Below are 57,043 nucleotides of genomic sequence, written 5' to 3' on the forward strand. Positions count from 1 at the left end.
GTGGTCTGCCATCGCCGTCCGCGACCGGTCGATCTGTTGCTGCAGTTTCTCCAGCCTGCGTTCCAGCGCGGACACTTCCTTCTGCGCTGCCCGCAGCTCGGCGCCGGACAGCCCGCCCGGTTCGGTGCCGGGGGTCGGTGCCTGCGCCGCGCCGGTCGCCGACGCATGTGCGGCCCGTAGCCGTAGGTACTCGTCCACCCCACCCGGCAGATGCCGCAGCCGCCCGCCGAGGATCCCGTACTGCTGGTCGGTGACCCGTTCCAGAAAATACCGGTCGTGGCTCACCACGATCAGTGTGCCGGGCCACGAGTCGAGCAGATCCTCCATGGCGGAGAGCATGTCGGTGTCCAGGTCGTTTGTCGGCTCGTCGAGGATCAGCACGTTGGGCTGTGCGAGCAGGATCAACAGCAGTTGCAGGCGACGTTGTTGGCCGCCGGAGAGGTCCTTGACCGGTGTCGACAACTGGGCGCTGGAGAACCCGAGACGTTCCAGCAGCTGCCCGGGTGTGAGCTCCTGGGCCTTCGACCCGCTGCCGAACACATACGTCGTGCGCAGGTTGGCCAGCACCGTCCGGACCGGATCGGCGAGGTGGGGCTCAAGCTCGTCCACCGTCTGGGTAAGGGTTGCGACCTGCAGCGTCTTACCGTGTTTGACCCGTCCCGAAGTCGGTTGCACCGACCCGTCGATAAGGCCGAGCAGCGTCGATTTTCCGGCGCCGTTGACACCGAGGATCCCGGTGCGCTCGCCCGGGGCGACCCGCCACTCGACCTGGTGCAGCACCTCGCGGTCGCCGTAGCTCACCGACACGTCGAGCAGGTCGACGACCTGCTTGCCGAGCCGTGACACCGCCAGGGACTGCAGTCCGACCTTGTCCCGGATCTCCGGTACGTCGGCGATCAGGGCGTTGGCCGCGTCGATGCGGAACTTCGGTTTGGAGGTGCGGGCCGGCGCGCCGCGGCGCAGCCAGGCCAGTTCCTTGCGGGCCAGGTTCTGCCGGCGCGCCTCGATCGTGGCCGCCTGGCGGTCGCGTTCCACCCGTTGCAGGATGTAGGCGGCGTAGCCCCCGTCGAACGGTTCGACGATGCGGTCGTGCACTTCCCACGTGGTCGTGCAGACCTCATCGAGAAACCAGCGGTCGTGTGTGACCACCAGCAGCCCACCGGAGGATGCGGACCAGCGCTTCTTGAGGTGCTCGGCGAGCCAGCTGATCGCTTCCACGTCGAGGTGGTTGGTCGGCTCGTCGAGCGCCAGGACGTCGTGATCGCCGGCGAGCAGCCTGGCCAGGGCGACCCGGCGCCGCTGTCCGCCCGACAGAGTTCTGAGTTCGGCGTCCCAGGGCAGGTCCTCGAGCAGGCCCGAGATGACATCGCGTCCGCGGGGATCGCCGGCCCATACGTGCTCGGGCACGTCACCGACCACGGCGTGGCCGACTGTGTCGGCGTCGTCAAGAGTGTCGGCCTGATCGAGCACGCCGACCCGCACACCCCGGCGCACGGTGACGCGTCCGGAATCGGGTTCGAGTCGGCCGGCCAGCATGGCCAGCAGGCTGGATTTGCCGTCGCCGTTGCGGCCGACGATGCCGATCCGGTCGCCTTCGCTGACGCCGACGGTGACCGCGTCGAACACCACCCCGGCGGGGTACTCCAGATGAAGGGTTTCGCCCCCGAGCAGGTGTGCCATCGCCGCCGACCCTATCGTCACGCGCCGGTGAAACCGGCATCGCATGGCGCCGCTGCGCACATGGGCGTGATCAAGTCGGTGATCGGTTGCTGCTGTGCCATGATGACGACGTCAATCGGGGTCGGGGCGAGTCTTGACGTAGGGGAGCAGTCTGGTGGATTTCTCGGCAGTGACCAGACCGGTCGAGCGGTTGCTGGCGACCGCGCAGAACGGTCTGGAGGTGCTGCGGTACGGGGGACTGGAGACCGGTGCGGTCCCGTCGCCCTTCCAGATCGTCCAGAGCGTGCCGATGTACCGGCTCCGGCGGTACTTCCCGCCCGATGTCCGCCCCGGCGCCCAGAATCTGCGCCCGCCGGTGCTGATGGTGCATCCGATGATGATGTCGGCCGACATGTGGGACGTGACGCGCGACGACGGTGCGGTCGGCATCCTGCACGCCGCGGGTGTCGACCCCTGGGTGATCGATTTCGGTTCACCGGACAAGGTCGAAGGCGGCATGCAGCGCAACCTCGCCGACCATGTGGTGGCGTTGTCGGAGGCCATCGACATCGTCAAGGAGACCACCGGCCGCGACGTGCATCTGGCCGGCTACTCGCAGGGCGGGATGTTCGCCTACCAGGCCGCGGCGTATCGGCGGTCCAAGGATCTGGCGAGCATCATCGCCTTCGGTGCCCCGGTGGACACCCTGGCCGCGCTGCCGATGAACCTTCCGGCCGGCTTAGCTGCCGGCGCGGCGGATTTCATGGCCGATCACGTGTTCAGCCGCATCGACATCCCGGGGTGGTTGGCCCGCACCGGTTTTCAGATGCTCGATCCGATCAAGACCACCCAGTCGCGCCTGGAGTTCCTGCGGCAGCTGCATGACCGCGAGGCCTTGCTGCCGCGCGAGCAGCAGCGGCGATTCCTGTCCTCGGACGGCTGGATCGCGTGGTCGGGGCCGGCGATCGCCGAGCTGCTCAAGCAGTTCATCGCCCACAACCGGATGATGACGGGTGGCTTTTCCGTCCATGGTGACCTGGTCACGCTTTCCGACATCGACTGCCCGATCCTCGCGGTGGTCGGAGAGGTCGACGACATCGGCCAGCCGGCTGCGGTCCGGGGGATCAAGCGAGCCGCGCCCGATGCGGATGTTTACGAGTACCTGATCAGGGCAGGACATTTCGGTTTGGTTGTGGGCTCCAAGGCCTCCACCGAGACCTGGCCGACGGTGGCGCAGTGGGTGAAATGGCTTGCCGGCGAGGGGATGCCCGAGGGTGTGGTCCCGATGGGATCGCAGCCGGACGATCGCCCGGAGAGCGGTGTGTCGTTGACGGCGCGGGTCACCCACGGTGCGACGGCGGCCACCGAGATGGTGTTCGGCGTGGCGCGCTCGGCCGCCGACGCATTGGCCTCGGCGAACAAGAATGCGCGCACGCTGGTCATCGAGACAGCTCGTACGCTGCCCCGGCTGGCCCGGTTGGGTCAGGTCAACGACCACACCCGGATCTCGCTCGGTCGGATCATGAGCGAGCAGGCACGCAGCCTTCCCAACGGTGAGGCGCTCCTATTCGACGGTCGGGTACACACCTATGAGGCGGTGGATCGCCGGATCAACAACGTGGTGTACGGCCTGATCGATGTCGGGGTGCGTCAGGGTGCCCGGGTCGGTGTCCTGATGGACACCCGGCCCAGCGCGCTGGTCGCGATCGCCGCGCTGTCCCGGCTGGGGGCCGTCGCCGTGCTGCTGCCGGAGGTGGACCTGGCGAAGGCGGTCCGCCTCGGTGGCGTGGCCGAGATCATCGCCGACCCGAGCCACCTTGAGATGGCCCGCAAACTCGATATGCGGGTGTTGGTTCTCGGCGGCGGCGAGAGCCGCGACCTCCACCTCCCCGATGAAGCGGATGACGTTGCCGCTGTTGTCGACATGGAGAAGATCGACCCCGACGTCGTCGAACTGCCCGGCTGGTACCGGCCCAACCCGGGTCTGGCCCGCGACCTGGCCTTCGTCGCCTTCAGCGAGGTCGGCGGTGAGCTCGTGGCCCGTCAGATCACCAACTTCCGGTGGGCACTGTCGGCGTTCGGCACCGCGTCGGCGGCGAATCTGGGCCGTGGCGACACGGTCTACTGCCTGACCCCGCTGCATCACCAGTCCGGTCTGCTGGTCAGCCTGGGCGGCGCGGTGGTCGGCGGCTCACGTATCGCGCTGTCCCGCGGACTGCAGCCCGATCGCTTCGTGCAGGAGATCCGGCAGTACGGCGTCACCGTCGTGTCCTACACCTGGGCCATGCTGCGCGAGGTCATCGACGATCCGTCGTTCTCGCTCACCGGCAGTCACCCGGTCCGGTTGTTCATCGGCTCCGGTATGCCCGCTGGATTGTGGAAGCGCGTGGTCGACGTGTTCGAGCCGGCCCAGGTCGTGGAGTTCTTCGCCACGACAGACGGGCAGGCCGTGTTGGCCAACGTGGCCGGGGCCAAGATCGGCAGTAAGGGGCGCCCGCTGCCCGGCGGCGGCACCGTCGAACTCGCCGCCTACGACGCCGACGACGACCTGATCCTGGAGGACTCGCAGGGCTTCGTGCGTAAGGCCGAAGCCAATGAGGTGGGTGTGCTGCTGGCGCACCCGCGCGGCCCGGTGGATCCGACGGCCGTGGTCAAGCGCGGTGTGTTCGCTCCGGCCGACACCTGGGTGTCCACCGAGTTCCTGTTCCGTCGCGACGAGGATGGTGACTACTGGCTGGTCGACAACCGTAGTGCGGTGATCCGGACCGAACGGGGGCCGGTGTTCGCGACGAGCGTCAACGACGCGGTCGGCCGACTGAACGCGGTCGACATGTCGGTGACGTACGGCGTCGAGGAAGGTGGCCGGCAGTTGGCGGTGACGGCGCTGGCACTGCGTCCCGGCGGCAGTGTCCCGGCGGCCGAGCTGTCGCTCGCCCTGGCCGATCTGGCCGCGGGCAACCCGCCCGACGTGGTGCACGTGGTACCCGACATGGAACTCGGTGCGTCCTACCGCCCGCTGACAGCACCGTTGCGGGCGGCGGGCATCCCGAAATCCGCGCGGCGTAACTGCTGGTACCTCGATACCGATACAGGTACGTACAAGAAATTGACCGCGGCCGGCCGGGCCGAACTCGTCACGGGAGGCTCTGACGACGAGCCGGAGTCCGACTAGGCCCGGTTCGTCGAGGAAATGCCGGTGCAGGAATGCGCTGTTACGCTCCGGCAGAGGCAGGACGACTGGAGGATCGATGACATCGGAATCGGGTGCAGGCAGCTGGCGTCGCGTCGTCACCGGATCGGTGACCAGCGGTGCGCTGATTCTGGGCCTGCTCGTCGGCGCGGGTGCGCCGACGGCCGCCGCTGATCCGGCCGAGCCGACTCCTGCCGCGGATGCATCCGGGTCTGACGCGCCGGCGCCCCGGCAGATGACGGCCGACGAAGCGTTGGCCATCATCGCTCGGGATTACGACACCGGCGAGGGTGGTGGCCAGATCTCGACGCTGATCCACGACATCCTGAAGTTGCGTCAGCAGGGGTACAAGCCGTCGAACGCGAACCGTGAGGCCATCACCAAGGCGCTCGACAAGCGCCCCAACCAGGTGCCGTTGATCAACGCACTCAAGAACACCTTGGCTTATCAGCGCAAGTTGCAGGCTCGATCCAGCGCTCAGGTTCCGCAGCAGGGTGGGCTGAATCCCGGGGTCGGCCAGGCCCCGGCAGGCATCGCGCCGATTCCCGGCGGAGCCGGGGCGCTGCCGGGACCGAGTGGCGGCATCCAGATCCCGTTGGGCTAGCTTCACGTGGTGGTCGACGACAAGCTTCTGAGCATCCTGGTCTGCCCGCAGGACCGCGGGCCCCTGCTACTGGCCGGAACGGACTGGCTCTACAACCCCCGATTGCGGCGGGCCTACCGGATCGAGGACGGCATCCCGGTGCTGCTCGTCGACGAGGCCGTGGCCATCGACGATGACGCCGAGCATCGCCGGCTGCTGGATCTGGCCGGGTCAGGGGAGTCCGGGTAGTTCACCGGTCAGGTAGCGCTGCAGGGTGGGCGCGATGGTCTCGACGATCTGATCCACCGGCAGCGTGGCGAAGGGCTCCAGTTCGAGGATGTAACGCGCCATCGCGACCCCGACCAGTTGCGAGGCGACGAACTGGATGCGGATCCGGGCACTGCCGGGCGGGTTGTCCACCCGGGGCCCGATTTCGCCGATGATGATGTCCTGGAGAAAGGACCGGACCAGCGATACGTCGTTACCGGCCAGGATCGAGCGCAGCGTCGCCACGAATCCCTTGCCGATCTCGGAATCCCACAGCGGCAGCAGGATTGACGGCAACGTGTGTCCGATCTGGTCGACCGGTACCTCTTTCAGCCTTCCGATCACCGTCATCGGGTCGATCGGAATGTGAATAGCGGCGGCGAACAGTTGGGTCTTGGTGCCGAAGTAGTGATGTACCAGGGCGGCGTCCACCCCGGCATCGCCCGCGATGGCGCGGATCGATGTCTTGTCGATTCCGTTGCGGGCGAACAACTCCCGCGCACTGATCAGAATTCGCTCGCGTTTGTCCGACGGCCCTGCAGGGCGGCCGGGGCGCTTGCGTTCTCGTTCGGAGTCGGTATCGGTGCTCACGGCTTCCTAGGGAGTTCGGCGGCGCAGGGTGGCTGCTGCCAGACACAGTGCCACTATCGCAAACCCCACCACGACCGCGATGTCACGGGCTGCGATGGCGGTCAGCTCGGGATGGGCGCCGACCTGCTGCAGGGCTTCGAGCGCATAACTGGCAGGCAGTACATTGCTGATCCACTGGAGCCAGTCGGGGAGCGCGGCGCGCGGCACGATGATGCCGCACAGCAGCAGCTGCGGCGCGATTACCAGGGGCATGAACTGGACTGCCTGGAACTCCGTCCGGGCGAACGCGCTGCACAGCAGGCCCAGCCCGACGCCCAGCACGGCGTTGATGATCGCGATCAGGAACACCAGGATCGGGCTGCCCGCGGTGTCGAGTCCGAGGAACCAGAACGAGACGATGCAGGCCAGGGTGGCCTGGGCCGCCGCGGCGATCGAGAACGCGGTGCCGTAGGCGGCCAGCAGGTCGGAGCGGCGCAGCGGTGTGGTCAGGATGCGCTCGAGGGTTCCCGAGACGCGTTCGCGCTGCATGGTGATCGAGGTGATCAGGAACATCACGATCAGCGGGAAGACGCCGAGCATGATCAGGCAGGCGTTGTTGAACGGTGACGGGTGCCCCGGCGGATGCGGCGCGTTCTGGAACATGAAGTACATCAGCGTGATGATCAGGCTGGGCACCACCAGGATCATCGCGACGCTGCGATGGTCGGCGGCCAGTTGTCGCAGGATCCGACCGGTGGTGGCCAGGTAGGCCGCCGGGCTCAGTCGGCTCGGTTGATCGCGCCCGAGTCGCTGCGCCGGATGACGGTGAGAAACGCTTCCTCCAGGGACGTGCATTCCGTGTCCTTCCGTAGCAGTTCAGGGGTGGTGTGGGCGAGCAGTCGGCCTTCGCGCATCAGTAGCAGGTCGCGGCAGTGGTCGGCCTCGTCCATGACATGGCTGGAGACCAGCAGCGTGGTGCCGCGCCGGGCCAGGTCGTTGAACTGCTCCCACAGGTCGACGCGTAGGACGGGGTCGAGGCCGACGGTGGGCTCGTCGAGCACGAGGAGTTCGGGTTCGGCCACCAGCGCGCAGGCGAGCGAAACTCGGGTGCGCTGGCCACCGGAGAGATTGCCGCAGTAGGCGGTGCGGTGATCGGCGAGGCCGACCGACCGGATGGCGGCCGCCGCCGAGTCCGACGACGTTCCGTACAGCGCGGCGAAGTACCGCACGTTGTCGATCACCCGCAGGTCGTCGTAGATCGTCGGATCCTGGGTGACGTATCCGACCCGGTGGCGCAGGGGCGCCGAACCTGCAGGGTGTCCGAGCACCGTCACGGTGCCCGCCGCGACGATCTGGGTGCCGACGATGCTGCGCATCAAGGTCGACTTTCCACAGCCCGATGGACCGAGCAGGCCGGTGATGGTGCCCCCGGCGATCTGCACGGTCAGGTCGCGGACAGCGGGCCGGCCACCCCGGTTGACCTGCAGTCCGGCGATGTCGATGGCCGGGGGTGCGGCCCCGGTCGGGAATCCGGCGGAGAATTCATCAACGGATGAAGTCATCATGTGATGAATACTGCGCTCGCGTGTGGCCGGTGTCAACGGTGGATGTGGCGAAGGTGCAGAATCGCTCGGGTGGGCTTGCAGATGGGCACCGAGCTGCTGACTGGTGACCCCTTGCTCGCCGCCCGCCGACTGTTGGGAGCCGAGCTGACCGGTCGCGGCGTCAGCGCCGTCGTCGTCGAGGTCGAGGCATACGGCGGCCCACCCGATGGGCCCTGGCCCGACGCCGCCGCACATTCGTTTCGCGGCGCCGGCGGCCGCAATCTTGTGATGTTCGGCCCGCCCGGGCACCTGTACACCTACCGCAGCCATGGAATTCACGTCTGCGCCAACGTGGTCTGCGGATTCGACGGGGTCGCGGGTGCGGTCCTGCTGCGGGCCGCCTCGGTGTGTGCAGGAGCGGACGTGGCCGGCCGGCGTCGTGGCCCTGCGGTCCGTCCGGTCGCGTTGGCGAGGGGGCCGGGAAATCTGTGCTCTGCCCTGGGTATCACCATGGAGGACAACGGAATTGACCTCTTTGCCGCCGACAGTCCGGTGCGGCTCGCGCTGCGTGACCCGGATCCCGCGATCGACGGGCCGCGGGTCGGCGTGAGCAAGGCTGCCGACCGGCGGTGGCGGTTCTGGGTGGCCGACCGGGGAGAGGTTTCGGCGTATCGGCGTAGCCCACGTGCGCCGGCGCCCGGTGCCAGTGATTGACCTCCGCCATGCGGCATGATCGTCGTCATGAGCATGGGAATCCTGGATGAGCTGGACTGGCGTGGGCTGATCGCCCAGTCGACCGACCGCGATGCGCTGGCCGACGACCTGGCCAAGGGACCCGTCACCGTCTATTCCGGATTCGATCCCACCGCGCCCAGCCTGCATGCGGGCCACCTGGTCCCGCTGCTCACGCTGCGGCGGTTCCAACGCGCCGGTCACCGGCCGATCGTGCTCGCCGGCGGGGCCACCGGAATGATCGGCGACCCCCGTGACACGGGGGAGCGCACGCTGAACACCGCCGACACGGTCGCGGACTGGGCCGGTCGCATTCGTGGCCAGCTGGAGAGGTTCGTCGAGTTCGACGACACCCCGACCGGCGCCATCGTCGAGAACAACCTCAATTGGACGGCCGAGCTGTCCGCCATTGAATTCCTGCGTGACCTGGGCAAATACTTCTCGGTCAACGTGATGCTCGACCGGGAGACGGTCCGGCGCCGGCTGGATGGCGACGGCATCTCCTACACCGAGTTCAGCTACATGCTCCTTCAGGCCAACGACTTCGTGGAATTGCACCAGCGGCACGGCTGCGCATTGCAGATCGGTGGCTCCGATCAGTGGGGCAACATCGTGGCCGGCGCTCGACTGGTCCGCCAGAAGCTGGGCGCCACCGTGCATGCCATGACAACACCGCTGGTCACCGACTCAGAAGGCAAGAAGTTCGGTAAGTCGACCGGCGGCGGCAATCTGTGGCTCGATCCGGAGATGACCAGTCCATACGCCTGGTACCAGTACTTCGTGAACACCGCCGATGCCGACGTGATCGGCTACCTGCGCTGGTTCACCTTCCTGTCCTCCGATGAGATCGCCGACCTGGAGGACTCCACCCAGAACCGTGCCCATGAACGCGCCGCGCAGAAGCGGCTGGCACGGGAACTCACCACGTTGGTGCATGGGGAAGGTGCGACGACTGCGGTCGAGCTGGCCAGCCAGGCGCTGTTCGGCCGGGCCGAGCTGACCGACCTGGATGAATCCACCCTTGGCGCCGCGCTGCGTGAGGCCAGCAGTGGACAGGTCGCCGAGCTGAAGGCGGGTGGCCCGGACTCGATCGTGGATTTGTTGGTCGCTACCGGGTTGGCGGCAAGTAAGGGAGCCGCGCGCCGCAATGTCGCCGAAGGCGGGGTGTACGTGAACAACATTCGTATTGAAAGCGACGAGTGGGTACCACAGCCTTCCGATTTTCTGCATGAGCGTTGGCTCGTGTTGCGACGTGGCAAGCGGCACATTGCTGGGGTCGAGCGCGCCGGCGCCTAGGCGAACCGGCGGCCGGGCTCTGACCTGGGAAAACGTCGCAGTGACCAGCCGATTTGACTCGCTGTTGGCCCTCACGTAACTTATTGCAGGTCAGAGCGACACGGACAAGCGCCGGGGAGCGAAGACGAAATCCGAGTGAGACGCCCATTACGGTGGGTTTTCTCAGTGTCCGTACTAAAGTTCAGCGGCTTTTCGCCGCGGGGTTTGTGTGCGGCAAGCTCGGGCGTGTTGTTTGAGAACTCAATAGTGTGTTTGGTGGTTTTTGTTTGTTGTTTTTGGCCACGCTCTTTTTCCCGTTTAGGGTGTGGCTTTGTTGTTTTTTTGATGCCAGTTTGTTGGTGTCTTTTGTTTGTGATCGGATTTTTCTGATTGAATTCTGCCTTCCATATTTTTGGCTCCCTTTTTAAGGGAGGGTAGGTTTTGTTTGGAGAGTTTGATTCTGGCTCAGGACGAACGCTGGCGGCGTGCTTAACACATGCAAGTCGAACGGAAAGGCCCTTCGGGGTACTCGAGTGGCGAACGGGTGAGTAACACGTGGGTGATCTGCCCTGCACTTTGGGATAAGCCTGGGAAACTGGGTCTAATACCGAATATGACCGCGCACTTCCTGGTGTGTGGTGGAAAGCTTTTGCGGTGTGGGATGGGCCCGCGGCCTATCAGCTTGTTGGTGGGGTAATGGCCTACCAAGGCGACGACGGGTAGCCGGCCTGAGAGGGTGACCGGCCACACTGGGACTGAGATACGGCCCAGACTCCTACGGGAGGCAGCAGTGGGGAATATTGCACAATGGGCGCAAGCCTGATGCAGCGACGCCGCGTGAGGGATGACGGCCTTCGGGTTGTAAACCTCTTTCAATAGGGACGAAGCGCAAGTGACGGTACCTATAGAAGAAGGACCGGCCAACTACGTGCCAGCAGCCGCGGTAATACGTAGGGTCCGAGCGTTGTCCGGAATTACTGGGCGTAAAGAGCTCGTAGGTGGTTTGTCGCGTTGTTCGTGAAAACTCACAGCTTAACTGTGGGCGTGCGGGCGATACGGGCAGACTAGAGTACTGCAGGGGAGACTGGAATTCCTGGTGTAGCGGTGGAATGCGCAGATATCAGGAGGAACACCGGTGGCGAAGGCGGGTCTCTGGGCAGTAACTGACGCTGAGGAGCGAAAGCGTGGGGAGCGAACAGGATTAGATACCCTGGTAGTCCACGCCGTAAACGGTGGGTACTAGGTGTGGGTTTCCTTCCTTGGGATCCGTGCCGTAGCTAACGCATTAAGTACCCCGCCTGGGGAGTACGGCCGCAAGGCTAAAACTCAAAGAAATTGACGGGGGCCCGCACAAGCGGCGGAGCATGTGGATTAATTCGATGCAACGCGAAGAACCTTACCTGGGTTTGACATGCACAGGACGCCGGCAGAGATGTCGGTTCCCTTGTGGCCTGTGTGCAGGTGGTGCATGGCTGTCGTCAGCTCGTGTCGTGAGATGTTGGGTTAAGTCCCGCAACGAGCGCAACCCTTGTCTCATGTTGCCAGCACGTAATGGTGGGGACTCGTGAGAGACTGCCGGGGTCAACTCGGAGGAAGGTGGGGATGACGTCAAGTCATCATGCCCCTTATGTCCAGGGCTTCACACATGCTACAATGGCCGGTACAAAGGGCTGCGATGCCGTGAGGTGGAGCGAATCCTTTCAAAGCCGGTCTCAGTTCGGATCGGGGTCTGCAACTCGACCCCGTGAAGTCGGAGTCGCTAGTAATCGCAGATCAGCAACGCTGCGGTGAATACGTTCCCGGGCCTTGTACACACCGCCCGTCACGTCATGAAAGTCGGTAACACCCGAAGCCGGTGGCCTAACCCCTTGTGGGAGGGAGCCGTCGAAGGTGGGATCGGCGATTGGGACGAAGTCGTAACAAGGTAGCCGTACCGGAAGGTGCGGCTGGATCACCTCCTTTCTAAGGAGCACCACGAGACCTGGGCCGGCCCTGCAGATCGCGGGATCAGCTGAGCTTTCAGGCGATTCGTTGGATGGCCTCACACCTGTAGTGGGTGGGGGTCTGGTGCACTCAACAAACTTTGCGTGGGATGCGGGAAAGCGTCCTGGGGAAAATCATCGAACACACTATTGGGCTTTGAGACAACAGGCCCGTTTTTCCCTGGCCCCTGTGTGGGGTGGGAGGCGTGTTGTTGCTCCATCTTTGGTGGTGGGGTGTGGTGTTTGATTTGTGGATAGTGGTTGCGAGCATCTAGCACGCAAAATGTGTGGTCACATTCCTTCGGGGGTGGGGCCTGGTTTTGTGTGCAATTGATGTGCAATTTCTTTTGAAACTCATTTTTGGTGTTTGTGTTGTAAGTGTTTAAGGGCGCATGGTGGATGCCTTGGCACTGGGAGCCGATGAAGGACGTTGGAGGCTGCGATATGCCTCGGGGAGCTGCCAACCGAGCGTTGATCCGAGGATGTCCGAATGGGGAAACCCAGCACGAGTGATGTCGTGTTACCCACTACTGAATACATAGGTAGTGGGAGGGAACGCGGGGAAGTGAAACATCTCAGTACCCGTAGGAAGAGAAAACAAAAGTGATTCCGTGAGTAGTGGCGAGCGAAAGCGGAAGATGGCTAAACCGTATGCATGTGATACCGGGTAGGGGTTGTGTGTGCGGGGTTGTGGGACCTGTTTTTCCAGTTCTACCTGACTGGAGGGTAGTAAGAAAATGTCGTGGTTAACGGAAGTGGTTTGGGATGACCTGCCGTAGACGGTGAGAGCCCGGTACGTGAAAACCTGACATCTGCCTTGAACAGTGTTCCCGAGTAGCAGCGGGCCCGTGAAATCTGCTGTGAATCTGCCGGGACCACCCGGTAAGCCTGAATACTTCCCAGTGACCGATAGCGGATTAGTACCGTGAGGGAATGGTGAAAAGTACCCCGGGAGGGGAGTGAAATAGTACCTGAAACCGTGCGCTTACAATCCGTCAGAGCCCTCGGCTTGCCGTGGGGTGATGGCGTGCCTTTTGAAGAATGAGCCTGCGAGTCAGGGACATGTCGCGAGGTTAACCCGTGTGGGGTAGCCGCAGCGAAAGCGAGTCTGAATAGGGCGTATCCAATCCAGAGGGGTTGGTGTAGTGGTGTGTTCTGGACCCGAAGCGGAGTGATCTACCCATGGCCAGGGTGAAGCGCGGGTAAGACCGCGTGGAGGCCCGAACCCACTTAGGTTGAAGACTGAGGGGATGAGCTGTGGGTAGGGGTGAAAGGCCAATCAAACTCCGTGATAGCTGGTTCTCCCCGAAATGCATTTAGGTGCAGCGTCACATGTTTCTTGTTGGAGGTAGAGCTACTGGATGGCCGATGGGCCCCACAGGGTTACTGACGTCAGCCAAACTCCGAATGCCGACAAGTCTAAGAGTGTGGCAGTGAGACGGCGGGGGATAAGCTCCGTGCGTCGAGAGGGAAACAGCCCAGATCGCCGGCTAAGGCCCCTAAGCGTGTACTAAGTGGAAAAGGATGTGCAGTCGCGAAGACAACCAGGAGGTTGGCTTAGAAGCAGCCACCCTTGAAAGAGTGCGTAATAGCTCACTGGTCAAGTGATTGTGCGCCGATAATGTAGCGGGGCTCAAGTACACCGCCGAAGCCGCGGCAACGAGACTTGTTCTCGTTGGGTAGGGGAGCGTCCTGCATCCGGTGAAGCAGCAGAGTGATCTAGCTGTGGAGGGTGTGGGAGTGAGAATGCAGGCATGAGTAGCGAATAGGCAAGTGAGAACCTTGCCCGCCGAAAGACCAAGGGTTCCTGGGCCAGGCCAGTCCTCCCAGGGTGAGTCGGGACCTAAGGCGAGGCCGACAGGCGTAGTCGATGGACAACGGGTTGATATTCCCGTACCCGTGTATGTGCGTCCATGATGAATCAGCGGTACTAACCGCCCAAAACCGCTTTCACCGGCGACCTTCGGGTCAATGGGATGGTGGGGCTGCGCGGGACCTTCGTTGGTAGTAGTCAAGCGATGGGGTGACGCAGGAAGGTAGCCGTACCAGTCAGTGGTTGTACTGGGGTAAGCCGGTAGGGAGTCAGATAGGCAAATCCGTCTGACATTAATCCTGAGAGGTGATGCATAGCCGTTTGAGGCGAATTCGGTGATCCTATGCTGCCAAGAAAAGCCTCTAGCGAGGACATACACGGCCCGTACCCCAAACCAACACAGGTGGTCAGGTAGAGAATACTAAGGCGTACGAGTGAACTATGGTTAAGGAACTCGGCAAAATGCCCCCGTAACTTCGGGAGAAGGGGGACCCCCATATCGTCAAGGCTTTTGCGGCCGGCAGCGGGAGGGGGTGGCACAAACCAGTGAGAAGCGACTGTTTACTAAAAACACAGGTCCGTGCGAAGTCGCAAGACGATGTATACGGACTGACGCCTGCCCGGTGCTGGAAGGTTAAGAGGACCCGTTAACCCTTCGGGGTGAAGCGGAGAATTTAAGCCCCAGTAAACGGCGGTGGTAACTATAACCATCCTAAGGTAGCGAAATTCCTTGTCGGGTAAGTTCCGACCTGCACGAATGGCGTAACGACTTCTCAACTGTCTCAACCATAGACTCGGCGAAATTGCACTACGAGTAAAGATGCTCGTTACGCGCGGCAGGACGAAAAGACCCCGGGACCTTCACTACAACTTGGTATTGGTGCTCGATACGGTTTGTGTAGGATAGGTGGGAGACTGTGAAATTCACACGCCAGTGTGGGTGGAGTCATTGTTGAAATACCACTCTGATCGTATTGGGCCTCTAACCTCGGACCGTATATCCGGTTCAGGGACAGTGCCTGGTGGGTAGTTTAACTGGGGCGGTTGCCTCCTAAAATGTAACGGAGGCGCCCAAAGGTTCCCTCAACCTGGACGGCAATCAGGTGTTGAGTGTAAGTGCACAAGGGAGCTTGACTGCGAGACATACATGTCGAGCAGGGACGAAAGTCGGGACTAGTGATCCGGCACCTCTGAGTGGAAGGGGTGTCGCTCAACGGATAAAAGGTACCCCGGGGATAACAGGCTGATCTTCCCCAAGAGTCCATATCGACGGGATGGTTTGGCACCTCGATGTCGGCTCGTCGCATCCTGGGGCTGGAGCAGGTCCCAAGGGTTGGGCTGTTCGCCCATTAAAGCGGCACGCGAGCTGGGTTTAGAACGTCGTGAGACAGTTCGGTCTCTATCCGCCGCGCGCGTCAGAAGCTTGAGGAAATCTGTCCCTAGTACGAGAGGACCGGGACGGACGAACCTCTGGTGTACCAGTTGTTCCACCAGGAGCACGGCTGGATAGCCACGTTCGGACAGGATAACCGCTGAAAGCATCTAAGCGGGAAACCCCCTCCAAGACCAGGCTTCTCACCCTTTTAGAGGGATAAGGCCCCCCGCAGACCACGGGATTGATAGGTCAGACCTGGAAGCCCAGTAATGGGTGAAGGGAACTGGCACTAACCGGCCGAAAACTTACAACAACCAACAAACAACCAATGTTTGATGAGTTTCACGTAAGACGCACATCTGCTACGCAACCACACCACAAACCACACACGACACTTGTGTCGGGACATGGTTCCCCATGCCCCACCACCAAAACACAAGGTTTACACTCAATAACGAGTGAATAAAGTTACGGCGGTCCATAGCGGCAGGGAAACGCCCGGTCCCATCCCGAACCCGGAAGCTAAGCCTGCCAGCGCCGATGATACTACCCTGTCGGGTGGAAAAGTAGGACACCGCCGAACACAAATTAAGACCCGAGCCCTCCAATTCCGATTGGAGGGCTCGGGCATTTGTGTATCCAAATACACGCCTAATTCAGGCACCAATTCCATTGATATTCGAGTGATTACCCGCTGCGTCAGTCCTCACATAATTATGTCGGCCGAGGCAGCTGCCCGTATCCTTTGCGGGAAGGGCGGGTAGAAAGGCACACGTGGCTGGAGACAGACAAGGCGACGCAGAGCGGCGCCCGCGGCGTGCATCCAACGACCGCGCATCGAGCAACAATTCAGGGCCTCGGCGGTTTCACGACCCCAAGGGCCGGGATCCGCGTTCCGGCGGTCCCCGGGCCTCCGGGCCGAGCCGGCCGCGTCCGGCACAGGCCGGTGACGACGGCGACCCCAGAAATGAAGGCCCGCGTCTGCCGTCGGATGTCGAAGCCAAGGAACTGGCTCCCGATGTCCGTCGGGAGCTGATCACCCTGGACAAGACGACCGCGGATTTCGTCGCCAGGCATCTGGTGATGGCCGGCAAGCTGCTGGACGAGGATCCCGAAACGGCACTGGCCCACGCTCGTGCCGCCCGCAACCGGGCCGGCCGGATCGCAGTCGTGCGTGAGGCAGTGGGTATCGCGGCGTATCACAGCGGCGACTGGGCCCAGGCCCTCGCCGAGTTGCGCGCGGCGCGGCGGATGGGCAGCAAGTCGTCCTTGCTGCCGATGATCGCCGATTGCGAGCGCGGTGTCGGACGGCCCGAGCGGGCGCTGGAACTGGCTCGCGGCGACGAGGCCGTCGCGCTCACCGGCGAGGACGCCGACGAGTTGCGCATTGTCACCGCCGGCGCACGATCGGATCTCGGGCAGTTCGAGCAGGCGTTGGCAATTCTCTCCACGCCGCAGCTCGACCCGACCGCCGTGGGATCGACCGCGGCTCGGCTGTTCTACGCTTACGCCGACACCCTCCTCGCGCTCGGACGGGGCGAAGAGGCTCTGCAATGGTTCGTCCATGCCGAGCAGGCTGATGTCGAGGGAATCACCGACGCGGAAGACCGGATCACGGAGCTGTCCTGACGTGACCACGCTTGCACGGCAACATGATTGCCTGCTGCTCGATCTCGACGGCACGGTGTTCCGCGGTCATGAGGCCACTGCAGGCGCACACGAAAGCCTGGCTGGCCTGGCTGCCCGGGTGCTCTACGTGACCAACAATGCGTCCAGGGCGCCCGAGCAGGTCGCCGAGCATCTGTGTGAGCTCGGCTTCGCCGCCGAATCAGGCGATGTGGTGACCAGTGCGCAGAGTGCGGCGCACCTGCTGGCCGCCCATGTGCCGGCGGACTCAGCGGTACTCGTTGTCGGGACGGATGCGCTTGCCGGAGAGGTGAGCAAGGTCGGGTTGCGGCCGGTCCGGATGTTCGACGAGGGTCCGGTCGCGGTGGTGCAGGGGCATTCACCGACCACCGCATGGCCGGATCTGTCCGAAGCCGCGCTGGCCATCCGCGCCGGTGCGTTGTGGGTGGCGGCCAACGTGGACCTGACGTTGCCGTCCGAACGCGGGCTGCTGCCGGGCAATGGCTCGATGGTCGCGGCGTTGCGGGCCGCGACCGGACAGGATCCGTTGGTGGCCGGAAAGCCCCAACCGACGCTGATGAACGACGCATTGAGCCGCGGGACCTTCTCGACCCCGCTGGTGGTGGGGGACCGGCTCGACACCGATATCGCCGGTGCCGTCGCGGCGGGATTGCCGAGTCTGATGGTGCTCACCGGAGTGAGCACGGCCGGCGAGGCGGTGCGTGCGGTTCCTGCCGAGCGCCCCGGCTACCTGGCCCCGGATCTGCGGGGATTGCACGTCGACGCCGACACGCTGCGTATCGCGGCGCACGCGGCCTGGCGGATCGATATCGACACGGATGGGGTCACGGTGCACGCCACCGGGCAGGATCCCCGGGACGACCTGTCGGTGGTACGGGCCACGGCCCATGCAGTGTGGGAGGCGGAGCTGGATCCCGCGGCGTTCACGGTGGCGGCCGGTGACGAGACATCGCGTGCGGCGCTGCAGCGTTGGTCGTTGCTGTCGGCACCCATCGACTAGCGTGGGTGTCGCTATGAGTACCGACCCAGACCAGCTGCGCGCGCAGGTCGCCGCAGTGCTGGCAGACGTGCCGGATCCGGCGGAGGATCCGTCTGCCCTCGAAGGCATGGACATCGACGTGGTGGCCGCCCGGCTCGAGCAGGCCCACGATCTGCTTGTCCAGGCGCTTGAATCCGTCGACAGAGGGCAATCGGTCGGACCGCAGGCGACCGGAAGGTGAGCGTCGGTGGCGCGGCGCGCTCGCGTTGATGCCGAGCTGGTGCGTCGGGGTCTGGCCCGGTCACGTCAGCAGGCAGCCGAGATGATCGAGGCCGGCCGCGTACGGATTGACGGCATGCCGGCGGCCAAACCGGCCACGGCGGTCGCTCCGGACAACAACATCACCGTCATCGCCTCGGTGGAACGCACCTGGGTTTCCCGGGGCGCGCACAAGCTGATCGGTGCGCTCGACGTGTTCGACGTCGCGGTCGAGGGCCGCCGCTGCCTCGATGCCGGTGCCTCGACCGGGGGCTTCACCGAGGTCCTGCTCCACCGTGGTGCCGCCGAGGTGGTGGCCGCCGACGTCGGGTACGGGCAGTTGGCCTGGCCACTGCGTTCCGACGAGCGGGTCCACGTGCTGGAGCGCACGAATGTGCGGGAGCTGACTCCCGCGGCGATCGGCGGGCCGGTACAGCTGATCGTTGCTGACCTGTCGTTCATCTCGCTGGCCACTGTTCTTCCCGCGCTGACGTCCTGCGCGGTCTCCGACGCCGATATCGTTCCGATGGTGAAACCGCAGTTCGAGGTCGGCAAGGATCGGGTGGGAGCCGGCGGCGTGGTGTCGGACCCCGAGTTGCGGATCGACGCGGTGTGCACGGTCGCCCGCAAGGCGGCCGCATTGCAGTGGCATGCTGTCGATGTGACGGCCAGCCCGCTCCCGGGACCATCGGGCAATGTCGAGTACTTCCTGCACCTACGTGCCCAGTGTGATCGCTCGCTGGAGGGCGAGTCGCTCGAGCAGGCAGTACGGCGGGTGGTCGAGGAGGGGCCGCAATGACGGCTGAACGCACGATCCTGCTGGTGGTGCACACCGGCCGGGACGAGGCGACGGAAGTTGCCCGCCGGGTGGAAAAGGTGCTCGGCGACAACGGCATTGGTCTGAAGGTGCTCTCGGCGGAGGCCGTGGACCGTGGCCCGCTGCATCTGGCACCCGATGACATGCGCGCCCTCGGTGTCGACATCCAGGTGGTCGACGCCGAAGAGCGCGCGGCTGAAGGGTGCGAGCTCGTTCTGGTGCTCGGCGGCGACGGTACCTTCCTGCGGGCCGCCGAGCTGGCACGCAATGTCGAGATCCCGGTGCTGGGAGTCAATCTGGGCCGGATCGGATTTCTGGCCGAAGCCGAGGCCGAGGCCATCGACCACGTGCTCGAGCGGGTCATCGGGCGCGATTACCGCATCGAAGAACGGATGACCCTCGACGTCGCGGTGCGGGTGGGAACCGATGTGGTGAATCGCGGTTGGGCGCTCAACGAGGCGAGCCTGGAGAAGGGCCCTCGACTCGGAGTGCTCGGCGTGGTCTTGGAGGTGGACGGCCGACCGGTGTCGTCGTTCGGTTGCGACGGCGTTCTGGTGTCGACCCCGACGGGATCCACTGCCTATGCGTTCTCGGCGGGTGGCCCGGTGTTGTGGCCGGACCTGGAGGCGATTCTGGTGGTGCCCAACAATGCTCATGCATTGTTCGCCCGCCCGATGGTCACCAGCCCGCTGGCCAGTATCGCGATTGAGATCGAGGCGAGCGGCAACGATGCCCTGGTGTTCTGTGACGGTCGCCGCGACATGGTGGTACCTGCCGGAGGCCGGCTGGAAGTGACCCGCAGTGCTACGCAGCTGAAGTGGGTTCGCCTGGACTCTGCGCCGTTCACCGATCGGCTGGTGCGCAAGTTCCGACTGCCGGTCACCGGATGGCGGGGACAGTAGATACCTGTGCTTTCGGAGATCCGGATCGAGTCGTTGGGCGCGATCAGTGCCGCCACCGCGGAGTTCGACCGCGGGTTGACCGTGCTGACCGGTGAAACCGGTACCGGTAAGACGATGGTGGTGACCAGCCTGCACCTGCTCGGAGGGGCGCGGGCGGACGCCACGAGGGTGCGCTCGGGCTCTGACCGTGCAGTGGTAGAAGGGCGATTCAGCACAATCGAACTCGGTGAGGACGTGTCCGGAAGGGTCGAGGAGATCCTTGAATCCTCCGGTGCCGAGCGTGATGACGACGGCAGTGTGATCGCCGCCCGCTCGGTGAGCCGGGCCGGGCCGTCGCGGGCATATCTGGGCGGGCGCAGCGTGCCGGCCAAATCTTTGAGCAGTTTCACCACGCAGGTCCTGACGTTGCACGGCCAGAACGACCAACTGCGGTTGATGCGGCCCGACGAGCAGCGGGCGGCACTGGACCGGTTCGCTGAGGTCGACAAGCCGCTGACCCGCTACCGGCGCATCCGTGACGAGTGGCTGGCGGCGCGTCGTGACCTCTCTGACCGTCGGCGGCGGGCCCGGGAACTGGCGCAGGAGGCCGACCGCCTCCGCTTCGGCATCCACGAGATCGACGCGGTCGCACCACTTGCCGGTGAGGACGACGCGATCATCGCCGACATCCGTCGCCTCTCGGAACTCGACGCGCTGCGCGAAGCGGCGCAGACCGCCCGGTTCTCCTTGTCCGGCGAGCTCGACGAACCCACGGAGTCCACGTCCGCGGCCGACGGCGTGGGCCGGGCGCAAGCCGCGCTGGAATCGACCGACGACTCGGTACTGCAGGCGCTTGCGGTCCGGTTGGCCGAGGCGATGGCGGTGATCGGTGACGTATCCGGCGAGCTCGGCAGCTATCTTGCCGAATTGCCCAGTGATGCCAGCACTTTGGAGCTCAAACTGGCGCGCCAGGCTGAGCTTCGCACTCTCACCCGCAAGTACGCCGCGGACATCGATGCCGTGCTGGAGTGGTCGCGCGATGCCGCGGAGCAGTTGGCCCAGCTCGATGTGTCCGAGGAGAGCCTGGCTGCGCTCGACGGCAAGGTCGTTGAGCTGGAGGCGCAGTTGGTCGCGGCGGCGGGCGAACTCACCAAGACCCGGTCCAAGGCTGCCAAGGGGTTGTCCAAGGCGGTGACAGCGGAACTGGCCGGTCTGGCGATGGCCAACGCGGTGTTCACCATCGATGTCGCTCCGATGGCGGCGCGGGCCGACGATTCCGCACCGGTGACCATGCCCGACGGCGAGATGCTGCACGCCGGTCATGACGGCGTGGACGCGGTCGAGTTCGGGTTCACCGCGCATCGCGGCGTGGAGGTGCTGCCGCTGGCCAAGAGTGCCTCCGGCGGTGAGCTGTCCCGCGTCATGTTGGCCCTCGAGGTGGTGCTGTCGGCATCGACGGCCGGCACCACGATGGTGTTCGACGAGGTCGACGCCGGGGTCGGTGGCCGGGCGGCGGTGCAGATCGGACGCCGATTGGCGCGGCTGGCGCGGACCCACCAGGTCATCGTGGTGACCCACCTGCCGCAGGTTGCGGCGTTCGCCGATGCACACCTGGTGGTCGACAGCGGTAACGGCCGCGCCAAGTCCAGCGGCGTGCGGCGCATCGAGGACGACGATCGGGTCGCCGAACTGGCCCGGATGTTGGCCGGATTGGGGGAGTCCGACAGCGGTCGGGCACATGCTCGGGAGCTGCTCGACGCAGCCCAGCAGGAACGCAGCGCACCCTAGGCAGGGTCTACGACGGTGCCCGCCGCTGGTGCATGTCGGGGCATCGCGATGAGTTTGCGCCAGGTTCCCGGTCAGAACGTCCAAACACGTTGCAACCGAAGGAGCGGCCCCATGGCGGAATCTGTGAAGGGACCGGCGAGTTACTTCCCGTCGATCGAGAAGAAGTACGGCCGGCCGATCGGTGAGTGGCAGGAGCTGATTCGGTCATCGCCGTTGGACAAGCACATGGAGTTGGTCGGTTGGCTCAAATCCGAGCACGGTCTGGGCCATGGGCACGCCAACGCTCTGGTCGCCCATACCCTTGCCGAGGGTCGCACCTAGTCCTGTTCGGCGGTCAGGTCGGGGTTGGCCGGCGACAACTCCGCAGAGCTCCACTGCAGTGGGCTGACCTGGGTCAGCTCCACCACCTCGGCGATCGTGAAATCGACCGCGCATTGCGTGCCGGCACTGGAATCGGCCTCATCCCAGTTGATTTCGGCGGTGCCGGTGAGTTGGATCGTCGATCCGGAGGACCAGTCGACCACCAACAGCCCACACCGCGGATTGGCGTCGATATTGCCCAGCGTCATGAACATGGAGTTCCCGCGGTAGTCCGGCCAGCGCAACTGCCGGGGTGAGAGCACTTGCAGAAAGCCGGGATTGCCGCCGCGGTGGGACGCGTCGGCATTACCCGCCGTATCCGCCGACCCGATGAAGAAGGTGTCGGTAGTGGCGATGAGCCCTTGCTGTCGGTCGGTCAGTGACTCGCCACGGTGCACGTCGGGCAACTCCATCGGGGACCGTACCCCGGCGATGTCCCTCCGCGAGATGTACTTGGGGCAGTTCGAATACACCTGCTCGGTGTGGATCCGCAGCCCTGTCCCTGCCGCGTCGGCGGTGCCGTTGACCCGCATCCGGCGTCGGGTCTGCGGCTCGATGGCGAGCATCCCGATCTGCTGACCGCCGCGCAGCACATCGCGGACCGGATCGCCCGGCGCGGGCAGCCTGTCCAGCAGGATGGTGCGTGGATCGTCGGCGTGGACGAAGCCGGGTGGGCCAGCGATCAAGCTGGTCCACATCCGGCCCTCGTCGTCGGCCGCGGTGATCACGATCATCGGCTGTTCGGCCAGGAACGCGGCAGCGGCCGCGGGAACTTCGGTGCGGATCATGCGGCCGACGCGGGTGGCGATGGACTCCTGTCCCATCCGCCGCTGCACCGCCAACTCGCCCGAGTGATACATGTTCACCTGCTCGGCTCAGAAGAATCCGCAGGTGGGGGCCGCCCCGTTGGGCGCGGGAGCGCTCTGCGCCCCGTTCGGTGCGTACACCTCGAGCCGGGTTCCGTCCGGGTCGGTGAAGAAGATGCCTCCGGAGGACGCTCCCTCGCCGTGCGCCACGACGCCGTCGTGCGCGAACTCCGTGCCCAGCGCCTTCAACGCCGCCTCGACGCTCCGCACCTCGTCGATGCTGGCTGCCTCGAACGAAAGGTGGTGCAGGCCTGGTGTTTCCGTGGAGAACCGACCGTTGCTCTGCTGCCAGAGGGTCAGCCGCAGCGTTCCGCCCGTGCCGAGGAAGGCGTACCGGTGCTGGCCCTCGCTGTTGACGGCCAGCGGTTCGAAACCCAACGCGTTGCGGTAGAAGGCGACGGAGCGGTCGAGGTCGGTGACGTTGATGCCGACGTGCCCGGGGGTGAGCTGGGGCGTGGTGGTCCCGGTCATGCAGTCCTCCTGAATGGCTAACCGATGTAATTGCTTAAGTAGGTTAGAACGAGCTCGATACGGTCGTCAACCACCTATTCGAATTTCGATGGTTAGTTCGGCGGGTGATCCGTGCTGTCGGCGGCTCCTGGTTACTCTCAGGTATGCGTGATCCGCGTCCGCATGTCGGCGAACCTCTTGCGCTGGATCTGCTGAACACCCGGTGGATGTCGGCGGATGGCCCACAGGACCTACTCGCAGATGTCGAGGGCCTGCAGTGCTGGTTGCTGGCCAACGGACTGGAGGGTCGCTGCGAGGCGGACGAGAAGTCACGGATCGCACTGGTGTCTGCCCGCGAGGCAATACTTCGGGCCCTGCAGGACGGGTCCGTCGACGAGGTGAATGAGGTGCTGGAACGAGGCCGGATCCGACGCACACTCACGGGATCGGGGCCCGTCGAGGCAGCCGAGGTGTCGCGGCCGGAATGGCTCGCCGGCTGGCTGGCCGCGGACGACATGTTGCGGTTGCTGGGTGAGGCGCCCGATCGGATCAAGCAGTGCGCGCATCCGCACTGCATCCTGTGGTTCCACGACACCTCGAAAAACGGAGCCCGCCGCTGGCACTCGATGGCCACCTGTGGCAATCGGGCGAAGGCTGCGCGGCACTATGCGGCGAAGCGGGATTGAGACCGATTGGCTGTTACTGGTGTGACAAAAGCCAACTTGTGAGGCTGGTGGTACGGCGCGCCTCCGCCCCCTGACCGGCGATGCCGGACAGAATCGGCGCATGAAGATGTCCACGCTGCTCACCCGCAATGCCAGTACTCGTCCCGGAGTGACCGGCACTGCGCGAGTGGACCGCGACATCGATCGGCTGCTGCGCCGCGTCGGCCCCGGCGACATCGTCGTCCTCGACGCCCAGGATCTGGACCGGATCACGGCCGATGCGCTGGTCGAGGCCCAGATCGCCGGTGTCGTCAACGCCTCGCCGTCCATCTCGGGGCGTTATCCGAACCTGGGACCGGAGGTGCTCGTCGCCAACGGGGTGGTGCTGATCGACGAGGCTGGGCCGGACGTCTTCCGGAAGATCAAGGACGGTGCGCGGATCCGCTTGAACGGCGGCGGCGTCTACTCCGGTGACCGACGCATCGCGGTGGGTACCGAGCGCAACGATCAAGAGATCCACGAACTGATGCACGACGCCAAGAGCGGTCTGGTGGCGCACCTGGAGGCGTTCGCGGGCAACACGATCGAGTTCATCCGCAGCGAGAGCCCACTGCTCATCGACGGCATCGGAATCCCGAACGTCGACGTGGACCTGCACCGCCGGCACGTGGTGATCGTCGCCGAGGAACCCGACGCGGCCGAGGACCTCAAGGCGCTCAAGCCCTTCATCAAGGAGTACCAGCCGGTGCTGGTCGGCGTCGGGGCCGGTGCGGATGTCCTGCGCAAGGCCGGCTACCGTCCCGCGCTGATCGTCGGCGACCCGGACAAGATGAGCGTCGAGGTGTTGCGGTGCGGTGCCCAGGTGGTGTTGCCCGCCGACGCCGACGGTCACGCCGCCGGGCTAGAACGCATCCAGGACCTCGGGGTGGGTGCGATGACGTTCCCCGCTGCCGGATCGGCGGCTGACCTGGCGCTACTGCTGTGTGATCACCACGGAGCGTCCCTGATCGTCACCGCCGGTCACACCGCCTCGATCGAGGAGTTCTTCGACCGCTCGCGCCAGCGCAGCAACCCGTCGACGTTCTTGACCCGGTTGAAGGTCGGGGAGAAGCTCGTCGACGCCAAGGCGGTCGCGACCCTGTACCGCAGTCGGGTGTCCGGCGGAGCGATCGCCCTGCTGGTCCTGGCCATGCTGGTGGCCGTGGTGGTCGCGCTGTGGGTGTCGCGGGCCGACGGTGCCGTGCTCGACTGGGTCGTCGACTACTGGAATCGCTTCACGCTCTGGGCGCAGGGTCTGATCAGCTAGTGGGGCGGTGAGCTGTGATCACGCTACGTGCACACGCGATTTCGTTGGCGGCAGTGTTCCTGGCGCTGGCCGTCGGAGTGGTCCTCGGTTCGGGTCTGCTGTCCAACACCGTGCTGGCGGGACTTCGGGACGACAAGGTGGACCTTCAGCATCAGATCGAGACACTGAATGACGGCAAGAACGCGCTGAACGAAAAGCTCAATGCCGCAGGTGAATTCGATGCGCAGATGGCGCCACGAATGGTACGCGACGCCTTGAAGGGCAAGTCGGTCGTGGTGTTCCGCACACCCGACGCCGCCGACGGTGATGTCGATGCGGTGTCGCGGTTCGTCCGCGACGCCGGTGGGACGGTGACCGGGAAGGTGTCACTCACGAGCGAGTTCGTCGAGGCGAATTCGGCGGACAAACTGCTCTCGGTGGTCAACTCGCCTATCGTGCCTGCCGGCAAACAGCTGAGCACCGCGGCGGTGGACCAGGGGTCGCAGGCCGGCGACCTGTTGGGGATCACGTTGCTGATCGACCGGAACCCGGCCGCGGCGCCCGTCGACGACATGCAGCGTCAGACCGTGCTCGCTGCGCTGCGCGACACCGGGTTCCTGACGTATGACGATCCACACATCGGCGCCGCCAACACGGCGCTGATCGTCACCGGAGGCGGACTCGGTGACGATGGCGGCAACCGCGGCGTCACCGTCGCCCGCTTCGCCGCCGGGTTGGCCCCGCACGGCACCGGCACGGTGCTCGCCGGACGCTCGGGGTCGGCCTCGGGAACCGGTCCGGTAGCGGTGACCAGGTCAGATGCCGGTTTGTCCGCGATGCTCAGCACCGTGGACGACGCCGATTCCAGCGCCGGTCAGATCACCGCCGTTCTGGCGCTGAGCGACCTCCTGGCCGGGGGGAAGCCGGGCAAGTACGGGACCGGGCAGGGCGCGACGTCGGTCACCATCCCGCAATAGGGGTGGACCGGACTCAAATTTGTCCGTGGCGTGTGCGGCGCGCCAGCGGCGGCCTGTCGGTGTCGGTGTTAAGGTGAGATTCCGTGGGTCGGCAGGCCACAAGCAGTTTCTCGATTCCCTGCCCGTCGTCACGGAGGATGCTTTTGCCCGCCTTACGCAAGCACCCGCAAACCGCCACCAAACACCTCTTTGTCACTGGTGGCGTGGCGTCTTCGCTCGGTAAGGGGTTGACCGCCTCGAGCCTCGGTCAGCTGCTGACCGCGCGGGGACTGCAGGTGACCATGCAGAAGCTCGACCCTTATCTGAACGTCGATCCCGGCACCATGAACCCGTTCCAGCACGGTGAGGTGTTCGTCACCGAGGACGGCGCCGAGACTGACCTCGACGTCGGTCACTACGAACGGTTCCTGGACCGCGACCTGTCCCAGTCGGCCAACGTGACCACCGGTCAGGTCTACTCCACGGTGATCGCCAAGGAACGTCGTGGCGAGTACCTGGGCGACACCGTGCAGGTGATTCCCCACATCACCGACGAGATCAAGCGCCGCATCATGGCGATGGCAGAGCCTGACGCGTCCGGTCATCGCCCCGATATCGTGATCACCGAGATCGGCGGCACGGTCGGCGATATCGAGTCGCTGCCCTTCCTGGAGGCCGCGCGTCAGGTGCGCCACGAGGTGGGCCGGGACAACTGCTTCTTCCTGCATGTGTCGCTGGTGCCGTACCTGGCCCCGTCCGGTGAGCTCAAGACCAAGCCCACGCAGCATTCGGTGGCCGCGCTGCGCAGCATCGGTATCACCCCCGACGCGCTGATCCTGCGGTGTGACCGCGATGTGCCCGAGCCACTCAAGAACAAGATCGCGCTGATGTGCGACGTCGACATCGACGGGGTGATCTCCACCCCGGATGCGCCGTCGATCTACGACATCCCCAAGGTCCTGCACCGCGAGGAACTCGACGCCTACGTGGTGCGTCGGCTCAACCTGCCGTTCCGCGACGTCGACTGGACCGAGTGGGACGATCTGCTGCGCCGGGTGCACGATCCGCAGGAGACGGTCCGGATCGCCTTGGTGGGCAAGTACATCGACCTCTCGGATGCCTACCTGTCGGTGGCCGAGGCCCTGCGTGCCGGCGGGTTCAAACACCGCGCGAAGGTGGAGATCCGTTGGGTGGCCTCCGACGACTGTGAGACCGATCAGGGCGCAGCGGCCGCGTTGTCCGATGTCGACGGGGTGCTCATCCCCGGCGGGTTCGGTATTCGCGGCATCGAGGGCAAGCTCGGGGCGATCTCCTTCGCCCGCAAGCGCGGCCTGCCGGTCCTGGGACTGTGCCTCGGTCTGCAGTGCATCGTAATCGAGGCGGCCCGGTCGGTCGGGATCGCCGGCGCCAACTCTGCCGAGTTCGATCCCAAGACCCCGGATCCGGTGATCTCCACGATGGCCGATCAGGAGGACGCCGTTGCCGGTGAGGCCGATCTGGGCGGCACCATGCGGCTGGGCGCGTACCCCGCGGTGCTGACGTCCGGATCGATTGTGGCGCAGGCCTACCAGGCCACCGAGGTGTCCGAGCGGCACCGGCACCGTTTTGAGGTCAACAACGCCTACCGGGACCGGATCGCCGAGAGCGGACTGCGGTTCAGCGGAACCTCTCCGGATGGGCACCTGGTGGAGTTCGTGGAGTACGACTCGAAGATCCACCCGTTCCTGGTCGGCACCCAGGCCCACCCTGAGCTCAAGAGCCGGCCCACCCGGCCGCATCCGTTGTTCGCCGCGTTCATCGGCGCGGCGCTGGACTACAAGGCCGAGGAGCGGTTGCCCGGCATGGACCTTCCCGAACATTTCGCTGAGGAAGCTGAGGACGGCGCGAGTCCGGTGGACGAAGCCGCTTCTCTTGGCTGAACACGACTTCGAGACCCTGGCCAGCGAAACCGTCTACGTCGGAAACATTTTCGCGCTGCGCGCGGATGAGGTCAGCATGCCCGGCGGCACGTCGGCCCGGCGCGAGGTCGTCGAGCACTACGGTGCGGTCGCCGTGGTGGCCCTCGACGAGGACGGCAACGTGGTGCTGGTGTACCAGTACCGGCATCCGGTCGGGCGTCGGCTCTGGGAACTGCCTGCCGGTCTACTCGACCTGGGCGGGGAACCTCCCGAGGTGACCGCCGCGCGCGAACTCTCCGAAGAGGTCGGCCTGGCCGCCGCGCACTGGCAGGTGCTGGTGGACCTCGATTCGACGCCAGGTTTCTCCGACGAGAGCGTCCGGATCTTCCTGGCCACGGGGTTGACCGACATCAGCCGTCCCGAGGCTGAGCACGAGGAAGCCGACATGGTGGTCGAACGGGTGCCGCTGGCCGAAGCCGTGCGGCGGGTGTTCTCCGGCGACATCGTGAACGGCATTGCGGTGGCAGGCATTCTGGCCGCGCATGCGGTGCCCGACAGGGAGGCGTTACGCCCGGTCGACGCGGTGTGGACCGACCGGCCGACAGCGTTCAGGCGGCGCAAAGGTCTGTCATGACCACACCGTCACCCCTCCGATCAGCCCTCGACGACCAACTGCAGGGCTACCTCGATCACCTGACGATCGAGCGGGGCGTGGCGGCCAACACCTTGAGCTCGTACCGGCGCGACCTGCGCCGCTATGCCGAACACCTGACCCAGCGCGGAATCGAGGATCTGGCCAAGGTGGCCGAGGCCGATGTCAGCGACTTTCTGATCGCGCTGCGTCGGGGCGACCCCGAATCGGGAGTGACCGCACTGTCGGCGGTGTCGGCGGCCAGGGCCGTGGTCGCAGTCCGCGGACTGCACCGGTTCGCCACCGCCGAGGGCATCACCGACACCGACGTCGCCCGCGGGGTCAAACCGCCCACGCCCAGTCGTCGGCTGCCCAAGAGCCTCACCCTCGACGAGGTGCTGGCGTTGCTCGAGGCCGCCGGCGGGGAGAGCGAGGCCGACGGTCCGCTGACGCTGCGTAACCGGGCACTGCTGGAACTGCTGTACTCCACCGGCGCCCGCATCTCCGAGGCGGTCGGACTCGACGTCGACGACATCGACACCCACGCGCGTTCGGTGCTGCTGCGCGGCAAGGGCGGCAAGCAACGGCTCGTACCCATCGGACGCCCGGCGGTCACGGCGCTCGATGTCTACCTGGTGCGGGGGCGTCCGGACCTGGCTCGCCGGGGCCGGGGCATCCCCGGAATCTTCCTCAACGCCCGCGGTGGCCGCCTGTCCCGCCAGAGCGCGTGGCAGGTGCTGCAGGATGCGGCCGCGCGGGCCGGCATCACCTCGGCGGTCTCCCCGCACACGCTGCGGCACTCGTTCGCGACACACCTGCTCGACGGCGGCGCCGACGTGCGCGTCGTGCAGGAACTGCTGGGCCACGCCTCGGTGACCACCACGCAGATCTACACCATGGTCACGGTGTCCACGCTGCGCGAGGTCTGGGCCGGAGCCCACCCGCGGGCACGCTAACCGCCCAGGTACTCAGACTCCAGCACGAGGTCCGGCAGCAGCGTCTGGTACTCGGCATGGGTCTTGTGGTGCTTCGTGTCCCACTGCGAGCCCTGCTGCGCGTGCATGTAGGCCAGGTACTTCGGTGCGCCCGGCAACTTCACGTTGTCGGCGACGACGATCGAGCCCCGGTGCAGCCAACCGCGGTCCAGCAGGCTCTGCAGGTCCGTCAGGTAGGCGTTCTTGTCGTGATCGAGGAACACGAAATCCAATCCGCCGGTGTCGAACCCACTGGCGGCCAGCGCATCCAGCGTGCGGCCCCCGTCGCCGATGGTCCCGACGACGCAGGTGATCCGGTCGGCCACCCCGGCATGGGTCCAGATGCGTCGCGCGATGTCGGCGTTGGTGGGGGAGAACTCCACCGAGAACACCCGCGCGGCCGGCGCGGCGCGGGCGATGCGCATCGCCCCGTACCCGCAGTAGGTGCCCAGCTCGAGGGCCAGTCGCGGGTTGGCCCGGACGACTGCGGTGTCGAGCAACGCACCCTTCTCGTCGCCGACGTTGATCAGGAACGACTTCTCGTAGGCGAATTTGTCGATGGTGGCGATGACGTCGTCGAGATCCCCCGCGCGGGCATTGGCCACGACATAATCGGCGGCCGCGACCTCCCGTCCGTCACCCCATTGCCCGGTGCGGGCGAAGTGTCTGGCGCCGATTCCCATCCGGATGAACGACCACCGCAACAGCGGTAGCCGCTGTTTGAGACTCATGACGCACACCATATGCGCAGGTTTGCCCGCGGGTCTGCCCGTTCTGGCTGCATGGCGACGTTAAACTTGCCGGGATGTGCGCCGAGACTGCGGGATGCCTGACCAGGAGTGGTGGGGTATGACCGACGACAGCGCACACGACGGCCTCTTCGAACACAGCTCACCCGAACTCGGCCTCACCGGCCGGCCACCGCGCGACATTCCCGAACCACGGCCCCGTACGACCCACGGTCCGGCCAAGGTCATCGCGATGTGCAACCAGAAGGGCGGGGTCGGCAAAACCACCTCGACCATCAACCTGGGTGCCAGCCTGGCCGAGTACGGGCGCCGGGTGCTGCTGGTGGACCTCGACCCGCAGGGCGCATTGTCGGCGGGCCTCGGGGTGCCGCACTACGAGCTTGCCCACACGGTCCACAACCTGCTCATCGAACCGCGGGTGTCGATCGACGAGGTGGTGATCAAGACCCGGGTCAGCGGCATGGACCTGGTGCCCAGCAACATCGACCTGTCGGCCGCCGAGATTCAGCTGGTCAACGAGGTGGGTCGCGAGCAGTCCCTGGCCCGGGCCCTGTATCCCGTGCTCGACCGGTACGACTACGTGCTGATCGACTGCCAGCCCTCGCTGGGCCTGCTCACGGTCAACGGGCTGGCGTGCGCCGACGGTGTGATCATCCCCACCGAATGCGAATACTTCTCGCTGCGCGGGTTGGCGCTGCTGACCGACACCGTGGACAAGGTGCACGACCGGCTCAACCCGAAGCTGTCCATCAGCGGCATCCTGGTCACCCGCTACGACCCGCGCACGGTGAATGCGCGTGAGGTCATGGCCCGCGTCGTCGAGCGATTCGGTGACCTGGTGTTCGACACCGTGATCACCCGGACCGTGCGATTCCCGGAGACCAGCGTGGCGGGCGAGCCGATCACCAGCTGGGCACCCAAATCGGGCGGTGCCATCGCCTACCGCTCGCTGGCGCGTGAAGTCATCGACCGGTTCGGCGCGTGAACGATGTCCTGAACACCCCGACCACCGATGGTGCCGAAGCCAATGCCCCGGTCGGGGACGAGCCGGCCACCGGCGATCAGCAGAACCGCTTCCAGGTTCGGCTCACCAACTTCGAGGGACCGTTCGACCTGCTGTTGCAGCTGATCTTCGCGCATCGCATGGACGTCACCGAGGTGGCATTGCACCAGGTCACCGATGATTTCATCGCCTACACCAAGGAGATCGGCGCCCGCCTCGAACTCGACGAGACCACGACGTTTCTGGTGATCGCGGCCACGCTGCTGGATCTGAAGGCGGCCCGGTTGCTGCCGTCGGGTGAGGTACAGGACGAGGAAGATCTCGCCCTGCTCGAGGTCCGCGACCTCTTGTTCGCACGGCTGTTGCAGTACCGGGCGTTCAAACACGTCGCGTTGATGTTCGCCGAACTGGAGGCCGCGGCGCTGCGCAGCTACCCGCGCGTCGTGTCGCTGGAGGACTGCTTCACGGACCTGCTGCCCGAGGTGATGCTCGGCGTCGACGCCGGCAAGTTCTCGGAGATCGCGGCGGCCGCGTTCGCGCCACGCCCGGTGCCCACGATCGGCATCGACCACATCCATGCGCCCAAGGTGTCGGTGCCCGAACAGGCGAACCGGATCATCGCCCTGCTGGAACAGCGCGGGATCGGCGAATGGACAACTTTCTCCGAACTCGTGGCAGAGTGCACCGACGGACTTCAGATCGTCGGCCGCTTCCTGGCACTGCTCGAACTCTTCCGGGCCAGGGCGGTAACATTTGAGCAACCAGAAGCGCTTGGAGTGCTCCAGGTTTCGTGGACCGGAGATCGGCCGACCAGCGAACATCTGGCAACCGCTGATGCGGAAGAATAGCGAGAACAATGACTGACGAGATCTCCGACATCGGAGTTCGGTCCGATGATGCCCCGGGTGAGGTGTTCCCGGTCGGAGATGACCTGGGCATTGATGTGGCGACGGTTCCCGAGCTTGAGGACGGTGAACTGGGCGCGGTGCTCGAGGCGCTGCTGCTGGTGGTGGACACGCCGGTGACGGTGGATGCGCTGGCCTCGGCGACCGAACAGCCCGCCTACCGGGTGATGGCCAAGCTGCGACTGATGGCCGAGGACTTCGCCGCCCGCGACAGCGGTATCGACCTGCGCGAGGCTGCGGGCGGCTGGCGGATGTACACCCGGGCGCGTTATGCCCCGTACGTCGAGCGGCTCCTGCTCGACGGCGCCAGGTCCAAACTGACGCGGGCCGCCCTGGAGACCCTGGCGGTGGTGGCCTACCGGCAGCCGGTGACCCGGGCGCGGGTCAGCGCGGTGCGCGGCGTCAACGTCGACGCGGTGATGCGGACGCTGGTGGCGCGCGGTCTGATCACCGAGGCGGGCAACGATCCGGATTCCGGCGCGGCGGCATTCGCCACGACCGAGTTGTTCCTGGAACGGCTGGGCCTGTCCTCGCTGACCGATCTGCCCGACATCGCGCCGCTGCTGCCCGATGTCGACGTGATCGACGATCTGAGCGAAACTCTCGGCGACGAGCCGCGTTTCGCGAAACTCAATGGTGGCCCATCCGGCAGCAACAAGTCGCTGGCCTTCGACGTGGATAAGGACTGACATGGCTGACGACGGTATCCGGTTGCAGAAAGTGTTGTCCCAGGCCGGAATTGCCTCCCGGCGGGTGGCCGAGCGGATGATCACCGACGGCCGCGTCGAGGTCGACGGCCGGCTGGTGACCGAGCTCGGTACCCGGGTCGACCCGGCGGTCTCCGAGATCCGGGTGGACGGCTCCCGGGTGTTGCTCGATGACACGCTGGTCTACCTGGCGATCAACAAGCCGATCGGCATGCTGTCCACGATGTCCGACGAGAAAGGCCGGCCCTGCGTGGGAGACCTCGTCGAACACCGGGTTCGGGGCAACAAGAAGCTGTTCCACGTCGGCCGCCTCGACGCCGACACTGAGGGGCTGCTGCTGCTGACCAACGATGGAGAGCTCGCCCACCGGCTGATGCACCCGTCGTACGAGATCCCGAAGACCTACGTCGCGACCGTGATGGGCACGGTGCCACGCGGACTCGGTAAGAAGCTGCGCGACGGTGTCGAACTGGACGACGGCCCAGCCCATGTCGATGACTTCGCGGTGGTGGACACGGTTCCCGGCAAGACTCTGGTGAAGGTCACCCTGCACGAGGGCCGCAACCGCATCGTGCGGCGGATGCTGGCCGCGGTGGATTTCCCGGTGAAGGCGCTGGTCCGCACCGACATCGGTTCGGTGGCGCTGGGGGACCAGCGACCGGGCAGTATCAGGGCGCTCAGCCGCAAGGAAATCGGCGAGCTTTATCAGGCGGTGGGAATGTGAGCGGATCTCTGGTGGTGGCGGTCGACGGACCGGCAGGGACCGGAAAGTCTTCGGTTTCAAGAGGTTTGGCGCAAGCCCTGGGTGCGAACTATCTCGATACCGGCGCGATGTACCGCATCGTCACATTGGCGGTCCTGCGTGCCGGGGCCGACCTGGACGATGCCGCGGCGATCGACGCGGCGGCCGCGGGAGCGGTGATCGGTGTCGGTTCGGATCCCGGTGAGGACCGCGCCTACCTGGCCGGTGAAGACGTCTCGGACGAGATCCGCGGTGACGAGGTGACCCGCGCGGTCTCGGCGGTCTCGGCGGTGCCGCAGGTGCGTGCCCGACTCGTCGATCTGCAGCGCGAGTTGGCGTCCTCGGGTGGACGCGTGGTGGTCGAGGGTCGCGATATCGGCACCGTGGTGCTGCCCAAGGCCGACGTCAAGATCTTCCTGACCGCCTCGGCCGAGGAACGGGCCCGGCGCCGCAACGCCCAGAACATCGCGAGCGGCCTGCCCGACGACTACGCGACGGTGCTCGCCGATGTGCAGCGGCGCGACCACCTGGATTCCACGCGGGCCGTTTCCCCGTTGCGGGCGGCCGAGGATGCGCTGCTGGTCGACACCAGCGATATGGACCAAACACAGGTTGTGGCACACCTTCTCGACCTGGTGACTCAACATGCGGGGGTACGACGATGAGCGTCGATGACGGCGACGGCACCTGGTCGGACGAGAGCGACTGGGAGTACAGCGACGACGTCGCCGAGGTTCTCGAGGAGGCCGCCGCCCCGCCACCGGTGTTGGCGGTCGTCGGCCGGCCCAATGTCGGGAAATCGACTCTGGTGAACCGGATCCTGGGGCGTCGTGAAGCCGTCGTGCAGGACATCCCCGGGGTGACCCGCGACCGGGTGTCCTACGACGCGAACTGGCTCGGGCGCCGCTTCATGGTGCAGGACACCGGCGGATGGGAGCCGGACGCCAAGGGCTTGCAGCAACTGGTGGCCGATCAGGCACTGGTGGCGATGCGCACCGCCGACGCGATCATCCTGGTGGTCGACGCGGTGGTCGGCGCGACCTCGGCCGACGAGGCAGCGGCCCGCATGCTGCGCAAGTCCGGTAAGCCGGTCTTCCTGGCGGCCAACAAGGTGGACACGCAGAGGGGCGAGTCCGATGCGGCGGCGTTGTGGTCGCTGGGTATCGGCGAGCCGCACCCGATCAGTGCCATGCACGGCCGGGGCGTGGCCGACCTGCTCGACACGGTGCTGGAGAAACTACCGACTATCTCGGAGGTGGCCGGCAGCGGTATCGGCGGCCCGCGCCGGGTGGCGCTGGTGGGCAAGCCGAACGTCGGCAAGAGCTCACTGCTGAACCGCCTGGCCGGTGACGAGCGGTCGGTCGTGCACGATGTCGCGGGCACGACGGTCGATCCTGTCGACTCGATGATCGAATTGGGCGGCAAGACATGGCGTTTCGTCGACACCGCGGGTCTGCGCCGCAAGGTCGGCCAGGCCAGCGGCCACGAGTTCTACGCCTCGGTGCGTACCCACGGCGCGATCGACGCGGCCGAGGTGGCGATCATGCTGATCGATGCCTCCCAGCCGCTGACCGAACAGGACCTGCGGGTGCTGTCGATGGTGATCGAGGCCGGGCGCGCGCTTGTCATCGCGTTCAACAAATGGGACCTGGTCGACGAGGACCGGCGCTATCTGCTGGACAAAGAGATCGACCGGGAACTGGTGCAGGTGCAGTGGGCGCCGCGGGTCAACATCTCGGCCATGACCGGCCGGGCGGTGCAGAAGCTGGTGCCCGCTCTCGAGACGTCACTGGCGTCCTGGGACAAGCGGATCTCGACCGGTCAGCTCAACAACTTCCTCAAAGAGATCGTGGCGGCGACGCCGCCGCCGGTGCGTGGCGGCAAGCAGCCCAAGATCCTGTTCGCCACCCAGGCAGCGACGCGGCCGCCGACGTTCGTGCTGTTCACCTCGGGCTTCCTGGAGGCCGGCTACCGCCGGTTCCTCGAGCGTCGCCTGCGTGAGCAGTTCGGTTTCGACGGCAGCCCGGTGAAGATCAACGTGCGGGTGCGCGAGAAGCGCGGAGCGCCCAAGAAACGCTAGCGATTTGTGTGCGCTGGGTAACGCCCAGCGTGACGCGCGGTGCACAAGTCGGACCGATAGGGTGGCCCGAGTGTCCGTCACCCACATGGTCCTGATCACGCTGGCCGGTGTCGGTGCAGGTGCGATCAACGCCGTCGTCGGATCCGGCACACTCATCACCTTCCCCACGCTGGTGGCGCTGGGCTATCCGCCGGTCACCGCGACGATGTCCAACGCCATCGGTCTGGTCGCCGGCGGGGTGTCGGGCACCTGGGGCTATCGGCGGGAACTGCGCGGCCAGTGGAATCGGCTGCGCTGGCAGATTCCCGGGTCGCTGATCGGCGCCGGACTGGGTTCCTGGCTGCTGCTGCACCTGCCGGAAAAGGTGTTCGTCACCGTGGTGCCGGTGCTGCTGATCCTGGCGCTGCTGCTGGTTGTCGTCGGCCCGCGGATCCAGGCCTGGGCACGGCAGCGCGCCGAGGGGTCCGGGCAGGCCGCCGACCATGTCAGTCCGCGCCGCATGGCCATCCTGGTGATCGGCACCTTCGCCGTCGGCGTCTACGGCGGCTACTTCACCGCCGCCCAGGGAATCCTGCTGATCGCGGTCATGGGGGCGCTGCTGCCGGAGTCGATGCAGCGGATGAACGCCGCCAAGAACCTGTTGTCGTTGTTGGTCAACATCGTCGCCGCCGTCGCCTACACGGTGGTCGCCTTCGACCGGATCAGCTGGGCCGCGGCCGGCCTGATCGCGGTCGGTTCCCTGATCGGCGGTTTCCTCGGCGCGCACTACGGGCGCCGGCTGTCACCGAACGCGTTGCGCGCGGTGATCGTGGTGGTGGGACTGATCGGGCTGTATCGGCTGTTGAGCCTGTAGGGCCGAATCGGGTCTGCCCGGGGGCTCAGGTAAAGTCAGCAAAACTGTCGAGCAGGAAGGGGTGACCGGTGGCTGAACTTGCCTACCGCACCGCACCTTCTGCTTTGGCTGCCCTCGAGCCCTTCTGGCCCTCGCGCCGGCTGATGGCTTTCGACGAGTGGTGTCGCGCGGGTCGATAAGACTCGCGCCCAACCTTCAGTCGGGTCACCCGGGGCGGTGACCACAATCGAAAGCAGCCGAACCCATGCGTTCGCTTCTGATCTTCACGCTCGTCGGCCTCGGGGCCCAATTGGTCGATGGTGCGCTCGGCATGGCCTTCGGCGTGACCGCCTCGACCCTGCTGGTGCTCAGCGGCGTGGCTTCGGCACAGGCCAGCGCCGCAGTGCATCTCGCCGAGGTAGGTACCACGCTGGCGTCGGGCCTGTCGCATTGGCGGTTCAAGAACATCGACTGGCACATCGTGCTCAAGCTCGGTGTGCCGGGCGCCATCGGTGCGTTCGGTGGGGCGACGGTGCTCTCCTCACTGTCGACCGAAGACGCCGCGCCGCTGATGGCCACGATCCTGCTGTGCATCGGTATCTATGTGCTGCTGCGGTTCTCGCTACGCACGCCGCCGGCCCTGCGTTCGGGCAGCACACCGCACACCGCCAAGTTCCTCACCCCACTCGGCCTGTTCGGCGGCTTCATCGACGCCTCCGGTGGCGGCGGCTGGGGCCCGATCACCACCAGCACGCTGCTGTCGCGGGGCAAGACCGCGCCCCGCACGGTCATCGGCTCGGTGAGCGCCTCGGAGTTCCTGGTGGCGGTATCGGCCTCGCTGGGCTTCCTGATCGGCCTACGACAGGAATTCCTGAACAACCTGCCGGTGGTGCTCGGCCTGACGATCGGCGGCGTCCTGGCGGCACCCCTGGCGGCCTGGTTGGTGTCGAAGGTCAGCCCCGCGCTGCTGGGCACCGCGGTGGGCGGTGTGATCGTGCTGACCAACGCCCAGAAGCTACTGAAGTACTTCGGTATTCACGGCGCGGCCTCGACGGCCATCTTCGTCACGATCGTGGTGGTCTGGGCCGGGCTGGTGCTGTACGCCTGGCGCGTCTCGCTGGCACCGGAATACCTGCCCGGGGAGCTCGACGCCCAGGAGCCGGCCGAAGAACGGCTGGCAGACGAGCCGGACACCGCAGCGCGGTGACGCACCGGGGGAGCGATTGGGGCGAAACCGGGTCTCTACGGTAAGCTTTCGACTCGCTGCCGGTGTAAGCCGGAAGCACGCGGGCTGTGGCGCAGCTTGGTAGCGCACTTGACTGGGGGTCAAGTGGTCGCAGGTTCAAATCCTGTCAGCCCGACCATGAAAACCCCCTCCGACCAGCATCGGAGGGGGTTTTCTGGTATCTGGGGCTGGACCTTTGCGGAACCCACTTCACACCACTTCACACTCAAGGTCATTTATTCGCTTAGAGTTCCCACTCGTGGCCCGCATTCCTGACTACGTGAAGGTGATCACCTACCCTTCCGGAACGCGCCGATACGAGGTGCGCATCGAGGTCGGTCGCGTGGGTGGGAAACGCAAGCAGAAACAGAAGCGGTTCGCAAAACTGCAAGACGCAATCGACGCATATGCCGCCGAGCGCGGCGACCGTGCCCGTGGGGTGCAGGTGTCACCTGATGGCATCACATTGCGCCAGGCCGCCGACGCCTACCTTGATGCGCTGCCGGCGCGACCCAACACGATCACCGCCTATGCCGCAGTGCTGCGGCCGGCGATCGCGCGTCTCGGGGACAGGCCGGTGCAGGAACTGCGCCGCGACGAGATCGAGAAGCTCGTCGCTGACATCGCAACCAAAGCGGTGCCGTCCGGCAATTGGCGCAAATCCGGGAAGATGCCCAAGGTCGCCAGCGACACCTGCGGCCCCTGGGATGCGGCCTCGGTGCGCCACATGTTGTCGCGGTTGCGGGCGGTCTACGCGCGGCTGCTCGAGGACGGCACGGTGATGCGCAACACCGCGGCGTTGGTCAAACCGCCGGCGCGGGGGGATCGCGACAAGGACACCCTGACTGTTGCCCAAGTACAGCAGCTGTTCGACTATCTGGAGAGGACCCAGGATCGGCTCGAGCACCTGCACCACCTGGCCGTACAAACAGGTCTGCGCCGCGGTGAGCTGGCGGGGCTCAAGTGGAGTGACATTGACCTGGAAGCCGCCACTTTGACCGTGGCCCGACAGCGGGTGCATAGCGACGCCGGCGCGGTGGTCGCTGACACTAAGACGGACGCCGGGCGTCGGACGCTGCCTCTTCCGTCGACCCTCCTCCCGGTTCTCAAGCGAGCTCGTGAACGAGCGGCCGCGGAGAAGAAGGCGGTCGGTAATAAGTGGAAGGGTGAGGACTACGTGGTCAGTGGCGAACTCGGAAAAGCGTACTACCCGACCACGTTGAGCTATCTCTGGAAGGACGTGCTCGCCGCTGCGGGGCTTCCGCATGTCCGGCTGCACGATGCCCGGCACACTGCGGCAACACTGATGCACCTCAACGGAGTTCCCATGGCGGTAATTGCTGCGGTTCTGGGGCACACCGATGCTTCGTTCACTCAGCGGACCTACGCCCACAGTCAGGATGACGCTGTGGCGCAGGGAATGGCGTCTTACGGCCAGGCCCTGGGCAAGCGTCCCTCGCCAGCCTGACGTCTGTTTGTCACGTACCCGCGCTGCTGTTGCCAGTAGATATGCCAGTACTGCATGCAAGGCATCGTTCCGCGTAGCGGTGGTGCGGCGTGTCGAGATCTGCCACTGGACCGCGGAGCGTTTTCCGCCGACGATGGTGTGCATGAGTGACCACAGCGACAACAGCGACCACCTGGCGCAGGCGCTGGCGACGATGCTGCGCGCGGTGGCCAGCGAGTCGGCGACCAAGCCGGCGACGAAGAAACTGCTGCGTGTCCAGGACGCCGCGGAGCAGCTGAGCATCTCCAAAGCACACGTCTACTCGCTGATCCGCTCCGGCGACATTCGCAGCGTGAAGCTGGGAAATGCGCGCCGGGTCGCCCAGAGTGAGATCGACCGAATCATGGCAGCCGGCGAGGCAAGCTGAAGTCTGAGATGCCGATGACGGCGGCGACGTCCGTCATCGACCTAACGGTTCTCGCATTGCTCCGGGCGGTCAGCCGAGTACGGACTGTCTTCTGGTTCAAAACCGGCTGTTAAGTCAGCGACGGGTTGCTCGCCGGCGAAACGCCCGTCATTGCGCCCACATGCGTTCGACGTCAGTGGTGCAGCGTTAGCGCGTCGTTGATGAAAAGCATCGCGCCCTGGATCGCGACGTGGAACCAGCCGATGTCGAACGCGCGAGTGTCGCCACGCATGTCGTCGACCCAGTAGTGGCCGTGCACCGATACCGAACCCTGGCACCACAACTGAATGAAAACCTGTTCCGAAGTGCGGATTTACCGACATCGCGGGCCTCTATGGCCCCGTCGTCCGCGAGAGCGTGAGAAAGCGGCACCGAACATGCTGATTCTGCGGGTCCGGCGACGGCTACTAGCGGCGTGTCTCGTCCTGTGGCTGGACTACATCGGTTCCCGTCAGCCACGATGGATCGCATGAACAACGCTGAGCTGCATGTCACCGTTGCCGCGGTGACTGAGGCGTTGCGGGCGGAGTCTCGCCAACCCGCGGAACCGGACACGGTGCTGACCATTGAAGAGGCCGCAGAGTGGCTGGGGGTGTCACGGTCGTTGATCTACACACTGATGGGCACCGGTGAGCTGAGCAGCATCAAAATCGGCCGGCGCCGGTTCATCCCGGTTGTTGAAGCTGAACGGTTGATTCGCGGCGAAGCTGCCTGATGTTGGCGCGGTCAGCACACCTGCGCTGTGCGTTCTAGTGTGGATTCGGAAGCAGCGATCGTATCGATGATCGCCTTGCCGACAAGGCTCGGAACCTGTTGAGGCAGCATGTGTCCGGCCCACGGGACGTGTAGATGCACAGCTCCGGGAATGGTGGCGGCCATTTCCTCCGCATGTGCCGTAGGGGTAAGGACGTCTAGTCCTCCGGACAGCACCGTGGTGTGAGCACGAATGCCTGTCAGTGCGGTGTGAACATCGAAGTCGCGCAGGCTGGGCAGGAATCCGACCGCAGTGCGTAGCGATGTGTTGGCCAGCGCGCTGGAGACCACCGAGCTCAGCCCTCGCTGATTGATCCCACCGTGGGTGCTGAGCTGGTCGAGGACTAGACGAAGTGGTGTCGTAACGGCCGCGGCGGCGCGGGGCGGGATGTGGCTGGCGATCTCGACGAGCCCGTCGAGGACCGGAAGGTTCAGCAGCTGGCCGACTCCGTGTCGTGCAATCCGACCGGATGCAGTAGCGCACAACACCAGTCCGCGTACTTCGGCGGTGCACCTGTGGGAGATGCGTGACAGGTAGGTCAATGCGACCATCGCCCCGAGCGAATGGCCAATCAGGGTGACTGGTCCAACGGGGTCGACGGCGATGAGGAGGTCGTCGAGGTCGTCGGCGAGCTGGTCGACGTTATAGGTATGGATGGGGGTGGACGACGATTCTCCGTGACCACGATGGTCATATCCGATGACGCGTGCTCGTCCGTCGAAGCGCTTTGTCACCGCGTGGATCTGAGCGTCCCACGCGGTGCGGTCCAGGCACAGTCCATGTAGAAACACCGCGGTGCTGTGGGCGTCGGGCCTGCCCCACTGGGACACTGCTAGTGATGTTCCGTCACGGGTGAGGATGCGTTGCTGGCGGGGCTTCAGTCCATGTGCGATGGGCATGGCGGTATTACCTCGTCTTCCCGTGGCCGGCTGTGCTGGTGCTCAACATCAGCGTCTGTGCGGGGAGGCGGCACGCTACCGTGCGCAGGTAGGTGTCGATATCGCCGGCAGGTGTTGGGTCGGGCCACACCAGCACGGTCAGTGATCCGTCGGTAAAGATGACCTCGGTCTTGTGCCAGAACGTGTTCGGGGCGTCGCCTGGCTGCATTCCGGGCGGCCCGCCTGTGGCGTAGGTAAGAGGGCGGATCCCGTCGGCGCCGGCGCTCATGTGCCTACGCCTCGGGGGAGGCGAGGTCGCCGATCCCGTACTGGACGGCGAAGGCTCGGATGAAATCAAGGGATCGGCGACAGTCGCTGACGGTGCGGTGCATGGAGGGGGCGACCGCGTTGGTGAGTGCGGCGTGCCTGTCCGGGTCTATGAACCGCGCCAGTTCGAGTAGGGCTGAGGCGTCGATCGTGCGGTGGTTGAAGCGTGAGAACAACTTCGGCATATGCCGTTCCAGGAACGGACCGTCCAACGAACGGACGGAGCTGCCGACCATCGGAACCGGTTGAGTGATCTGGTGTTCGTCAAGGAACTTGCGGATTTCTCGGGCCCCGCTCCGTCGGCTGGGCGACACGACCCGGTTGGAGTTGGACAGGTCCGTGGGGGCGAGGAATCCGCAAGGGTTCAGGAGGTCAGCGATCAATCCGTTGTCCAGGTGCATGGCCTGCGCCATGGTGAGTCCCGCATCGTCGCGACGGGTAGTCGCGGAACCTGCTGCGGCGCCTGTAGTCACGATGAAGCTGTTCCAGCGCTGTTGAATGCGCGACGCCCAGGCCGTGGTGGAGTCGGTCACTAGGAGCACGCTGCGATGGTCGACTTCACGCAGTGTGTTGTCGATGATGACAACACCGAGCTCGAGGATGAGGTCATGTCTCGGGTCGAGTCCGGTGGTTTCGATATCGATGACGGCGAGGTTGCCGGTTCCGGCGTCTGACACGGTGTCTCCTCGTCAGATCTGCGCCGGCGCGTGTGCGAGAGCGTCTCGCAGTGCAAGCACCGCCGCCTCTGCGTCCGCCCAGCGTCGACCTGCCACGGCGCGATAGAACATCGCGGCGTCGGCGTCGGTTTCAGCGTCGGCGACCTGCAGCAGCAACTTGGCGGCCTTGCGGGGAACACGGCGCAACTTTGGTGCGTGGTTGCGCGCGTCGGCGAGGAGGAAGAGCGACTTCTCCAGGTCCTGCAGCGGATTTCCCTTGTCGCCGCGACGCCATACGTACTTCACGGCGTTTCCCGGGTCGAAGCTGAGTTGGCGGGTGACCTCGATGCATTCGATACCGCTTGGATGGTTGGTGTAGTGCGACGGATGATTCACCGGGTCATGGCCGGTGGCGAGGTCGACTGCGGTCATCTCAATCCTCCTGGATCTCTAAAATAGAGATTAACACGAGTTGCAGTTCGTTGACCAGCTATCGGGAGAGGGAGCGCGGTCGGTTGGCTCACGGCCGCGGTTGCCCGGCCGCCGAATCTTGCCGCGTACCTCTGAGTGCGCTGTTGCGATCGTGTTGGGTACGGCACAGGACACTGGGCCGGCGCGTGGCGATGCTGGGTGTTTCCTCGGCACCGAAACCGCTTAAGCCACGGCGCTGTTGAAAATGTAGGCCCGGTGTGGAGCCTCGCCCGGCCTCTGAAAACGACGATGCCCCACAGACCGTCACGGGTCCATGGGGCATCGTCGGAACCGGCCTTTAGTCCGACAGCTGCTCGCTCTCGAAGTCACGGTGACCAGGAAGGTGATTCGAGGATGCGTTCAAAAGCGTCGGGCTCATCCTTGGCCTAGCTGACAAGGCAGTGGCCAGGTCGGACATGCGCCGGTCAGGACTTCTTGACCCGCAGCGTTCCCAGGCCTTTGCCCGTGAGCACCTTCGGGCTGGCGAAGCCGGTCTCCACCAATTCGGAAGCGGCGTTGTTGAACTCGACCGCTGCCTCGTTGACGATGTCGGCCAACTTGGCGATGTCGGCGTCGACCTCAGCCTGAAGTTCGGCCACGCGCACCCGACCGGCCTCACGTCCGGCCTCGAGGTCGGCGGTGGACTGGTCGTAGAAGCTGCGCAGCTCGCGCAAGGTACGCAGACCCTCGGCCAGTCGTGCCGCGTCGGCGGCGTCCTGGTCGGTGCCGACGTAGGTCTCGTTGATGGTGTCAGTCACGGGAAACTCCTTCTATGGTCTCGGGTTCTGTGTGGTGGTGTGGGTGGATCGGTTAGTCGGCAGGGAGTCGGCTCATCACCTCCGCCGCCAGCCACACGAATGGCAGCCGGGTGTCCTCGTCAAGCAGGTCCAGGCTCATCGGACCGCCCTCGCTGATGTGTTCATCCCACGGGATGGTGACGACTGGGAGTTGGTAGGAGGTGTGGATCCGGTCCCGCTCGGCTGCCACGTCGATGTGGCCCTTGCCCGGTCGCGTCTGAGTGAACACGACCACCGCATCTCTGAGCAGCTCCACGTACCGCCCACCGAACCGCTTCAATGTTTCGATCAGAACGTGCAACTCGTCGATCGAGTCGGCGGCAGTGGATGCTGCCAGCACCAGTTGGTCGGTCTGAGCCAGGCCCTGGTGATACACCTGCGAGTCGATATTGAGGCCGAAATCGAGAATCGACAGGTCGAACCACTTGGACAGTTCGCCCAGTGCCCGCTCCAGTTTCTCCGCGGTCAGGAACCCCGCACCGTCGGCGGTGCTGGCACCGAGAACCCGTAGCCCGGACTTGTCGGTGAGCAGGTAGCTGCTCACATCAGAGGCGCGGTTCAGGTCTTGGTCCGAAGCCAGAGACATTACCGAGGCGGGGGTCTGATCGCTGACCTTGCGCACGCGGTCTGTGAGATTTCCCAGTGGGTCAATCGACAACGCAGCTACTTTCATCCCGCGGTGGGCCGAGGAGATGGTGGCCCCCATGTTCAGAGCTATGGCGGTCTTTCCCGCCGAGCCTTTTCCCGAGATGACGCCGACCCGCTTCGGTGCGCGCAATGTGCGCCGGATCTGAGCGATCCGCTGGTCGTATGCGATCTCATCGGCCCCCTTGGACAGGTGCAGCCAGAACATCTTGTTCGCTTTCGCGCGCCAGCCGCGTTGAGCGCCTTCGGTGCGACCCTCGATGATGCGCTCGGCGCGACCGGTGTCGGCAGTGGCCGCCGGTCGGCCAAGGTCCGTCGGGGTGACGGGTCGACCGAAGTCGGCGGGAACCGCGGGCCGCCCGATCACGGTGACATCGTCGTACTGGCCGGCGGGTGCCCACTGCGCCGCAGCGGCGGTCCGTCCGCCCATCCCCAGCGGAGGCGGTACCGGCGCGCCGTTGGGGATGGGGTCGGTGAAGGCCGGCGGGGGAGCCGGGGCTGGACGGTCGATGAAGTCGTTGGCCGCGGGCGCGTTGCGGTACTTGTCCCGCATGCGCCGAACGTTGGGCTGCTCGGGTGGGACAGTCATGGTCGTTTCTCCTTGGCGGTTCGATTCCTGGTGGGGCACATGGTTGCAGCGGCGACCAAGCCCACGCCGCACGCGGCGCGGGTGATCACGTCGGATCCCCGAAACCGTCACCGCTGATGCGCACCACACGTTCGTCGGGGTCAGAACTGAGCCGGATTCCGATACGCGTATCGGTCGGGTCGATCGCGAAGACTGCGCGTTTCCCGTTGGCGGCCAGGACTGCTCCTATCAGCTCCCGTTCGACCTGCAGTGCATCGGCTGCAACGAAGTCAGGGAGGGGTGCGCAGAACGATCCCGGGTGTCGGATGCTTCGCGGACCGCTGCCTGACTGTGGCGCAGCGGGCGCGGGTGCGGGGTTCGTGACAGGTTCTTCGCGCTGTCTCCACCGGCGCAGCCATCCTCTGTTCCACTGCTGCTGGGCATTGACCGCAACAGTGGAGGCGCCGGATTCCTTGGCTGTGTCCGACAGTTCGGCGGACACAGTTGGAACCAGCGCGGGACCCTGCGCCACATCGGGGACCCCCAGCGCCGGTGCTGGTACCGGTTCGCGGTCGGAGCGGAACGGGCGCAGCCACGACTTGGCCCGGCGCACTACCGGGCGACCGCGCGCGACGACCAATGTCGCCCCTGCGGCACGGGCGGCGATGTCGAGTGCGGGGTCGGCGTAGACGTTTCCGGCCACGGGGACCGGTTCCGGTGCCGGTAGCGGGTCTCGTGCGTGCCGCGCCGGATCGGTCAGCATCGACGCCGGTGACACGAACGGGGCAGCCTCGATCGCCGGTACAGGACCCGGCGCCGACAACGGCGGGGGAACTAGACCCGACCCGGCCGGAAGCGCGGGTCGGTCCGCCAGGTCACCGTCGTCGTCAGGGGAAGAGGCTGGAGCCAGCACCGCGGTGCTGACGTAGTGGCCGAACACGTCGACATCCGAATCCAATTGACCGGTGACTTGCCGTTGCTCCTGGCCTTCGGGATCGGGTCCGGAGTGAGTGTTGTTGCCGAACACCGTTATGGGAGGCCCAGGGCTGGCAGAGGTCGCGGCAAGCGATGCCGCTGGCTCGATAAGTTGTTCGACGGCGGCAGCATCCTCTGCGCTGATTGTGCTTTCCACGGTGGCGCCTTTCGATCCGCGCGTTGCCTTTTCAGCGGCGGCACTTCCCTGCACAGCGTCGGCGGGGCTGGCGGCCAGCTTCTTTTTCTGCTCGTCCTCATGAGCGTTGCGGTGCTTCTTCCACTCGTCCGAGCCGAACTTGAGCTTTCCGGGGATGGTGCTGAACTTCGCGGCCGGTGAAATTCCGAACATCTGCTGAAAAGTGATGTCGGCGTTGGCGTGCAGCAACCGCACCAGGACACCGGTGTTGGCGGTGACACGGATGATGACCCACGACGAGACGATGAATCCGATGCCGAGCGACACCATCAGCCCGTAAACCTGAACCTCCGGATTGTCGGTGAGGCCCAGAATTTGGGTAGCGAGACCTGAGACTGTCGCAGGCAGCGCGACAGCCACCATCGACGTGATCACTGCCATGATGAGATGGCTCGCGGCGTGGGCGAAAGCCTTGGACAAAGTGTCGAATCCGCGACGCTTGTGGACACTGCCCGCAGCTGCCCACCCCGCGCCCACGAAGCAGGCCACCGACACTGTCAGGTGCACGACGAACTTCCAGCTCGCCACCACGGCGAACACGAACATCGGCAGCGCCGGCAGCACCAGCATGACGATGGCGGTGATGACGGTGTCGGGTCCGGCCGCGTTCTGGCCTTCGACGAAGCAGCCGGTGTTCACAGACAATCCCTGCCCGGAGGCCATCGCCTCCGACCACAGCTTCTTGCATGAGTCGGTGAATTCGTGGCCGTAGTTCAGTGCGATCGCCGGGGTGCGAATCGACTGGTCGACCAGCGCGTGGCCGGTCGAGAGCGTTGTGTCGTTGGCGCTTCGGGTGACCGCCGAAGCCAGTCCGGTCGAGAATCCGTTGGCTGTTTCGAAGACCTTTGCGATGATCGCGAACGGGTTGTTGGTGAGCACGATCACGGCGATCACCATGGCCAGTGCAGCGCCGATCCGGTTATAGACCTCGGTGGTGAACATGCTTCCGGCGGTGGAGGCTAGCCGTGACCGAAACACCGAGAACGTCACCAGAGCCAGACCTGCGCAGGCGATCGCCCACGGCGGAAAGAATGCGAACAGCGGTGCGCAGAACCGCTGATACGCCTCCGAGAGCGGGGTCATCCAATTCGCAGACGACAGCACCAGACCGAGCAGAGCGTTGGCCGGCACCACCAGGAACTTGTACAGCTCGAAGACGACGCTGGTGATCATCCCGAAGATCCACGAATCCTGGTGCAGGTATTGGCTTCCCAGGAAGTGCAGGCGATACCGCGCGGCGCCGGCACCGGCGGAGTCGGTGGCGGGGAACAGATCCAGGAACGAGGCCATGGCTAGGCAACTCCTCGCGGCGTACGCGGCTGTGCGTCGAGATCGGTCTCACGGATCATCTTCGAACTGCGGGTGTCGGCGAAACGGGCCAGCGACGCCGACAGGATCGGCAGGAACTGCACTCGCACGATGTTGCTGTTGCCGTCGTTCCACCAGCCTTCGCCCTCGCGGCCGGCGCGAGTCCGGGTGTTGTCGTCGGGATCTGGCGGTGAGGTCTGAGTGACCATCATGTTGATCAGCGAATCCAGTATCGGCATGTCCATGTGCTTGAGAGCGGCCCGCGCGTTGCCGGCTACCTTCTGCCCGAGGGCTGCCTTCTTCTCGATCATCGCGTAGTTGTGATCGAAATCCTCGCCATGCTGGGATCCGAACACTCCAAAATTTGCGTCTTTTCGCGCGGTGCGGTCGGGGGAACGGACAAGTAGTTCGACAACGTCCTCGTTGCCTTTGAGGAAGCTGATCTCGTCCCCGAAAAACACACACGTTCCACGGATCTGAGCGAACCGGTGAGCCGTCATCCGTGCGATAGACCCGTACACCGAAGCTGCCCACTTGTTCAGATCGGTGGCGTTGTCCGGGTTCTCGCCGCGGTAGACCGGAAGCTCATGGGTGCGAAACACAGTCGAATACGGAGTAGACCCGGACTCCATGCGCGCAGCCAAATCAGCCAGGTTGTCGAAAGGCGGCAGGCCCATGTCCCCGTGTCCGCGCTCCGGCGGGTCGATGAAAGCCCGCGTGTATGGGAGCGCGGCCCAGTGCTCGAAATTCAGTGACAAGGCACGGGCTTCGGCGTCGCCGGTGGTCTTGAGGAACCCCATCAGCTTGCGGGTGCTGTTGATGCCCCGTGGATTGCGGAACAAAGGATTGAGGACCTTGGCGAAGTACGCCCCCTCAGGCGACTTTGTCTCAAATCCGAACAGCGGCAGGTAGTGCGCCATCATCGTGGTCTCCGCCAATGGGGATGGCAGGCACTTGAGGAAATCCATCGACACCGGCCCGCCAGGTGAGTCTCCCGTGGCGGCATTGACCACCTGGGTTCGTGCGATCTGGCGGGCGAACACCGCCCACTCTCCGTGCTTGGAGTGATCTACCACGGTGGAGTACCGATTGAGCAGCGTGACGAACAGCAGGATGAGCTTCATCAGGTTCGACTTGCCGCGACCTTGTGCTCCGGTCAACGCGATTGACCCGTTGCCGCGTTCGGTCGCACCGAGGACGTCGAGCAGGACGATCTGCCCGTTGGCGTTCTCTTTGTTGATGGCGATGGGGATGCCGACGGCATCCCCAGCGAAGCTGCGCCGGATCGGCATTGCTCCAGAGAACAAGCGAGCGGTGGTGGTCTGCAGCAGATCATTGCCCAGACGAGTACGCCGCGACCCCGGCATCATCATCGTCCACAGTTCCTTCTGACCGCCAACCGGCAGGAGCGGAGTGAACCCGTTGGATCGGAACCGCTGCTGCAACGCTGCGACCCGGCCGGTGAGCTCGTCGAGGTCGCTAGATCCGAAGGCGAAGATCGCGGCGACCTGCATCCCTCGCGGCCCCGACTCGGCGCGGATCGCGTCGTGGAACCGGCGCAGTTCGGCTCGGCGCTTGTCGTAGTCGTATGCCTCGAATTCATCGGCGGAATTGGCTTCGCCTTCAGACACCAGGTCGCGTTCAGTATCGGACACGCTCTTGGTGTCGACCAGATCTTGCGAGAAGCGAAGACGCAGAGCGAAGTCGGCATCACCGCCGATCGCCTGGTCTACCAGGTAGGTGAAGCTCGACACCTGGTCAGTGAATCGGGCAGGGTAGCGGGCGATCCCGAACAGTGACTGATACGACGTCACGCCGTCGGGGAGTTCGGCGATGCGGGCCTTGCCAGGGTGCGATATCGCCATCACCGTTCCGGCCGACAGTGTGCGGAAGCGCTTGAACAGCGAGGTCTTTCGGTCGATCTTGGAGAGTTTCTTGGTGTAGTCGCGGCCGGCGTCGAGATCGCGCAGGAACGTTGAGTACAGCGCCGTGGCTTCAGCAGCTTCATCGAACACGACCTCCGGGTAGGCCCGCTCGGTCGGTGTCACCGCACCGCTGCGGGGTGGCGGAAGAATCGGAACAGTCAAACCACGCGTGGTGGCCCGCTCGAAGTACCAGTCGACGAGTTCGGGGACGGTCCGTACCGGACGGAACTCCGGTGGAATCGCTGCGAAGCACCGTTTCTCGAAATCGCCGAGGTCGGCCCAATCCAGGCCTTCGTGAGGGTCCGTCTCGACCAGTGTCGAGACCATGCGCTCAGAAATCGTGCGACGTGACGGCTGGCTGATCGAGAGCCAGTACACGCGATCGAACTCTACGAACTCGCCGCTGGCCATCCGTTGGTAGAACTCGTTGATCAGATGCTCGAGGTGACGGTAGCGGTCTGGTTCCCAGTCCGGGATTCCTCCGGTAATCCGTCGATGCGTCGAGAGCGGATCGACGCGCACCCGCGAACCTGCCAGCAGAATGTCGTCGGTGGGGATCTCCGACAGAGCGGTGAGCAGAAGTTCGTGGGAGTCTTGCGCGGCTGCTGCAGTCTCTGGTCGATAGCTGTTGACGTTGAGTCCGGTGAGCAGATAGTTGCACCACACACTGCCGTCTTCGGAGAAGATCAGGTTCTTGCGGCGTTTGCTGAGCGGTGGGATGTGGTTGCCCATTGTGCGTGTCCTTCCGAGTCGGCTCAGATGCCGGGGAGGTCGAAGTTGGCGCTGTGCCGGTGGCTGAGTCCACGTCGCAGCAGGGAGAGTGCGGTCAATTCGGAGAGCACTCCGGTGTTGTCGATGCGGGTCAAGATCGCGACGTAGACACTGACTGTGACGAACCCGGCGGCGAAGACGGCCGCGGCGATCAACGGGTTGGCAACCATGACCACGATGAGCGCGCAGGCCATCAACAGAAGGATTGCGATGACCGCGAATGGGCCCATGCGCACCCCGCCGATTTTGGCCACCATGCGCACGCCTTTGACATCGTTGAAGATCCTGAAGGGACGCATCAGGCATGGCCTCCGCGTACAGGAACCTCCGGACCGCCTACGCCACCGCGTGTGCCGGCGAGGCCGGGGCAACCGGTGCGCGTCACCGGAAGTTCTCGATCAGGCCGGTGCCGTAGTTGGCAAGCCACATGATGCCGCCCAGGATCATCTCGACGAGCAGCACGCCGAAGACAACGGTGCGCAGTTCCATGTGTGCAGCGGCGCCTTTCTTCGCCATCCACACGTTGAAGGCCTGCCAACCGCCGACGAGAACCGCGAGCACCATGAGTGCGGCCAGGCCGAAGTTCACGAGGGTGGTGAGGATGCCGTCGCTGGTGGGGTCGACCAGATCGGCCCTGTAGATGACGCTCTGCGCGGCGGTGAAGATCATGAGTGCCCTTTCCCCGAATAGTCAGGTGCCGTGTGTTCGGGGACAGGCTGATACGCAACAGTTGTCAACAACGACCGCGGCGCGGGTTGCAGGGGGCGGCAGGGCGCCAGCGCATATACACACCCATGTGCGCGTATGTGAGTGGAAGACGACTGCGGCACCGAGCTACAACCTGCGATACGGAAGTCACTACGACACCCAACACAGGCCCGCATACAGGCACCGATATATCCGATGCCACAGACGGCAACACAGCACGCGATACGTGCAGGTCGCCAACTCGTGGCGCACGCCGTGTCGTGCTACGAACAGAGCTACGGTGCGCGCATGAACCACGCAGATACAGGCGTCACTGTGCACGCTTTCATTCGGCCTGGTACCCCGGCATCTGCCGGGCCCGCCGTGGTGACTCAAGTAGTCGACCTCTACGAGTTCGGGGTGATCGGGCCGGGCTCGACAGTCTGGTGCAACCTCGATGTGCCCAACGCGTTGTGGGTGTTGTCAGAGGTCTCAACGTTCCTGCGGATCGTCGACGTGCCTACGGCGGGCTGGGTGCGGTTGACACATGACTCAGCGGTGTGGGGCCGGGTGGCCATCGACACCACGCGGGCTCCAAGTCACGGCTTCTCGACCTCGGACATGCCGATGTCGGTGCAGCCCCACGACACCGTGACTGTCGCTTTCCGCAACACCGACAGTGCGCGGATGCGTGCGCAGTTCGGCGGCGCACATCACGCCATGCACGACTTCGAAATCAGCCGGGGGATGATGCGTGCGATCGATTTGAAAGCAGGCGGACACCAGACCAAATCCGCCCCGAATGCACCCAGCCAGTTCTCGTCCAACCACGCCGGCGTGCGCGGCCTGGACCTCATGGCCGCGACCACCGGACCACACATGCATCGGGTGATTCGGGAGAACCTTGACGCCTTCACCACCGTCATTGACGTCGCTGAGTTCGGCAGGATCAAAGCAGCCCAGCAGCGCATCTCACAGATTGCTGAGGTGATTACCGATCCGATCGTGCAGCGCATCGCCGCGCTCAAAGACGTTGGACCGTTTACCGCCGACAACGATGACGATGGTGCCGGGCCCATGTCCGGGCTGGACGGCGATACAGGCCCCGCGGCAATGGCCGGTTGACACCGCGGTCGCCGGCAGGGTGCTGGATTAGCCCGCGGAGGCGGCGGCTCCAGGAACCCGCTCGGGGCGGCGGATATGCGCAATGTCACCACGTGCCTCCGCGGCGGTCATCCGACCCCAGACCATGTCCATGAGACATTCGCCGCGCATGGCCACAGTGACCCGGCCGTACTCCGGAGTGCCCGTGATGCTCAGCGTGCCGCCCTTCGTCGACGCGAAGAGCGCCATGGCATCTCGGATCAGCGCGTTGAAGCCGTGGTTGGTCCACTGCGAGATGGTGACCGGCTCCATCGATCCGGTCGCGACGGTTTTCACGTACACGACGTCTTCTTCGCGCTGAGCCATGGGGCACCTCCTCTCGGGCAAAAGTTCGATACAGCAACTATAGCTATGTTTGCCGCACTGCCGTCAACACTCAACTTGTCACGTCCTCCGTTACTTGGTCGAAAAACTATTGCGGGGTGATCGCTCCCCACCCGACCGGGGCATCGATTCCGTCGACCAGCCACACGTTGTTCGTGCCCAGGGACACCCGCAGCGCCAGGTCCATGATCGACCACGTCTTGATCGAAGCCGCGGCCTTTACCCGCACCAGGACTTTGAGCGTGTCTCCCGGCTTGGCGGTGGACACCGGAACCGAATCTGAGGCCGCCCAGCTTGATTCGATAGTGGCCGTCGAATAGGGGCTGTCGGTGATCGCCGATCCCGAGAACTTAGACGAAACGAACTGCCCGAGCGACGTGGCGTTACCGGTGGAGGTCAGGTACGCGGTCACGAACCGGCCCAACGACTCCGACAGCGAGCTTTTCGAATCAACCGGCACCGTGTACTTGCTCGCCACTTTGAACGGAGTGGTGTCGACGTTGACGATGGACGGCCACATCAACAGCTGGTAGTCGGTGTCGTGTTCGATGACTGTCACCGCGTAGCGGTTGATCTGGGCTGCGCCGACCCCAGGGGCCACGAACGTCACCGCGAACGTCGCCTGCCACAGCACCGCGTCGGAGCCTTGCCAGCGGATGATGTCGGACGGGTCGATAGAGCGCACTTCGAAAGGCACCTCAGACAATTCGATCGACGGCGATGCCAATGACCGCGACAACAGCGCCTTTTTCGCCGACTCGGAACCGCCCATCCACAGCAGGAGAGCGTTGCGCGCGTAGTTCTGCACCCGGGTGACATCGGTGATCGCCGAGTAGGTGTTCACCGGCTTGGGCAGACGCGCCAAGATCACCGCTGTCAGTACCACCATCACCAGCACGAGGCACAACGCCAGCGGGCCGCTGATCATCGAGAACACCATGGCACGTTCCCGCGCCCTGGGCTTCCACTGTGACAGGTCTTTGAGCTTGCGCACATTCGACAGCAATCGGGCCATCCCGCTGAGTCCTTTCCAATTCGCAGGTCGCGCCGCGCGAGGCTCGCGACCTGGTAGCGGCCGTACGGTAGCTGCGCGCTACGGCCCTGGGACGCCTCCGGCGCGGACAGAGAGAGGACCACATCTGTTGAACGCCACCGTTGATGCGCTCCTGAACGCGTATTCGCGCCCAGCCCCCGAGGCCACGCGGGTTGCTGCTGCGATTTCGCGGGCCATGGTGACCGAAGACGGCACCGAGATTGCGTCTGACGCCGTGTTGTCGGCGCGAGTCCGTGCTGCCGTCGAGACCGCCAACCACGAGATCGCCGCGGAGAAGATGCCGCGGACATCCACATCGCCTGAGCACCGTGCGACAGAGTTTGGTGACCCCGTCGGGGAGTTCACGGTTGACGACGCCGATCCGGCACCAGTACCGACGCTGCGGTCTGATCGTCGATACCTGCTTACCGACGATCCCGCCGGCGCAATCACAGAGTCACCAGCCCCCGAGGCGCCACCATGGCGGACCGACCCGCCGCTCGACGGCGTAGAGCTGCGCACCGTCGCACCCTCAACCGAGACTGAGACCGCAAGACCACAGCGCCTTTCAGCGGTCGACGGCACCGCACACCTGGACGATGACGGCGACGAACAGTACTCAGATAGCGCTGATCATCGCGAGTACCGAGAACATGTGGACGAGACTGACGCTGCTGAAAACGACACCGAACCCGATGGCTTGGCCTACACCGGATCGGAAACCGACGACTACACGGATGAACAAAGTAACGAGGTGCGCGGTGGCGCGGACACCGGCCCTGATCCAGAACCTGTCGACGGCGATGAGCCCGATCCGATGCTGTCGCTATCGCCTCCAGTCCTGCTGCCGCCCTCACCTACCGATGCATTCGCTGGCACCCCGTCGCCGTGGGACGACCAAGCCGAAATCGCGCCCCCCGCATCCGGAAATGACGACGATCAGGAATCAGAGGATCAGGGCGCTGTGTTCAATCGCGACGTCGACGATCCCGCTCCCTCCTGGGACGCCACCGAACCGCCCGACGACATGAACGAGCCGACCCGCGATCCGGAAACCCCCCTCAAAGAACGGATCAGCCAACAGCTGCAACGCGTCCGAGAAGGGAGCTGGCGCAAACGGCTACTGCTCGTCGCCGGCGCCGCCGTGACAGTACTCGTGCTCGTGGCCGTGTTTGTGGCGTCGATCGCCGGCAACCGCGGCGAGCCGCCGCAGCCGGCGGGCCAAGTCGCTGCACCTCCGCTGCAGTCAGAGAATCCTGAACCTGAACCCGTGGACGAGGTTCTGGTCCCCGCCAAAGTCTCAGCGAGCTGCGGCAACGACAGCGACGCGGTCGCGCCGTTCGCTGCGGACAAGACCCGCGCTTGGGTGTGCCTGCGGATAGACGGACTCGACCTCAACGTCCTCAACATCACCTTTAACGCGGAGGTGGTGATCACCTCGATCTGCCTCGTGCCAGGGTGGGACTACGTGGCACCCGACGGTCGTGACGAATGGGCCCGCCACCGACTGGTCACCGCGGTCACGTGGCGAATGGGCGGGCAAGCGTTCCCCCAAGAGATCAACCCCACCCGGCCCGGGGTCTGTAAACAGTTTCCGACGGACCCTCCGATCAGCACGCGGGAGATGTCGATGACAATCACCGCCAGTACGCGGCCGCCGCTAGGCAAGGATCAGGTGAGCTCCGGAATTGGTGGTGCCGACAATCCGGACAGCGTTGAGAACATCGACAAAACCTCCGCAGTCGGATCTATCGTCATCAACGGCCACAAGCGGAATGCGGGTAGCTGATGGCTGCCAACACCGAGTCTCTGTACCGCTGTTTCCAGCAATCAAACGCCTACGCACGTGTCGCCACTGAACTGGCCCGCGAACAGGGAGGGTCTACTGACGGTGTGGCTTTCACCGCGGCCGCGGCGCTCGCACGGTGGTGGTGGTTGCACGACCGAAGCGCACCCTCCCGCGTCCTCGACGACATCGCCGACGCAGACCCGGCGGTGCATGCTGCACGGTCCCGCTTGTCGGGCTCCCGGCAAGAGGAGCTGGCTCGGTGGGTTTCGCTGGCGTGGCCCAGCATCTGTGCGAGGGCACAGACTCTGCTTGCCGCTGAAGCGATCTGGTTACTCAGCACCGGCGGCGCGAAGGCCGATCGGTGAACCTCCTGTGGAGGCTGGCCACCCCCAGACAATGGCGCCGCCGATCCTTGGTACTGCTGCTGGTGTGGGTTGCGGTGGCGTTCGCCCACCACGAGGGCGTGCTCGCCGACGCCGGGGAGCTCCGTCTCCCGCGTGAGGCCACGACACCTTCAGCCGGCCTTCGGTAGGTCGCGCCCTGCGGTTCGATCCGCACTTGGACCGGCCACCATGGCCGTCGAAGGATTCGCTCGATTCTTCGATTCTCGTTAATGCTGACGACGCGACTTTCGGAAAGGACTCACAGTGATCGACCCCGATGCCATGAAGTACCTGAATCAGGCCATCGGCTCACTCCGGAACTCCAATCACGCGGCAGCGGACCGGGATCTGGACTATGCATGCGAGGCATTTTCCGACCATTGCGATCTGCACCGGGCTTTGGCGTACTCCCATGTGACCAACCGGGGCGGGTACTTGACGAGCTCCGACATCACCGCGATCCGAAACACCCTGAACACCTACGACGAGATGATGTCGGTCATCGACAAGTCGAGTCAGGAGGAATGGTTCGGTGCCGATTGGGTCCTGCCCACCGTCGCACTCATCTTGCCTGCGGTCACTCGGGGCCAGTACCGCGCCGCATACTCCGCCCTGCTTGTGGAGCAGGGGCGTTACGACGAGGCTCGGGCCGAGTTGGATGCGGCCGCCCGCGAACGTGTCGTGCTGGTCGAGAAAAACGCGGTTAGCACGGCCAAGGAGATCGCCGCCGTCGAGTGCCTGCTCTACTTCCACACTTCCCGCTGGGAGGACCTGCTCAATGTGGCGGGGACTCTGGTGGCGAAAGACACCTCGCCGCTGGAGCAGGCACTGGAGGCCTACGGCACAGCCATGTCCGGAACGGCATTGGCTCATCTCGGTTCTCACGAGGCAGGGCAGAACAAGCTCCGATACGCGGTGTCGAAGAACTTCCGCGATGTGTCGGCGTGGGCCTCGCTGCAGCTGGGGTTGTCCTGCCGTACCGCCGGACAGGAAGACGCCGCGCAGAAGGCATTCGGCGACGGCATGCAGTTCAACACACTGCCTGAACTCACTGATGCGATACGCAACAAGAACCAGCGGATGCGAGTCTCGGCTGCGGATGTGATCGCGGCGCGCACCAGCTACTGGGACGTGGATTCCGAGCCGGACATGGACGACTTCCAGCGCACCTCCTCTGCAGAGGAACGGCGCGAGATTCTCGACGCGGCACTGGCCGAGTTGAACGCGATCGACGGTATGGACGAGATCAAAGAGCAGATGCTCACCTTGTCCCACGAGATCGCTTTCGAGAACGAGCAGCGTCGGCGGGGGATGTCGGTGAAGGCCAAGACGCGTCACATCATCTTCAAAGGACCGCCCGGTACAGGTAAGACAACGATCGCCAACCTCATTTCGCGACTGTTCTACGGGCTCGGGGTGATTCGCAACAACACCCTGGTGTCAGCCAACCGGGCGACCCTGGTCGCCGAGTTCGAAGGGCAGTCAGGACCGAAGACGATCGCCAAGCTCAATGAGGCACGCGGCGGGTGCATCTTCATCGATGAGGCGTACGAGCTTGTGCAGGACCGCCCCGGCCACAAGGACTCGTTCGGTTCGGAATCACTGACAGCCCTGCTGGAGTACATGGACAACCACCGCGATGACATTCTGGTAATCATCGCGGGTTATCCGGCGCCGATCGAGCGGTTCCTCGGCGAAAACCCCGGCCTGAAGTCACGTTTCGCCTACTCGATGATGTTCAACACCTACAGCCCCGACGAGATGTGGCGCATCCTCACCGGAATGGCCGCG

Annotated in this window: 54 protein-coding genes, 1 tRNA gene and 3 rRNA genes (2 of these 58 cut by a window edge); 38 read left to right on the top strand and 20 right to left on the bottom strand. The window is 65.0% G+C overall.

Going from position 1 to position 57,043, the window contains the following annotated elements; all coding sequences use genetic code 11:
* Window positions 1–1,680: the 5' portion of an ABC-F family ATP-binding cassette domain-containing protein gene (locus JOF57_RS07925; RefSeq protein WP_209915505.1), read on the bottom strand. The gene continues 114 nt to the left of window position 1, outside the view; only the first 1,680 of its 1,794 coding nucleotides appear in the window; its start codon is at window positions 1,678–1,680; the stop codon falls past the left edge of the window.
* A 154-nt stretch (window positions 1,681–1,834) separates the two neighbouring features.
* On the opposite strand from JOF57_RS07925, the gene JOF57_RS07930 reads away from it, so the two are divergent.
* The 3 genes from JOF57_RS07930 to JOF57_RS07940 all read left to right on the top strand — a co-directional run bounded on the left by JOF57_RS07930 (window position 1,835) and on the right by JOF57_RS07940 (window position 5,681).
* The gene (locus tag JOF57_RS07930) at window positions 1,835–4,831 is read left to right on the top strand and encodes an acyl-CoA synthetase (RefSeq protein WP_209915507.1); all 2,997 of its coding nucleotides are present in this window, start codon (window positions 1,835–1,837) and stop codon (window positions 4,829–4,831) included.
* A gap of 76 nt (window positions 4,832–4,907) precedes the next feature.
* Window positions 4,908–5,453 (top strand): hypothetical protein, encoded by a 546-nt coding sequence (locus JOF57_RS07935; RefSeq protein ID WP_209915509.1) that lies wholly within the window; start codon window positions 4,908–4,910, stop codon window positions 5,451–5,453.
* Window positions 5,454–5,462: 9 nt separating this feature from the next.
* Window positions 5,463–5,681 carry a Trm112 family protein gene (locus JOF57_RS07940; protein WP_209915511.1) on the top strand — a complete coding sequence of 73 codons (219 nt, stop codon included), beginning with the start codon at window positions 5,463–5,465 and terminating at the stop codon, window positions 5,679–5,681.
* On the opposite strand, the gene JOF57_RS07945 is transcribed toward JOF57_RS07940, so the two are convergent.
* From JOF57_RS07945 to JOF57_RS07955, 3 genes are read right to left on the bottom strand one after another with little or no spacing between them, the layout of a single operon-like run.
* Window positions 5,664–6,290 (bottom strand): TetR/AcrR family transcriptional regulator, encoded by a 627-nt coding sequence (locus JOF57_RS07945; RefSeq protein ID WP_209915513.1) that lies wholly within the window; start codon window positions 6,288–6,290, stop codon window positions 5,664–5,666. The genes JOF57_RS07940 and JOF57_RS07945 overlap by 18 nt on opposite strands.
* A gap of 6 nt (window positions 6,291–6,296) precedes the next feature.
* Window positions 6,297–7,124, bottom strand: a complete 828-nt coding sequence (locus tag JOF57_RS07950) for an ABC transporter permease (protein ID WP_234937747.1) — start codon at window positions 7,122–7,124, stop codon at window positions 6,297–6,299.
* Window positions 7,049–7,834, bottom strand: coding sequence for an ABC transporter ATP-binding protein (locus JOF57_RS07955; RefSeq protein WP_209915514.1), 786 nt, complete (start codon window positions 7,832–7,834; stop codon window positions 7,049–7,051). Before JOF57_RS07955 ends, JOF57_RS07950 begins: the two co-directional genes overlap by 76 nt.
* An 81-nt stretch (window positions 7,835–7,915) precedes the next feature.
* Here JOF57_RS07955 and JOF57_RS07960 point away from each other — a divergent pair, with 81 nt between their 5' ends.
* The 12 genes from JOF57_RS07960 to JOF57_RS08015 all read left to right on the top strand — a co-directional run bounded on the left by JOF57_RS07960 (window position 7,916) and on the right by JOF57_RS08015 (window position 21,681).
* Window positions 7,916–8,527 (top strand): DNA-3-methyladenine glycosylase, encoded by a 612-nt coding sequence (locus tag JOF57_RS07960; RefSeq protein ID WP_209915931.1) that lies wholly within the window; start codon window positions 7,916–7,918, stop codon window positions 8,525–8,527.
* Window positions 8,528–8,554: 27 nt separating this feature from the next.
* On the top strand, window positions 8,555–9,841 hold the full coding sequence (gene tyrS / locus JOF57_RS07965) for a tyrosine--tRNA ligase (RefSeq protein WP_209915516.1): 1,287 nt from the start codon (window positions 8,555–8,557) through the stop codon (window positions 9,839–9,841).
* Between the two features lie 421 nt (window positions 9,842–10,262).
* A 16S ribosomal RNA gene (locus tag JOF57_RS07970) occupies window positions 10,263–11,782 on the top strand.
* Between the two features lie 392 nt (window positions 11,783–12,174).
* Window positions 12,175–15,303: ribosomal RNA gene (locus JOF57_RS07975) — 23S ribosomal RNA — on the top strand.
* Window positions 15,304–15,459: 156 nt separating this feature from the next.
* A 5S ribosomal RNA gene (rrf, locus tag JOF57_RS07980) occupies window positions 15,460–15,573 on the top strand.
* The 16S, 23S and 5S rRNA genes sit together here, the layout of an rRNA operon.
* A gap of 191 nt (window positions 15,574–15,764) precedes the next feature.
* Complete coding sequence (locus tag JOF57_RS07985) at window positions 15,765–16,619, top strand: tetratricopeptide repeat protein (protein WP_209915518.1); 855 nt, start codon at window positions 15,765–15,767, stop codon at window positions 16,617–16,619.
* 1 nt (window position 16,620) lies between these two features.
* Window positions 16,621–17,637, top strand: a complete 1,017-nt coding sequence (locus JOF57_RS07990; RefSeq protein WP_209915520.1) for an HAD-IIA family hydrolase — start codon at window positions 16,621–16,623, stop codon at window positions 17,635–17,637.
* Between the two features lie 13 nt (window positions 17,638–17,650).
* Window positions 17,651–17,857: a hypothetical protein gene (locus JOF57_RS07995; protein ID WP_209915522.1), complete on the top strand. Its 207-nt coding sequence runs from the start codon at window positions 17,651–17,653 to the stop codon at window positions 17,855–17,857.
* Between the two features lie 6 nt (window positions 17,858–17,863).
* Window positions 17,864–18,673, top strand: a complete 810-nt coding sequence (locus JOF57_RS08000; protein WP_209915524.1) for a TlyA family RNA methyltransferase — start codon at window positions 17,864–17,866, stop codon at window positions 18,671–18,673.
* A complete protein-coding gene (locus JOF57_RS08005) occupies window positions 18,670–19,593 on the top strand; it encodes an NAD kinase (RefSeq protein WP_209915526.1) in 924 nt (307 codons plus the stop codon). The genes JOF57_RS08000 and JOF57_RS08005 overlap by 4 nt, the downstream gene beginning before the upstream one ends.
* 6 nt (window positions 19,594–19,599) lie before the next feature.
* Entirely contained in the window at window positions 19,600–21,360 is a 1,761-nt protein-coding gene (recN, locus tag JOF57_RS08010) for a DNA repair protein RecN (protein WP_209915528.1), read from the top strand.
* A 111-nt stretch (window positions 21,361–21,471) separates the two neighbouring features.
* The gene (locus JOF57_RS08015) at window positions 21,472–21,681 is read left to right on the top strand and encodes a DUF4287 domain-containing protein (protein ID WP_209915530.1); all 210 of its coding nucleotides are present in this window, start codon (window positions 21,472–21,474) and stop codon (window positions 21,679–21,681) included.
* On the opposite strand, the gene JOF57_RS08020 is transcribed toward JOF57_RS08015, so the two are convergent.
* Both JOF57_RS08020 and JOF57_RS08025 read right to left on the bottom strand, forming a co-directional pair.
* Window positions 21,678–22,580 carry a pyridoxamine 5'-phosphate oxidase family protein gene (locus JOF57_RS08020; protein WP_209915532.1) on the bottom strand — a complete coding sequence of 301 codons (903 nt, stop codon included), beginning with the start codon at window positions 22,578–22,580 and terminating at the stop codon, window positions 21,678–21,680. The genes JOF57_RS08015 and JOF57_RS08020 overlap by 4 nt on opposite strands.
* A gap of 15 nt (window positions 22,581–22,595) precedes the next feature.
* Window positions 22,596–23,057 carry a VOC family protein gene (locus JOF57_RS08025; protein WP_209915533.1) on the bottom strand — a complete coding sequence of 154 codons (462 nt, stop codon included), beginning with the start codon at window positions 23,055–23,057 and terminating at the stop codon, window positions 22,596–22,598.
* 143 nt (window positions 23,058–23,200) lie between these two features.
* Between JOF57_RS08025 and JOF57_RS08030 the strand changes: the two genes are divergently transcribed.
* From JOF57_RS08030 to xerD, 6 genes are all read left to right on the top strand, one after another.
* Window positions 23,201–23,722, top strand: a complete 522-nt coding sequence (locus JOF57_RS08030; protein WP_209915535.1) for a CGNR zinc finger domain-containing protein — start codon at window positions 23,201–23,203, stop codon at window positions 23,720–23,722.
* A 100-nt stretch (window positions 23,723–23,822) separates the two neighbouring features.
* Window positions 23,823–25,007 carry a putative cytokinetic ring protein SteA gene (gene steA, locus JOF57_RS08035; RefSeq protein ID WP_209915537.1) on the top strand — a complete coding sequence of 395 codons (1,185 nt, stop codon included), beginning with the start codon at window positions 23,823–23,825 and terminating at the stop codon, window positions 25,005–25,007.
* A 14-nt stretch (window positions 25,008–25,021) separates the two neighbouring features.
* Window positions 25,022–25,963 carry a copper transporter gene (locus JOF57_RS08040; protein ID WP_209915538.1) on the top strand — a complete coding sequence of 314 codons (942 nt, stop codon included), beginning with the start codon at window positions 25,022–25,024 and terminating at the stop codon, window positions 25,961–25,963.
* A gap of 143 nt (window positions 25,964–26,106) precedes the next feature.
* On the top strand, window positions 26,107–27,861 hold the full coding sequence (locus JOF57_RS08045; protein ID WP_209915541.1) for a CTP synthase: 1,755 nt from the start codon (window positions 26,107–26,109) through the stop codon (window positions 27,859–27,861).
* Window positions 27,854–28,474: an NUDIX domain-containing protein gene (locus tag JOF57_RS08050; protein ID WP_209915543.1), complete on the top strand. Its 621-nt coding sequence runs from the start codon at window positions 27,854–27,856 to the stop codon at window positions 28,472–28,474. The genes JOF57_RS08045 and JOF57_RS08050 overlap by 8 nt, the downstream gene beginning before the upstream one ends.
* On the top strand, window positions 28,471–29,427 hold the full coding sequence (xerD, locus tag JOF57_RS08055; RefSeq protein WP_209915544.1) for a site-specific tyrosine recombinase XerD: 957 nt from the start codon (window positions 28,471–28,473) through the stop codon (window positions 29,425–29,427). Before JOF57_RS08050 ends, xerD begins: the two co-directional genes overlap by 4 nt.
* On the opposite strand, the gene JOF57_RS08060 is transcribed toward xerD, so the two are convergent.
* Window positions 29,424–30,176 (bottom strand): O-methyltransferase, encoded by a 753-nt coding sequence (locus JOF57_RS08060; protein ID WP_209915546.1) that lies wholly within the window; start codon window positions 30,174–30,176, stop codon window positions 29,424–29,426. The genes xerD and JOF57_RS08060 overlap by 4 nt on opposite strands.
* Window positions 30,177–30,294: 118 nt before the next feature.
* Between JOF57_RS08060 and JOF57_RS08065 the strand changes: the two genes are divergently transcribed.
* The 11 genes from JOF57_RS08065 to JOF57_RS08115 all read left to right on the top strand — a co-directional run bounded on the left by JOF57_RS08065 (window position 30,295) and on the right by JOF57_RS08115 (window position 39,562).
* The gene (locus tag JOF57_RS08065) at window positions 30,295–31,179 is read left to right on the top strand and encodes a ParA family protein (RefSeq protein WP_209915548.1); all 885 of its coding nucleotides are present in this window, start codon (window positions 30,295–30,297) and stop codon (window positions 31,177–31,179) included.
* Window positions 31,176–32,045 carry a segregation/condensation protein A gene (locus JOF57_RS08070; RefSeq protein WP_307869978.1) on the top strand — a complete coding sequence of 290 codons (870 nt, stop codon included), beginning with the start codon at window positions 31,176–31,178 and terminating at the stop codon, window positions 32,043–32,045. Before JOF57_RS08065 ends, JOF57_RS08070 begins: the two co-directional genes overlap by 4 nt.
* 8 nt (window positions 32,046–32,053) lie before the next feature.
* Window positions 32,054–32,791, top strand: coding sequence for an SMC-Scp complex subunit ScpB (scpB, locus tag JOF57_RS08075; protein ID WP_234937748.1), 738 nt, complete (start codon window positions 32,054–32,056; stop codon window positions 32,789–32,791).
* A 1-nt stretch (window position 32,792) separates the two neighbouring features.
* The gene (locus JOF57_RS08080) at window positions 32,793–33,533 is read left to right on the top strand and encodes a pseudouridine synthase (protein WP_209915551.1); all 741 of its coding nucleotides are present in this window, start codon (window positions 32,793–32,795) and stop codon (window positions 33,531–33,533) included.
* Window positions 33,530–34,216, top strand: coding sequence for a (d)CMP kinase (gene cmk, locus JOF57_RS08085; RefSeq protein WP_209915553.1), 687 nt, complete (start codon window positions 33,530–33,532; stop codon window positions 34,214–34,216). Before JOF57_RS08080 ends, cmk begins: the two co-directional genes overlap by 4 nt.
* On the top strand, window positions 34,213–35,631 hold the full coding sequence (gene der, locus JOF57_RS08090; protein WP_209915555.1) for a ribosome biogenesis GTPase Der: 1,419 nt from the start codon (window positions 34,213–34,215) through the stop codon (window positions 35,629–35,631). Before cmk ends, der begins: the two co-directional genes overlap by 4 nt.
* Before the next feature lie 85 nt (window positions 35,632–35,716).
* On the top strand, window positions 35,717–36,484 hold the full coding sequence (locus JOF57_RS08095; RefSeq protein ID WP_209915938.1) for a sulfite exporter TauE/SafE family protein: 768 nt from the start codon (window positions 35,717–35,719) through the stop codon (window positions 36,482–36,484).
* 244 nt (window positions 36,485–36,728) lie between these two features.
* On the top strand, window positions 36,729–37,670 hold the full coding sequence (locus JOF57_RS08100; RefSeq protein WP_209915558.1) for a sulfite exporter TauE/SafE family protein: 942 nt from the start codon (window positions 36,729–36,731) through the stop codon (window positions 37,668–37,670).
* An 80-nt stretch (window positions 37,671–37,750) separates the two neighbouring features.
* Window positions 37,751–37,827 (top strand) — tRNA-Pro (locus tag JOF57_RS08105).
* A gap of 120 nt (window positions 37,828–37,947) precedes the next feature.
* Window positions 37,948–39,156 carry a tyrosine-type recombinase/integrase gene (locus tag JOF57_RS31320; RefSeq protein WP_019343730.1) on the top strand — a complete coding sequence of 403 codons (1,209 nt, stop codon included), beginning with the start codon at window positions 37,948–37,950 and terminating at the stop codon, window positions 39,154–39,156.
* Window positions 39,157–39,298: 142 nt separating this feature from the next.
* On the top strand, window positions 39,299–39,562 hold the full coding sequence (locus JOF57_RS08115; RefSeq protein ID WP_043367864.1) for a helix-turn-helix domain-containing protein: 264 nt from the start codon (window positions 39,299–39,301) through the stop codon (window positions 39,560–39,562).
* Between the two features lie 172 nt (window positions 39,563–39,734).
* Here the strand turns inward: JOF57_RS08115 and JOF57_RS31180 are convergent, their stop codons facing one another.
* Complete coding sequence (locus JOF57_RS31180; protein ID WP_019343728.1) at window positions 39,735–39,860, bottom strand: hypothetical protein; 126 nt, start codon at window positions 39,858–39,860, stop codon at window positions 39,735–39,737.
* A 210-nt stretch (window positions 39,861–40,070) separates the two neighbouring features.
* Between JOF57_RS31180 and JOF57_RS08120 the strand changes: the two genes are divergently transcribed.
* Window positions 40,071–40,316 carry a helix-turn-helix domain-containing protein gene (locus JOF57_RS08120; RefSeq protein WP_100226582.1) on the top strand — a complete coding sequence of 82 codons (246 nt, stop codon included), beginning with the start codon at window positions 40,071–40,073 and terminating at the stop codon, window positions 40,314–40,316.
* An 11-nt stretch (window positions 40,317–40,327) separates the two neighbouring features.
* Here JOF57_RS08120 and JOF57_RS08125 read toward each other — a convergent pair whose 3' ends face one another.
* The 10 genes from JOF57_RS08125 to JOF57_RS08170 all read right to left on the bottom strand — a co-directional run bounded on the left by JOF57_RS08125 (window position 40,328) and on the right by JOF57_RS08170 (window position 50,541).
* Window positions 40,328–41,254 carry an alpha/beta fold hydrolase gene (locus JOF57_RS08125; protein ID WP_047036754.1) on the bottom strand — a complete coding sequence of 309 codons (927 nt, stop codon included), beginning with the start codon at window positions 41,252–41,254 and terminating at the stop codon, window positions 40,328–40,330.
* 7 nt (window positions 41,255–41,261) lie between these two features.
* The gene (locus tag JOF57_RS08130) at window positions 41,262–41,522 is read right to left on the bottom strand and encodes a hypothetical protein (protein WP_019343725.1); all 261 of its coding nucleotides are present in this window, start codon (window positions 41,520–41,522) and stop codon (window positions 41,262–41,264) included.
* 4 nt (window positions 41,523–41,526) lie between these two features.
* Window positions 41,527–42,237, bottom strand: a complete 711-nt coding sequence (locus tag JOF57_RS08135; protein ID WP_019343724.1) for an exonuclease domain-containing protein — start codon at window positions 42,235–42,237, stop codon at window positions 41,527–41,529.
* 12 nt (window positions 42,238–42,249) lie between these two features.
* Entirely contained in the window at window positions 42,250–42,648 is a 399-nt protein-coding gene (locus tag JOF57_RS08140) for a DUF3310 domain-containing protein (RefSeq protein WP_019343723.1), read from the bottom strand.
* A 464-nt stretch (window positions 42,649–43,112) separates the two neighbouring features.
* Window positions 43,113–43,445: a hypothetical protein gene (locus tag JOF57_RS08145; protein WP_019343722.1), complete on the bottom strand. Its 333-nt coding sequence runs from the start codon at window positions 43,443–43,445 to the stop codon at window positions 43,113–43,115.
* Window positions 43,446–43,497: 52 nt separating this feature from the next.
* Window positions 43,498–44,718, bottom strand: a complete 1,221-nt coding sequence (locus tag JOF57_RS08150) for a MinD/ParA family ATP-binding protein (protein WP_043367855.1) — start codon at window positions 44,716–44,718, stop codon at window positions 43,498–43,500.
* Window positions 44,719–44,803: 85 nt separating this feature from the next.
* Window positions 44,804–47,158, bottom strand: coding sequence for a hypothetical protein (locus JOF57_RS08155; protein WP_043367854.1), 2,355 nt, complete (start codon window positions 47,156–47,158; stop codon window positions 44,804–44,806).
* A gap of 2 nt (window positions 47,159–47,160) precedes the next feature.
* Entirely contained in the window at window positions 47,161–49,833 is a 2,673-nt protein-coding gene (locus tag JOF57_RS08160; protein ID WP_019343720.1) for a putative type IV secretion/conjugal transfer ATPase, read from the bottom strand.
* 23 nt (window positions 49,834–49,856) lie between these two features.
* Entirely contained in the window at window positions 49,857–50,171 is a 315-nt protein-coding gene (locus JOF57_RS08165; RefSeq protein WP_019343719.1) for a hypothetical protein, read from the bottom strand.
* 82 nt (window positions 50,172–50,253) lie between these two features.
* A complete protein-coding gene (locus tag JOF57_RS08170) occupies window positions 50,254–50,541 on the bottom strand; it encodes a hypothetical protein (protein ID WP_019343718.1) in 288 nt (95 codons plus the stop codon).
* Window positions 50,542–50,868: 327 nt separating this feature from the next.
* On the opposite strand from JOF57_RS08170, the gene JOF57_RS08175 reads away from it, so the two are divergent.
* Window positions 50,869–51,684 carry a hypothetical protein gene (locus JOF57_RS08175; protein ID WP_100226581.1) on the top strand — a complete coding sequence of 272 codons (816 nt, stop codon included), beginning with the start codon at window positions 50,869–50,871 and terminating at the stop codon, window positions 51,682–51,684.
* A gap of 27 nt (window positions 51,685–51,711) precedes the next feature.
* Here JOF57_RS08175 and JOF57_RS08180 read toward each other — a convergent pair whose 3' ends face one another.
* Together JOF57_RS08180 and JOF57_RS08185 are read right to left on the bottom strand one after the other, a co-directional pair.
* Entirely contained in the window at window positions 51,712–52,029 is a 318-nt protein-coding gene (locus JOF57_RS08180) for a hypothetical protein (protein WP_019343716.1), read from the bottom strand.
* A gap of 106 nt (window positions 52,030–52,135) precedes the next feature.
* Window positions 52,136–53,062, bottom strand: a complete 927-nt coding sequence (locus JOF57_RS08185; RefSeq protein WP_019343715.1) for a conjugal transfer protein — start codon at window positions 53,060–53,062, stop codon at window positions 52,136–52,138.
* 127 nt (window positions 53,063–53,189) lie between these two features.
* On the opposite strand from JOF57_RS08185, the gene JOF57_RS08190 reads away from it, so the two are divergent.
* From JOF57_RS08190 to JOF57_RS08205, 4 genes are all read left to right on the top strand, one after another.
* The gene (locus JOF57_RS08190; protein WP_047036751.1) at window positions 53,190–54,869 is read left to right on the top strand and encodes a hypothetical protein; all 1,680 of its coding nucleotides are present in this window, start codon (window positions 53,190–53,192) and stop codon (window positions 54,867–54,869) included.
* On the top strand, window positions 54,869–55,234 hold the full coding sequence (locus tag JOF57_RS08195; protein ID WP_019343713.1) for a hypothetical protein: 366 nt from the start codon (window positions 54,869–54,871) through the stop codon (window positions 55,232–55,234). The genes JOF57_RS08190 and JOF57_RS08195 overlap by 1 nt, the downstream gene beginning before the upstream one ends.
* Complete coding sequence (locus tag JOF57_RS08200) at window positions 55,231–55,401, top strand: hypothetical protein (RefSeq protein ID WP_019343712.1); 171 nt, start codon at window positions 55,231–55,233, stop codon at window positions 55,399–55,401. The genes JOF57_RS08195 and JOF57_RS08200 overlap by 4 nt, the downstream gene beginning before the upstream one ends.
* A gap of 115 nt (window positions 55,402–55,516) precedes the next feature.
* Window positions 55,517–57,043 carry the 5' portion of an AAA family ATPase gene (locus JOF57_RS08205; protein ID WP_019343711.1) on the top strand. It continues 291 nt past the right edge of the window, so only the first 1,527 of its 1,818 coding nucleotides appear in the window; the start codon lies at window positions 55,517–55,519; its stop codon lies beyond the right edge, outside the window.

The organism is Mycolicibacterium lutetiense, from assembly GCF_017876775.1.
GTDB classification, from domain to species: domain Bacteria; phylum Actinomycetota; class Actinomycetes; order Mycobacteriales; family Mycobacteriaceae; genus Mycobacterium; species Mycobacterium lutetiense.

What these genes read in the sequence shown, in the direction of transcription:
- JOF57_RS08030 (WP_209915535.1), top strand. Translation starts at nt 23,201, where the DNA reads ATGCGTGATCCGCGTCCGCATGTCGGCGAACCTCTTGCGCTGGATCTG.
- JOF57_RS08020 (WP_209915532.1), bottom strand. Translation starts at nt 22,580, where the DNA reads ATGTATCACTCGGGCGAGTTGGCGGTGCAGCGGCGGATGGGACAGGAG.
- JOF57_RS07935 (WP_209915509.1), top strand. Translation starts at nt 4,908, where the DNA reads ATGACATCGGAATCGGGTGCAGGCAGCTGGCGTCGCGTCGTCACCGGA.
- JOF57_RS07960 (WP_209915931.1), top strand. Translation starts at nt 7,916, where the DNA reads ATGGGCACCGAGCTGCTGACTGGTGACCCCTTGCTCGCCGCCCGCCGA.
- JOF57_RS08170 (WP_019343718.1), bottom strand. Translation starts at nt 50,541, where the DNA reads ATGATCTTCACCGCCGCGCAGAGCGTCATCTACAGGGCCGATCTGGTC.
- scpB (WP_234937748.1), top strand. Translation starts at nt 32,054, where the DNA reads ATGACTGACGAGATCTCCGACATCGGAGTTCGGTCCGATGATGCCCCG.
- tyrS (WP_209915516.1), top strand. Translation starts at nt 8,555, where the DNA reads ATGAGCATGGGAATCCTGGATGAGCTGGACTGGCGTGGGCTGATCGCC.
- JOF57_RS08195 (WP_019343713.1), top strand. Translation starts at nt 54,869, where the DNA reads ATGGCTGCCAACACCGAGTCTCTGTACCGCTGTTTCCAGCAATCAAAC.
- JOF57_RS07995 (WP_209915522.1), top strand. Translation starts at nt 17,651, where the DNA reads ATGAGTACCGACCCAGACCAGCTGCGCGCGCAGGTCGCCGCAGTGCTG.
- JOF57_RS08175 (WP_100226581.1), top strand. Translation starts at nt 50,869, where the DNA reads ATGAACCACGCAGATACAGGCGTCACTGTGCACGCTTTCATTCGGCCT.
- JOF57_RS08125 (WP_047036754.1), bottom strand. Translation starts at nt 41,254, where the DNA reads ATGCCCATCGCACATGGACTGAAGCCCCGCCAGCAACGCATCCTCACC.
- JOF57_RS08065 (WP_209915548.1), top strand. Translation starts at nt 30,295, where the DNA reads ATGACCGACGACAGCGCACACGACGGCCTCTTCGAACACAGCTCACCC.
- JOF57_RS08150 (WP_043367855.1), bottom strand. Translation starts at nt 44,718, where the DNA reads ATGACTGTCCCACCCGAGCAGCCCAACGTTCGGCGCATGCGGGACAAG.
- JOF57_RS08115 (WP_043367864.1), top strand. Translation starts at nt 39,299, where the DNA reads ATGAGTGACCACAGCGACAACAGCGACCACCTGGCGCAGGCGCTGGCG.
- JOF57_RS08060 (WP_209915546.1), bottom strand. Translation starts at nt 30,176, where the DNA reads ATGAGTCTCAAACAGCGGCTACCGCTGTTGCGGTGGTCGTTCATCCGG.
- JOF57_RS08140 (WP_019343723.1), bottom strand. Translation starts at nt 42,648, where the DNA reads ATGACCGCAGTCGACCTCGCCACCGGCCATGACCCGGTGAATCATCCG.
- JOF57_RS08025 (WP_209915533.1), bottom strand. Translation starts at nt 23,057, where the DNA reads ATGACCGGGACCACCACGCCCCAGCTCACCCCCGGGCACGTCGGCATC.
- JOF57_RS08155 (WP_043367854.1), bottom strand. Translation starts at nt 47,158, where the DNA reads ATGGCCTCGTTCCTGGATCTGTTCCCCGCCACCGACTCCGCCGGTGCC.
- JOF57_RS08095 (WP_209915938.1), top strand. Translation starts at nt 35,717, where the DNA reads ATGGTCCTGATCACGCTGGCCGGTGTCGGTGCAGGTGCGATCAACGCC.
- JOF57_RS08160 (WP_019343720.1), bottom strand. Translation starts at nt 49,833, where the DNA reads ATGGGCAACCACATCCCACCGCTCAGCAAACGCCGCAAGAACCTGATC.
- JOF57_RS08185 (WP_019343715.1), bottom strand. Translation starts at nt 53,062, where the DNA reads ATGGCCCGATTGCTGTCGAATGTGCGCAAGCTCAAAGACCTGTCACAG.
- JOF57_RS08165 (WP_019343719.1), bottom strand. Translation starts at nt 50,171, where the DNA reads ATGCGTCCCTTCAGGATCTTCAACGATGTCAAAGGCGTGCGCATGGTG.
- xerD (WP_209915544.1), top strand. Translation starts at nt 28,471, where the DNA reads ATGACCACACCGTCACCCCTCCGATCAGCCCTCGACGACCAACTGCAG.
- JOF57_RS08120 (WP_100226582.1), top strand. Translation starts at nt 40,071, where the DNA reads ATGAACAACGCTGAGCTGCATGTCACCGTTGCCGCGGTGACTGAGGCG.
- JOF57_RS08015 (WP_209915530.1), top strand. Translation starts at nt 21,472, where the DNA reads ATGGCGGAATCTGTGAAGGGACCGGCGAGTTACTTCCCGTCGATCGAG.
- JOF57_RS07950 (WP_234937747.1), bottom strand. Translation starts at nt 7,124, where the DNA reads ATGCACGTCCCTGGAGGAAGCGTTTCTCACCGTCATCCGGCGCAGCGA.
- JOF57_RS08100 (WP_209915558.1), top strand. Translation starts at nt 36,729, where the DNA reads ATGCGTTCGCTTCTGATCTTCACGCTCGTCGGCCTCGGGGCCCAATTG.
- JOF57_RS08080 (WP_209915551.1), top strand. Translation starts at nt 32,793, where the DNA reads ATGGCTGACGACGGTATCCGGTTGCAGAAAGTGTTGTCCCAGGCCGGA.
- JOF57_RS08005 (WP_209915526.1), top strand. Translation starts at nt 18,670, where the DNA reads ATGACGGCTGAACGCACGATCCTGCTGGTGGTGCACACCGGCCGGGAC.
- der (WP_209915555.1), top strand. Translation starts at nt 34,213, where the DNA reads ATGAGCGTCGATGACGGCGACGGCACCTGGTCGGACGAGAGCGACTGG.
- JOF57_RS07955 (WP_209915514.1), bottom strand. Translation starts at nt 7,834, where the DNA reads ATGATGACTTCATCCGTTGATGAATTCTCCGCCGGATTCCCGACCGGG.
- JOF57_RS08180 (WP_019343716.1), bottom strand. Translation starts at nt 52,029, where the DNA reads ATGGCTCAGCGCGAAGAAGACGTCGTGTACGTGAAAACCGTCGCGACC.
- JOF57_RS08130 (WP_019343725.1), bottom strand. Translation starts at nt 41,522, where the DNA reads ATGAGCGCCGGCGCCGACGGGATCCGCCCTCTTACCTACGCCACAGGC.
- steA (WP_209915537.1), top strand. Translation starts at nt 23,823, where the DNA reads ATGAAGATGTCCACGCTGCTCACCCGCAATGCCAGTACTCGTCCCGGA.